This window comes from Bradyrhizobium sp. CCBAU 51745 (genome assembly GCF_028128715.1).
Lineage (GTDB): Bacteria > Pseudomonadota > Alphaproteobacteria > Rhizobiales > Xanthobacteraceae > Bradyrhizobium > Bradyrhizobium manausense.
Genome location: NZ_LBJP01000061.1, coordinates 1 through 44938 on the forward strand (window position 1 = coordinate 1; position 44938 = coordinate 44938).

Annotated in this window: 38 protein-coding genes and 1 pseudogene; 18 read left to right on the plus strand and 21 right to left on the minus strand. The window is 65.3% G+C overall.

From position 1 onward, the window contains the following. Window positions 1-163 precede the first annotated feature (163 nt). A complete protein-coding gene (locus tag XH98_RS14705; protein WP_271602557.1) occupies window positions 164-1015 on the minus strand; it encodes an alpha/beta fold hydrolase in 852 nt (283 codons plus the stop codon). A gap of 125 nt (window positions 1016-1140) precedes the next feature. On the opposite strand from XH98_RS14705, the gene XH98_RS14710 reads away from it, so the two are divergent. Beyond that, window positions 1141-1761, plus strand: a complete 621-nt coding sequence (locus XH98_RS14710) for a CGNR zinc finger domain-containing protein (RefSeq protein WP_271619029.1) — start codon at window positions 1141-1143, stop codon at window positions 1759-1761. 124 nt (window positions 1762-1885) lie between these two features. Beyond that, complete coding sequence (locus XH98_RS14715) at window positions 1886-2839, plus strand: LysM domain-containing protein (protein WP_271602559.1); 954 nt, start codon at window positions 1886-1888, stop codon at window positions 2837-2839. A 7-nt stretch (window positions 2840-2846) separates the two neighbouring features. Here the strand turns inward: XH98_RS14715 and XH98_RS14720 are convergent, their stop codons facing one another. Continuing rightward, window positions 2847-3920, minus strand: coding sequence for a tartrate dehydrogenase (locus XH98_RS14720; RefSeq protein WP_271602560.1), 1074 nt, complete (start codon window positions 3918-3920; stop codon window positions 2847-2849). Window positions 3921-4043: 123 nt separating this feature from the next. On the opposite strand from XH98_RS14720, the gene XH98_RS14725 reads away from it, so the two are divergent. Then, window positions 4044-4961 carry a LysR substrate-binding domain-containing protein gene (locus XH98_RS14725; RefSeq protein WP_271619030.1) on the plus strand — a complete coding sequence of 306 codons (918 nt, stop codon included), beginning with the start codon at window positions 4044-4046 and terminating at the stop codon, window positions 4959-4961. Between the two features lie 40 nt (window positions 4962-5001). Then, window positions 5002-5826 carry an aspartate dehydrogenase gene (locus tag XH98_RS14730; protein WP_271619031.1) on the plus strand — a complete coding sequence of 275 codons (825 nt, stop codon included), beginning with the start codon at window positions 5002-5004 and terminating at the stop codon, window positions 5824-5826. A gap of 225 nt (window positions 5827-6051) precedes the next feature. Here the strand turns inward: XH98_RS14730 and XH98_RS14735 are convergent, their stop codons facing one another. The 9 genes from XH98_RS14735 to XH98_RS14775 form a co-directional block, all read right to left on the minus strand. Next, a complete protein-coding gene (locus XH98_RS14735) occupies window positions 6052-7356 on the minus strand; it encodes a PQQ-dependent sugar dehydrogenase (RefSeq protein ID WP_271619032.1) in 1305 nt (434 codons plus the stop codon). A gap of 144 nt (window positions 7357-7500) precedes the next feature. Then, a complete protein-coding gene (locus tag XH98_RS14740) occupies window positions 7501-7710 on the minus strand; it encodes a hypothetical protein (RefSeq protein ID WP_271602564.1) in 210 nt (69 codons plus the stop codon). 265 nt (window positions 7711-7975) lie between these two features. Then, on the minus strand, window positions 7976-8602 hold the full coding sequence (locus XH98_RS14745; RefSeq protein WP_271602565.1) for a methyltransferase family protein: 627 nt from the start codon (window positions 8600-8602) through the stop codon (window positions 7976-7978). A 29-nt stretch (window positions 8603-8631) separates the two neighbouring features. Then, window positions 8632-9663, minus strand: a complete 1032-nt coding sequence (locus XH98_RS14750; protein ID WP_271602566.1) for an NAD-dependent epimerase/dehydratase family protein — start codon at window positions 9661-9663, stop codon at window positions 8632-8634. A 31-nt stretch (window positions 9664-9694) separates the two neighbouring features. After that, a complete protein-coding gene (locus XH98_RS14755) occupies window positions 9695-10213 on the minus strand; it encodes an Mpo1 family 2-hydroxy fatty acid dioxygenase (RefSeq protein WP_271602567.1) in 519 nt (172 codons plus the stop codon). Window positions 10214-10384: 171 nt separating this feature from the next. Further along, entirely contained in the window at window positions 10385-11053 is a 669-nt protein-coding gene (locus XH98_RS14760; RefSeq protein WP_057747307.1) for an OmpA family protein, read from the minus strand. Continuing rightward, window positions 11053-11469 carry a hypothetical protein gene (locus XH98_RS14765; protein ID WP_057747289.1) on the minus strand — a complete coding sequence of 139 codons (417 nt, stop codon included), beginning with the start codon at window positions 11467-11469 and terminating at the stop codon, window positions 11053-11055. Before XH98_RS14765 ends, XH98_RS14760 begins: the two co-directional genes overlap by 1 nt. Before the next feature lie 88 nt (window positions 11470-11557). Then, window positions 11558-11839 (minus strand): type II toxin-antitoxin system HicB family antitoxin, encoded by a 282-nt coding sequence (locus XH98_RS14770; RefSeq protein WP_271602568.1) that lies wholly within the window; start codon window positions 11837-11839, stop codon window positions 11558-11560. Between the two features lie 6 nt (window positions 11840-11845). Further along, window positions 11846-14425: an ATP-dependent helicase gene (locus XH98_RS14775; protein WP_271619033.1), complete on the minus strand. Its 2580-nt coding sequence runs from the start codon at window positions 14423-14425 to the stop codon at window positions 11846-11848. A gap of 239 nt (window positions 14426-14664) precedes the next feature. On the opposite strand from XH98_RS14775, the gene XH98_RS14780 reads away from it, so the two are divergent. Further along, on the plus strand, window positions 14665-14835 hold the full coding sequence (locus XH98_RS14780; protein ID WP_014493008.1) for a DUF1328 domain-containing protein: 171 nt from the start codon (window positions 14665-14667) through the stop codon (window positions 14833-14835). Window positions 14836-14881: 46 nt separating this feature from the next. Here the strand turns inward: XH98_RS14780 and XH98_RS14785 are convergent, their stop codons facing one another. Beyond that, the gene (locus XH98_RS14785) at window positions 14882-15385 is read right to left on the minus strand and encodes a thioesterase family protein (protein ID WP_271602570.1); all 504 of its coding nucleotides are present in this window, start codon (window positions 15383-15385) and stop codon (window positions 14882-14884) included. An 87-nt stretch (window positions 15386-15472) separates the two neighbouring features. Between XH98_RS14785 and XH98_RS14790 the strand changes: the two genes are divergently transcribed. The 3 genes from XH98_RS14790 to XH98_RS14800 all read left to right on the plus strand — a co-directional run bounded on the left by XH98_RS14790 (window position 15473) and on the right by XH98_RS14800 (window position 18779). Further along, entirely contained in the window at window positions 15473-16897 is a 1425-nt protein-coding gene (locus tag XH98_RS14790; RefSeq protein WP_057747284.1) for an FAD-binding oxidoreductase, read from the plus strand. 94 nt (window positions 16898-16991) lie between these two features. Then, window positions 16992-18317: a Spy/CpxP family protein refolding chaperone gene (locus XH98_RS14795; RefSeq protein ID WP_271619034.1), complete on the plus strand. Its 1326-nt coding sequence runs from the start codon at window positions 16992-16994 to the stop codon at window positions 18315-18317. A gap of 99 nt (window positions 18318-18416) precedes the next feature. Next, complete coding sequence (locus XH98_RS14800) at window positions 18417-18779, plus strand: hypothetical protein (protein WP_271602572.1); 363 nt, start codon at window positions 18417-18419, stop codon at window positions 18777-18779. Here XH98_RS14800 and XH98_RS14805 read toward each other — a convergent pair whose 3' ends face one another. The 3 genes from XH98_RS14805 to XH98_RS14815 all read right to left on the minus strand — a co-directional run bounded on the left by XH98_RS14805 (window position 18780) and on the right by XH98_RS14815 (window position 23144). Further along, on the minus strand, window positions 18780-20447 hold the full coding sequence (locus XH98_RS14805; RefSeq protein ID WP_271619035.1) for a SulP family inorganic anion transporter: 1668 nt from the start codon (window positions 20445-20447) through the stop codon (window positions 18780-18782). A gap of 139 nt (window positions 20448-20586) precedes the next feature. Continuing rightward, window positions 20587-22080: a caspase family protein gene (locus XH98_RS14810; RefSeq protein ID WP_271602574.1), complete on the minus strand. Its 1494-nt coding sequence runs from the start codon at window positions 22078-22080 to the stop codon at window positions 20587-20589. A gap of 143 nt (window positions 22081-22223) precedes the next feature. Then, a complete protein-coding gene (locus XH98_RS14815) occupies window positions 22224-23144 on the minus strand; it encodes a LysR family transcriptional regulator (protein ID WP_220006128.1) in 921 nt (306 codons plus the stop codon). Between the two features lie 95 nt (window positions 23145-23239). On the opposite strand from XH98_RS14815, the gene XH98_RS14820 reads away from it, so the two are divergent. The 4 genes from XH98_RS14820 to XH98_RS14835 all read left to right on the plus strand — a co-directional run bounded on the left by XH98_RS14820 (window position 23240) and on the right by XH98_RS14835 (window position 27900). After that, entirely contained in the window at window positions 23240-23683 is a 444-nt protein-coding gene (locus XH98_RS14820) for a DoxX family protein (RefSeq protein WP_057747272.1), read from the plus strand. A 334-nt stretch (window positions 23684-24017) separates the two neighbouring features. Next, window positions 24018-25049 (plus strand): TRAP transporter substrate-binding protein, encoded by a 1032-nt coding sequence (locus XH98_RS14825; RefSeq protein WP_271602575.1) that lies wholly within the window; start codon window positions 24018-24020, stop codon window positions 25047-25049. Window positions 25050-25056: 7 nt separating this feature from the next. Further along, window positions 25057-26910, plus strand: coding sequence for a TRAP transporter large permease (locus tag XH98_RS14830; protein ID WP_271619036.1), 1854 nt, complete (start codon window positions 25057-25059; stop codon window positions 26908-26910). A gap of 12 nt (window positions 26911-26922) precedes the next feature. Beyond that, the gene (locus tag XH98_RS14835) at window positions 26923-27900 is read left to right on the plus strand and encodes a hydroxyacid dehydrogenase (RefSeq protein WP_271619037.1); all 978 of its coding nucleotides are present in this window, start codon (window positions 26923-26925) and stop codon (window positions 27898-27900) included. Window positions 27901-27906: 6 nt separating this feature from the next. Here the strand turns inward: XH98_RS14835 and XH98_RS14840 are convergent, their stop codons facing one another. Next, a complete protein-coding gene (locus XH98_RS14840; protein WP_271619038.1) occupies window positions 27907-29073 on the minus strand; it encodes an ABC transporter substrate-binding protein in 1167 nt (388 codons plus the stop codon). Window positions 29074-29362: 289 nt separating this feature from the next. On the opposite strand from XH98_RS14840, the gene XH98_RS14845 reads away from it, so the two are divergent. From XH98_RS14845 to XH98_RS14855, 3 genes are all read left to right on the plus strand, one after another. Then, window positions 29363-31792, plus strand: coding sequence for a bifunctional diguanylate cyclase/phosphodiesterase (locus XH98_RS14845; RefSeq protein ID WP_271619039.1), 2430 nt, complete (start codon window positions 29363-29365; stop codon window positions 31790-31792). A gap of 244 nt (window positions 31793-32036) precedes the next feature. Next, complete coding sequence (locus XH98_RS14850) at window positions 32037-33338, plus strand: MFS transporter (RefSeq protein ID WP_271602580.1); 1302 nt, start codon at window positions 32037-32039, stop codon at window positions 33336-33338. A 157-nt stretch (window positions 33339-33495) separates the two neighbouring features. Then, window positions 33496-36075, plus strand: coding sequence for an EAL domain-containing protein (locus XH98_RS14855; RefSeq protein WP_271619040.1), 2580 nt, complete (start codon window positions 33496-33498; stop codon window positions 36073-36075). A 21-nt stretch (window positions 36076-36096) separates the two neighbouring features. On the opposite strand, the gene XH98_RS14860 is transcribed toward XH98_RS14855, so the two are convergent. Then, window positions 36097-36900: an isocitrate lyase/PEP mutase family protein gene (locus XH98_RS14860; RefSeq protein ID WP_271619041.1), complete on the minus strand. Its 804-nt coding sequence runs from the start codon at window positions 36898-36900 to the stop codon at window positions 36097-36099. Window positions 36901-36986: 86 nt separating this feature from the next. Continuing rightward, a complete protein-coding gene (locus XH98_RS14865; RefSeq protein WP_271602583.1) occupies window positions 36987-37847 on the minus strand; it encodes an alpha/beta fold hydrolase in 861 nt (286 codons plus the stop codon). Between the two features lie 141 nt (window positions 37848-37988). Between XH98_RS14865 and XH98_RS14870 the strand changes: the two genes are divergently transcribed. Beyond that, window positions 37989-38498, plus strand: coding sequence for a MarR family winged helix-turn-helix transcriptional regulator (locus tag XH98_RS14870; RefSeq protein ID WP_271619042.1), 510 nt, complete (start codon window positions 37989-37991; stop codon window positions 38496-38498). 14 nt (window positions 38499-38512) lie between these two features. Here the strand turns inward: XH98_RS14870 and XH98_RS14875 are convergent. The 3 genes and pseudogenes from XH98_RS14875 to XH98_RS14885 form a co-directional block, all read right to left on the minus strand. Further along, a pseudogene (locus XH98_RS14875) lies at window positions 38513-38704 on the minus strand (TetR/AcrR family transcriptional regulator); the annotation flags it as partial. Between the two features lie 111 nt (window positions 38705-38815). Next, window positions 38816-39265 (minus strand): ester cyclase, encoded by a 450-nt coding sequence (locus XH98_RS14880; RefSeq protein WP_057747224.1) that lies wholly within the window; start codon window positions 39263-39265, stop codon window positions 38816-38818. A gap of 138 nt (window positions 39266-39403) precedes the next feature. After that, a complete protein-coding gene (locus XH98_RS14885; protein ID WP_057747225.1) occupies window positions 39404-40015 on the minus strand; it encodes a TetR/AcrR family transcriptional regulator in 612 nt (203 codons plus the stop codon). Between the two features lie 133 nt (window positions 40016-40148). Here XH98_RS14885 and XH98_RS14890 point away from each other — a divergent pair, with 133 nt between their 5' ends. Continuing rightward, entirely contained in the window at window positions 40149-41381 is a 1233-nt protein-coding gene (locus XH98_RS14890; protein ID WP_271602588.1) for a cytochrome P450, read from the plus strand. 157 nt (window positions 41382-41538) lie between these two features. Next, window positions 41539-44938, plus strand: a 3400-nt coding sequence (locus XH98_RS14895; protein ID WP_271619044.1) for an AsmA family protein, incomplete at its 3' end; no start/stop codon positions are given.

Sequence of the window (44938 nt, forward strand, 5' to 3'; positions counted from 1 at the left end):
CGGCGCCGCGCCGCGGGCCGCGCGCTCGGCGGCGGCGACGGCGCCGGCGAGGAACTGAGGCCTGGCGCCAGCAAATTTTGATCTGATTGTGCCGCCGCCGACTTGATTGTCGGCGGCGGCATTGTCTTGTCCGCGCTGCCGTAACGCCGTGGTCGCGCGTTCGCTATGCGAGAAAGGCGCGGATGGCGTCCGCGATCTCACTTGCGTGCGTCTCCAGCGCGAAATGTCCGGTGTCGAGGAATTTCACCACCGCATTTGGATTGTCGCGCTTGTACGCCTCTGCGCCGGGCGGGATGAAGAACGGATCGTTCTTGCCCCAGATCGCAAGGATGGGCGGCTTGTGCTTGCGGAAATAGTCCTGGAACGCGGGATAGAGAGCGACATTGCTCTTGTAGTCGCCGATCAGATCGAGCTGCACCTCATCGGCGCCAGGGCGTGCCAGGTAGAAATTGTCGAGGTTCTGGCCGTCAGGCGATACGGCCGTCGGATCTGAGACGCCATGCGTATACTGCCAGCGTGTCGCCTCCGGTGTGAGAAAGCCGCGCAGCGCCTCGCGATTGGCGGGCGAGGGATCCTGCCAATAGGCCTTGATCGGCGTCCAGCCGTCGCTGAGGCCCTCCTCATAGGCATTGCCGTTTTGCGAGATGATCGCGGTGATCCTTTGGGGATGGCTGAGCGCGAGCCGGAAGCCGGTCGGCGCGCCGTAGTCGAAGACGTAGACGGCGAAGCGATCGAAGCCGATCACCTCGGTGAAGCGCTCGATCACGCGCGCAATGTTGTCGAAGCTGTAGCTGAAGGTTTCGCGCGAAGGCATGTCCGATTGGCCGAAGCCGGGAAGATCAGGTGCGACGATGTGAAACTTGTCCGTCAGCAGCGGGATCAGGTCGCGGAACATGTGACCTGCGCTCGGGAAGCCGTGGAGCAGCAGAAGCTTCGGCGCGCCGACGCGGCCGGCCTCGCGATAAAACACCTTGAAGCCGTCGACGTCGGCGGTGCGGTAGGTTGTGCGGGCCATGACCCTCTCCATTTCTGTAACCTATTAATAGGCTATAAGATGGTTATTTCGATATAAGTAACTTGTCAATTGCTAATTTGGTGGTTACGTTGGCCGTGCCCACCCGGGATCGTCAGGGATCACCCATGGACAAACCGCCTGCCGTGTTCATCGCCGACTCGCTCGGCCTGGATTTCCTCAATTCGATCGTGACGCCGGTCGATACGCCCGTCGACTGGATCGACGATGGCGACGGGCTGATCGATTGGCTGGCGCAGGCGAAGCTGGTGCCCACGGACGAACTGGAGGCGTTGAGGGCACGTGCGAAGCCTGGTGAGTTGGACGAGGTTGCCGATCAGGCGCGGGCCTTGCGCGAATGGTTCAGGGGCTTTGTCCGCAAGCATTCGGGCCGACCGCTCGCAGCGACGGCGCTCGAGGAACTCGGTCCGCTGAACAGCCTCCTGGAACAGGACGAGGTCTTCAGCCGGATCGAACCGCGGCACGACGATAGCCATCGTGGCCTTGCGTTGCGGACCACGCGGCATTGGCGATCACCGCAGTCGCTGCTGTTGCCGATCGGTGAGGCGATGGCGAAGTTCGTCTGCAACGAAGACTTTTCCGACGTGAAGGCGTGCGAGGGCCATAATTGCACGATGCTGTTTGCGGACCACACCCGTCGCCGAGCGCGGCGATGGTGCATCATGGCGGTCTGCGGCAACCGAGCCAAACAGGCGGCGCATCGCAGCAGGCTCAAGAGCCGGCAGTGATCAGCTGATCGCGCGCACGGAGCCGGTTGACCAGGCGGGTTTCGTGCCGCAAAAACCACCCAATCGGCGGTCAAGAACCGCCGCGGGGAGGCCCCTGCCTCCCGTGGTGGGACTGTAGGACTTGATGATTGATCCAAGGCGACTTGTGGTGTTGGCAGCTTGCGCGCTGCTCGCCTTCAATCCCGGTCTGGCCGCGGCCTCACCCGCAAAGCCAAAGCCGGCTGCAGTCCCCGTGGTCGCGCCGCCGCCTCCTGCTCCGCCGGTCGAGCCGCTGCCGCCGCCGAAGATTTATCTGTTCCGCGGCGCCATGGGGCCGTTCTTCTCGACCGGCATCGATCGGCTCAGCGAGAAGCTGACCAAGGCCGGCTTCTCGGCCGACGTCTACGAATTCACCTTGTGCCGTCTGATCGGCAATCGCGCGATCGACAGCTACAAGGAGAGCCCGGCGCCGATCGTGCTGATTGGCCATTCCATGGGTGGGCTGTGCTCGGTCATCATCTCCGAGATGGCAGCCAAGGAGAACATCCCGATCAGCCTCGTCATCGCCATCGACCCCGCGCACGCAACCGACGACGTGCCGCTCAACGTCGAGCGCTTCATCAACATCTTCCTGTCCGACAGCGTGCTCGGTGGTGGCGATGTGGTGGCGGTGCCTGGCTTTCGCGGCCATTATGCAAGCTACGATTTGAAGCTGAACGGCCGCGTCACGCACATCAACATCGAGAAATCGGACGACATCCATCGCCAGATCGTCGACATGGTGACGCAGTTGCCGCGTATCCAGGCGCAGACCCAGGCTGACGCCGTGCCGCTGCGCTATCAGGTCCCTGGGGACACGCTCGTTGAATTGTGGGACAGCGGCGTGCGCATACCGGTCCGCACCGGCGATACGATGGAGAGCATCGCGGCAACCCATCGCGTGCCGGTCTGGGCCATCGCGCAGAGCAACTCGCTTGTCGAGAACGCCACGCTCACGCCGGGCCAGTCCATCGTCGTGCCCAGACATTTGTCGCCGCCGGACGCCGCAGCGGCGATGGCGGCGCCGCCGCCGGCGGCACCTTCGGTGCGCAAGAAGTAGCTTTCCCTCAGACGTTCGATCCGTGGATCGCGTCGATCACGGCATCGGTCACTTCCCTAGTCGTCGCCTTACCGCCGACGTCAGGCGTCAGCACGCCGGCGGCGCAGACCTGCTCGACCGCCTTCATCAGCCGCGCGGCCGCGTCCTTCTCGCCGAGATGCTCCAGCATCTGCGCGCCGGTCCAGAACGTCGCGACCGGATTGGCGATGCCCTTGCCGGTGATGTCGAAGGCCGAGCCGTGGATCGGCTCGAACATCGAGGGGAAGCGGCGCTGCGGATCGATGTTGCCGGTCGGCGCCACGCCGAGGCTGCCTGCGAGTGCACCGGCGAGGTCCGAGAGGATGTCGGCGTGGAGGTTGGTCGCAACGATGGTGTCGAGGCTCTTCGGATGCAGCGTCATGCGCACGGTCATGGCATCGACCAGCATCTTGTCCCAGGTCACGTCAGGGAATTCGGTCGCGACTTCCGCGGCGATCTCGTCCCACATCACCATGCCGTGGCGCTGCGCGTTCGACTTGGTCACCACGGTCAGGAATTTGCGCGGACGCGACTGCGCGAGCTGGAACGCGTAGCGCATGATCCTGCTGACGCCGACACGGGTGAAGACCGCGACTTCGGTGCCGACCTCCTCGGGCAGGCCTCTATGCGCGCGGCCGCCCATGCCGGCATATTCACCTTCCGAATTCTCGCGCACGATCACCCAGTCGAGATCGCCGACGCCGACGTTGCGCAGCGGCGAGGCCACGCCCGGCAGAATCTTGGTCGGCCGCACATTGGCGTATTGGTCAAAGCCCTGGCAGATCGGCAGGCGCAGGCCCCACAGCGTGATGTGATCGGGCACGTCAGGTGCGCCGACCGCGCCGAAATAGATCGCGTCGAACTTCTTCAGCTCAGCGAGCCCATCGGCCGGCATCATCACACCGTGCTTCTTGTAATAGTCCGAGCCCCAGTCGAAGGTTTTGACATTGAAGGCGATGTCACCGCTGCGCTTCGCCAAGGCCTCAAGCACGCGGATTCCGGCCGAGATCACCTCGGGACCGATGCCGTCGGCGGGAATGGCTGCGATCGAATGGGTGCGCATGGGAAGGCTCCGTTTGGGATGTCGCGCGGTAAGCTTAGGCCGGGCCGCGAGGCGGATTCAATTGCCGCTGGTTTATACAAAAAAATGATATAATCATCGCTTGGTGAGACGAGGGAATGTTTGATGGAATTGCATCAGCTTCGATGCTTCGTGGCGGCGGCCGAGCAGCTGCATTTCGGCCGCGCCGCGCAGCATTTGCAGATGCTGCCATCTGCGCTCGGCCGCCAAATCCGTCTGCTGGAAGAGGATCTGGGAACGCGACTATTCGCGCGCACGACCCGGGCTGTCTCGCTCACCGAGGACGGCACCACCTTGCTGCGTGATGCCCGCGCCATCCTTGCCAAGGTGGAGGCGGTCGAGAGCAATCTGCGCAATCGCTCCCGCGCGGGCGCTGCGCGACGGCTGCGGATCGGCGCCGTCGACAGCGCTGCGGCGGGGCTGGTGCCGCCGCTGCTGCGTGACTTCCGCAGCAGGCATCCCGAAGTTTCGGTCCAGCTTCTGGAGGACAAGACCGTCAGGCTGTTGCCAAAGATCCTGACCGGCGCGCTCGATCTCGCTTTCGTCCGTCCGCCCGATCGGGCGGACAAACGGCTCGAGTTTCGCCCGTTGCTTCAGGAAACCGCGATCGTGGCGTTTCCGCAGCGCCATGCGCTCGCGGCACGGAAATCGATCACGCTGGCGGACATTGCGGGCGAGGCGATGCTGGTGCCGGATCGCCGTTCGCGGCCGGACAGCTACAACCTCACCGTCAAGCTGTTCGAGCAGGTGGGCCTGACGCCGCGCATCGTGCAGGTCGCCGACGAGAAGCAGACCATCATCAACCTCGTGGCAACCAAGCTCGGCGTTGCCATCGTGCCGCGCTGGACCACGCGGATGGCGGTTTCGGGTGTGCGCTTCGTGCCGCTCCGACCGAGGCAGAGCGGCCCGGTCGGCCGGTTGCCGCTGGCGGCGGCCTGGCTGCGCGGCTCAAATGATCCGGCCCGCGATGCCATGCTGGCGGTGCTGGAGGCGCGCCTGCGCTCCTATGCGCGGGAGGCGTGAGGGGCTATGACACGGGCTTGGACAAAAGAGGTATGACGCGATGACTGGGCAGAAAGCTTCGAACGAGTTGCGGGTGGCCATCGCCGGGCTGGGCTCGATCGGCAGCAAGATCGCGACCGCGCTCGATCATGGCATCGAGGGGTTGATGCTGTCAGCCGTGGCCGTGCGCGATCCCGCCAAGCATCAGGCGTATCTGGGCGGCCTGCGTCACCAGCCGCAAATCCTGCCGATCGATCAGCTCGGCGAGGTCGCCGACATCGTAGTCGAGTGCGCGCCGAGCAGCCAGTTGCGCGCGATCGTGGAGCCCGCGGTGAAGCGCGGCAGGTGCGCGGTCGTGGTCAGCGTCGGCGGTTTGCTCGACAATTTTGATCTCATCGATCTCGCCCGCGCCAAGGGCGGTCGCATTCTTGTCCCGACCGGCGCGCTGATCGGACTCGATGCCGTCAACGCCGCCGCGCTCGGCACCATCCATTCGGTGAAGATGGTCACGCGCAAGCCGATCGACGGGCTGAGAGGCGCGCCGTTCATCGTTCAGAACAACATCGACATCGACAATCTGCGCGAGCCGCTCAAGCTATTCGAGGGCAGCGCGCGCGACGCCGCAAAGGGCTTTCCTGCCAACGTCAATGTCGCCGTTGCATTATCCTTGGCGGGCATCGGGCCCGATCGCACCCAGATCCAGGTCTGGGCCGACCCCACCGTGACGCGCAATGTTCATCGCATCGAGGTCGAAGCGGATTCGGCGCGATTCTCGATGGGCATCGAGAACATCCCGTCCGAAAATCCCAAGACCGGAATGATCACCGCGCTGTCGGTGATCGCGCTGCTCCGCAAGCAGCGCGCCACGCTGAGCGTTGGGACGTAACAGGTTGAGGCTTAACTAGCTCAGACGTGGCGCGCTCTATCCCCGTCACCCCCGCGCAACGGCGAAGACGTTGTCGCTGGAGGTGCTCGCCTCTTCGGCGAGCCTCGAAGGGCGACGGCCCGGCTGCATCTTGGCCGTTCATCCTTCGAGGCTCCTGATGGGACGCTTCGCGCCCCATCACTCGCACCTCAGGATGACGGAATACATACGCGCCGCGGCGCCTACTTAAGCGCCCGTCACGCGCCAGATCACGTTGCCGACGTCGTCGGCCATCAGCAGCGATCTCTTGTCGGGGCCGATCACGACGCCGACCGGGCGGCCGTAGGATTCCTTCTCGTCCGGGGACAGGAATCCCGACAGGATGTCGCGGCCGGGGCCGGAGGGCTTGCCGTTCGCGAACGGGACGAACACCAGCTTGTAGCCGGACAGCGTGCTGCGATTCCACGAGCCATGCTGGCCGATCACCATGCCGTCTCCGAACCCCGGCAAGGTGCCTGCGGGCATCCAGCACAGGCCGAGCGACGCAGTATGGCCGCCGAGCGCGTAATCAGGTTGAATCGCCTTGGCGACCATCGCCGGATCCTGCGGCACGCGGTCGTCCACCGTCTTGCCCCAATAGCAATAGGGCCAGCCATAGAAGCCGCCTTCGCGCACTGACGTGAGATAGTCCGGCGGCGTCTCGTCGCCGAGCCCGTCACGCTCGTTGACGACGGTCCAGAGCACGCCGGTGTTCGGCTCCCACGCAAGCCCGACCGGATTGCGCAGGCCGCTCGCGAAGATGCGATGGGTACCGGCGACGAGATCGAGCTCGTATACCGCGGCCCGGCCTTCCTCCACTTCCATGCCCATCTCGGCGATGTTGCTGAGCGAGCCGACGCCGGCATAGAGCTTCTTGCCGTCGGGGCTTGCGAGCAGGCTGCGCGTCCAGTGGCCGCTCGGCTTGAACGTGGTGAGCCGCTTGCCCGGCGCAGTGATGCGATCGGCATTGGCGACGTAAGGAAAGGCCATCACACCGTCGGTGTTGCCGACATAGAAGGTGTCGCCGACCAGCGCCATGCCGAACGGCTGGTTGAGGTTCTCCATGAAGGCGCCGCGAACTTCCGCGACGCCGTCGCCATCCTTGTCGCGCAGCAGCGTAATGCGGTTGGCGGAGACGCCGAGCGCCGCGGCACGGCGCATCGTTGCCTGCATCGCATAGTGGAATACGCTGCGCGGGGGACCTGCGATCTGCGTCGCTTCAGCGATCAGCACGTCGCCATTGGGCAGCACCTCGATCCAGCGGGGATGGTCGAGATCGGTCGCGAACGCGTTGACCTTGAGCCCGGCTGCGGCCGTCGGCTTCTGGCCCTGACTCCAGCCGCGCGCGGTCGGCATCTTCAGGGTCGGGATCGCGCCTTGCGGCTTGGCTTCGGGAATGGCCGGCGTCTGGCCCCAGGCCGGCGCGGCCTCGGTGCCGGTCAGCTTCCGCCATTGCAGCGCGATGCCACCGAGGACTGCGACGAACTGCGCGAAGATGCTGGAAAAGGTCATGCGAAGCCCCTGTCGAAGTTTGGTCGCGCCCATTTTGCGCGCGCATCCAACTGGGTGGCGGTCAAAAGGTCAACCGGGGCGGAACTGGCCCGGTGTCTATTCCCGCGGAATGGCTGCTGATCGAATTTGCATAGGAGATGCTGATCAGTGCCGGACCTGCCGCTCCGCCCGTCGCGCGTGCCTGAAATCATCGAGGTGATGAACGTTCGGGGTGAGCGCGGCCTCCTTGGCGAGGAGATGATAGACGCGCGCGACCGTGCGCTGCTTCAGCTTCGACCGCCCTGGCGGCAGCGCGCGCGCCTTGCGGACTGCCGCAATCGCGTGCGCACGAAAATAATCATAGGCGTCCGACATGGCGCGATGCTCTGCGTCTGGTGCAGGTGTCGCGGGGCTAACGGGTGAAGGGAGAGGCGGTTCCTCTCACTGTCGTCCCGGCCAAGCGCGCAATTGCGCGCGGGGGGGCCGGGACCACATACCGCGGAATCTATCGGTTGCAGGTGATAGCAGTACCGAACGACGAGTCTTCGCCAAACCACGCTCTGTGGTTATGGGTCCCGGCCCCCGTGCGCAATTGCGCACTAGGCCGGGACGACACCGAGTGCATCGCGCGCTCGCAGCTTCACCGCGGCGACGTGAACGGGATGATCATCGGCACGCGGCGGCAATAGGCGCCGTAGGCGTCCTCGCCGAGCTCCTTCGACAGGAACACCTCTTCCATCCGGCCCTTCTGCCACATGCCGAGCGAGATCAGGATGGCGCCGAGGATCGTCGTCACCAGGCCGATCGCAACGCCGGTCACCAGCATGCCGAAGATCAGCCCGGTGTAGATCGGATGGCGCACGATGCCGTAGGGCCCGGTGTCGATGACGCGGTGATCTTCCTTGTGGGTGATGGTGTTGGACCAGAACTTTCCGAGATGCAGCCGTCCCCACCAGGCGAAGGCGATGCCGGCGATCGAGAGGACCGCGGCGATGGTGATGCCGGTGTTGCCGAGCACCCAGAGCGGCTTCCAGCCCATCACCTCAGCAATGAAGGGCGTGTACAGGATGCCGCCGACCAGGATCGGCAGGCGATAGCGCTGCGACTCCAGCGTCATGACCTGCTTCTTGGTCCGCCCCTGCCAGAACGAGGCGCCCACCCAGCTGGCGAGAAAGGCGAGCCAGATCAGGGCCAGGAGTTCGGTCGGCCAGGTCGTGGTCCAGCCACCCCAGGCGACCGACAGAAGCTTGTTGGAATCGAAGGACATAAGGAAGGTTCTTTGGGTTGGGGAGCAGATCAGCTCGCGCGCGAGGAGAGCGCGTGATGCTCGATGGCATCGGAGGCGGCCTGGCCGCCGCGGGCGAGCAGATGGGTGATGGTTTCGCGCAGCACCGGCTCGATCGGGCGCGGCGCATAGCCCAGCTCGTCACGGGCCTTGCCGATTGAAAGGTCGCTCGCGGCAAGCGCGATGCGCACGCCCTCGGCGGTGCCGTTGGGCGGACGATGCGTGATGTGATCAGATATCTTCTCGAGCAAGATCGCGGAGAGTTCGGCGATCTTGCCGGGAACGACGACCGGATATTGCCGCCGACCGCTCATCGCCGACATCATTCGCAGGATCTGCCCGAGCCTGACGCAATCGCCGCCGAGGATGTAGCGCTGGCCGATGCGGCCACGCTCCATCGTCAGCACCAGGCCCATGGCGACGTCGCGGACGTCGACGAGATTGACCAGGAAGTCGAGATGCGGCTGCACCTTCTTCTGCAGGAAGTACCACAGCATCGCCGTCGGCGGCGTCAGATTGTGATCGGCAGCGCCGATCGGCATGGTCGGGGTGCCGATCACGAGCGGGAAGCCGCTGGCCGCGGCCTTCGCCGCGTGATGCTCCGCGAGCGATTTCGAACGCGTATAGGCGCCGGGCATTGCGTCGGCCGGCTGCAAGGCTTCCTCGGCGGCCACGCCGTTGAGGTTGGCGTAGGGGAACAGGATCGATTCCGTCGAGCAATGCAGGAAGCGCGAGACGTTGCGCTTCATCGCAGCCGCGAGCACGACCTCGGTGCCGCGGAAATTGACGTCGTGGAAGTCCTGCTTGTTGGCGACCCACATGCCGGGCAGGCCGGCAAGGTGATAGACCTGATTTACCCCGGAAACCGCAGCATCGACCGTCGCAGCGTCGAGCACCGAGCCGGGCACATACTCAACGTCCGCATTCGCGGTCGCCGGCGGGCGGACATCGAGCACACGCACCCGCTGCCCACGGGCGCGGAGCGCTTCGACGAGATGCTGTCCGATGAAACCGCTGCCACCGGTAACCAGTACGAGAGCCATGAAGTAGGTTTTGCTGTTCCGCTTGAGAAAGCTATCGGGTTGAAAGCGAGTTGGCCGGAAGAGGCGCCAGAATCGCGGCAAGGTCGCGACGGAAGCCCAGTGCAATGAACAATTTTGCCATGACAAACATCGGTCCCAGCAACAGATGCGACGGAAACGTGAATAATGAGGCTTCGCGGCCCTCAAAAACCTTGTGGCCGATGGTCTGCGCGGCGAGTCCGAGCACGACCAGGGCGGCAAAGATCGCCCACATCGTCACGGTGCTGACCTGCGCCGCAATGGCCGATGCGATCGAGAACAGCACGATGGAGACGGCCAAAATGCCGGCCCCGAGCGCCACATCGAGCAGCAGCCAGTAGATCAGAACCGGCAAGGCCAGGAGCACCGCCAGGCTGACCTCGGACCCGAACAACGGGACCTTCACCAGCGTCAGCGGCATCACCGCGCCGGTGAACAGCAGGAGGATGCCCACCACATGCATCGCCGTGTTCCGGGGATCGCGATGGTACTCGACATAAACGGCAAGTTGGCGTTGAAAAAAGCCACCCATCTTGGTCTCATGCAGCACAGGGTCGGGAAGGGCGAAGACAGCCTATAGCACCTGCAAGGGCAGTGCACAAACCGGCACTATTGTCGCGCAAGGCCTTGTTGTCGCGCTGTGAGACAGGTCACAAAATAATCAGAACTTCAATGGGTTCCACTGGCCGCGAAATCTGCACGCTTAATGCTTCTTGGCGGGCTTTTTCGCCGCAGGCGCAGGGGCTGTTGCGGGATGCGCGGGCGCTTCTTCGGGCACTTTGGCAAAGGTCAGGATTTGCAACTGGCCGTTGACGGGTGAGGTCGGCTTGGCACGGTCGAGGAACTGCTCCTCGCCGAGACCGATCGGCTGCAGCCGCTTGGTCGAAATCTTGAACGTGTTCACCAGTACGTCGCGGATCGCATCGGCCCGGCGCTGGCTCAGGATCGCGTTGGCCTCGCGCGTCTTCGAATTGGATTCGACGTGGCCGACGATCAGGAACGTATAGGGCAGCAGCGAGGCGTGAACCAGCGCGTCGGCGATCCGGCCGACGGTCTGGTAGGATTCCGGCTGGATGATCGGCGTGTCGGCGTCGAACTGGATCTGCGCATTGAAGGCGGGCAGCTTGGCGAGGTCAGGCGCGATCGGCGGCCGGTTCACCGGACCCGGATCGTTCTTGATCCTGGCCTTGGCCCGCTCCATCACCTGCTGCTTCAGCGCGGGGAAGTCGACCTCAGGGGTCTCCTCGAAATGATTGAGCTTGCCGACGATATCGTCGCGGGTCGGCGCAGTCTGTGCAAAGGCTGCGCCGGCGAGCAGCGCGAGGCCCAACGCGATGCCGATGCCCGCGGCGATGTGCCCAGTTGCGCGCATCATCGATACCCCGCCTCGTCGACGGCCTTCAGGCAGTTGTTGCTGATGCCCTTGGGCGTCGAGACCAGGCAGGGGATCGACTTGCTGGTCTCCTTGGTCGAGCCGCCGCAGACCTTGACGATCTCGCGCTGGCAGGCGTTCGCCACGGTGACGCGGGCAGCGACGCGCTTCTGGATGGCGTCGAACGCGGTGAGGTAGTCGCTCAGGCACTGTTGGGAGAGCACGTCGCGGTTGCGGGAGAGACACTCCTTCAGGCGCGTGGAATCGGGATTGACGCCGCGGCAATTGGCGACGATTTCCGCGCCGCAGCTCCTGGCCAGCAGCCCGATCGAATCGCCAAAGCTCATGGTCTCCGCCGTCGCGAGCGACGGCATCCCCAATGCAAGCACGACTGATGTGACGAAGCCCCGGACCATGATTGCATCTGATACGGGGAAGTTCGCCATGGTCAAGGGCTGATCGCTCCCGAACTGTCAGGAGCCCGGCGAGTGCGGCGAACAGTCCTCACTCCGCAGCGAGGGGTGGCCACTCGATCAGCACCGCCGTGTGGTTCCGGAGGTCGTCGGCAAATTCCGGATCGGCCTTGAGCTCGTCCAAGGTCCGCGGCGGAGGAAGCTCGCGGCCGTCTTCATTCAGCTCCTGCGCATAAAGCGCAAGCGCCTCGGGCGCATTCTCGAGGGCCTCCTCGATATCGTCGCCGCCTGATATGCAGCCGGGCAGGTCCGGAAACCACATGCTGACGTCATCAGGGCCATTGTCCTCGATGATGGCAATGTAGTGAGGCATGTCGCCTCACGCCCGCTGCACAAAGCTGTCGACGACCTTCTTCTCGCCGGCCTTGTCGAAGGCGATGGTGAGCTTGTTGCCGTCGATCTTGGTGACGCGGCCGTAGCCGAATTTCTGGTGGAAGACGCGGTCGGAGAGTGAAAATTCCGAGGTCGTGCCGGTGGATTTCGCGACCAGCTCGCCTTCGATCGTCAGGGGACCGCGGCGGCGCGAGGAGAAGCTGCCGAAATCGGGGCCTGAAGACGACGACGTGGAGAAGGTCGCGGCTTCCTCCTCGAAGCTGCCGCTTCGACCGCCGCCACGATTGCGGTTTGCCTGGGCGCGCTGCCAGCCCGGCGTGGTGTAGCTTGATCCGAACGCCTCCATGTCGTCGAAGCGCGAGGCGCCGTAGCCACCGGTGCCGCCCCAGGCCGAGCCGCCCTTGGATTCCGTGATCTCGACATTGGCCGCCGGCAATTCGTCGAGGAAGCGCGACGGGATCGTGGTGGACCAGGTGCCATGGATGCGCCGGTTGGTCGCGAAATAGATCATGGCGCGGCGGCGGGCACGGGTCAGGCCGACATGGCCGAGCCGGCGCTCTTCCTCAAGTCCCGCGCGGCCCTGTTCGTCCAGCGTGCGCTGGCTCGGGAACAGGCCTTCTTCCCAACCGGGCAGGAACACGTTGTCGAATTCGAGGCCCTTGGCGGAGTGCAGCGTCATCAGCGACACCGCGTCGTCCTCGGCGCCGCCCTCGCGGTCCATCACCAGCGAGATGTGCTCGAGGAAGCCTTGCAGGTTCTCGAACTCCTCCATCGAGCGCACCAGTTCTTTCAGGTTCTCCAGCCGGCCCGCGGCATCGGCCGAACGATCCTTCTGCCACATCTCGGTGTAGCCGCTCTCGTCGAGCACGATCTGGGCGAGGTCCGTATGCGCGGTGACCTCGCGCTGGGCGCGCCAGCGATCGAACTGGGCGACGACGTCGCGCAAGGATCCGCGCGCCTTTGGCTTCAGCTCGTCGGTTTCAACCACGGCGCGCGCCGCTTCGAACAGCGGAATCCGCCGCTTGCGGGCGTGATCGTGCAGCAACTGGATGGTGGCATCGCCAAGACCGCGCTTGGGCACGTTGACGATGCGCTCGAAGGCGAGATCGTCGGCCGGCGAATTGATCACGCGCAGGTACGCCAGCGCATCGCGGATCTCGGCACGCTCGTAGAAGCGCGGGCCGCCGATGACGCGATAGGGCAGGCCGAGCGTGACGAAGCGGTCTTCGAATTCGCGCATCTGGTAGGACGCGCGCACGAGGATCGCGATCTCGTTGAGCTTCTCGCCCTGGCGCTGCAGCTGCTCGATCTCCTCGCCGATGCCGCGGGCTTCCTCTTCGGAATCCCACGAGCCCGTCACCGTGACCTTCTCGCCCTCGACGTCCTCGGTGCGCAGCGTCTTGCCGAGCCGGCCTTCATTGTGCGCGATCAGATGCGAAGCGGCGGCGAGGATGTGGCCGGTCGAACGGTAATTGCGCTCTAGGCGAATGACTTTTGCGCCCGGGAAATCGTGCTCGAAGCGCAGGATGTTGTCGACCTCGGCGCCGCGCCAGCCATAGATCGACTGGTCGTCGTCGCCGACGCAGCAGATGTTTTTGGTGGGGCCAGCGGGAGGAGCAGCGATCGCCACTTGCTCCGTCATTCCGGGGCGATGCGGAGCATCGGACCCGGAATCTGGTGCTGAGGTCTCGTCTCGAGATTCCGGGTTCGGCTCTTCGAGCCGCCCCGGAATGACGACTTTGGTCGACGAAGGCGCCTGCGACAGCAGCCGCAGCCACAGATACTGCGCGACGTTGGTGTCCTGATACTCGTCGACCAGGATGAATTTGAAGCGCTGCTGATACTGCCGCAGGATATCCGGGTGCTCGCGGAAGATGCGGATGTTTTCCAGCAGCAGATCGCCGAAATCGGCGGCGTTCAGGATCTTCAGCCGCTCCTGGTAGCTCGTATAGAGCTTGCCGCCCTTGCCGTTGGCGAACATCGCGGCCTCGCCCGAGGGCACCTGCGACGGCATCAGGCCACGGTTCTTCCAGCCGTCGATCAGGCCGGCCAGCATCCGCGCCGGCCAGCGCTTGTCGTCGATGTTCTCGGCCTGCAGCAGTTGCTTGAGCAGCCGCACCTGGTCGTCGACATCGAGCACGGTGAAGTTCGACTTGAGCTGCGCCAACTCGGCATGGAAGCGCAGGATGCGGCCGCCGATGGAGTGGAAGGTGCCGAGCCACGGCATGCCTTCGACGGCATGGCCGAGCATCTGGCCGAGCCGGTGCTTCATCTCGCGCGCGGCCTTGTTGGTGAAGGTCACCGACAGGATCTCGGCGGGGCGGGCGCGGCCCTGGCTCAGGATATGGGCGATGCGCGTGGTCAGCACGCGCGTCTTGCCGGTGCCGGCGCCGGCCAGCACCAGGACCGGGCCGTCCAGCGTCTCGACAGCTTCGCGCTGCTCCGGATTGAGTCCGGTGAGGTATTTCGGGCCCACCGAGGCGCGCGCACGCGCGGCGATGCCGCCGGCTGCGGGCTGGTGGTCGGGTACGCCTGTGATCTTGCTCGGCTCGGTCATGCGAATCATTTGGCCCCACGATGGCACCGCGGGGTGACGGGAGGGAGCCTTCTTAACAGGGATTAGCGCCTATATGGGGCGGCGGGGAGAGGTTTTCCACGTGCACGGCGGCCCGATTTGTTCCAGCGCGAGGTGCGAATTTCGCCGTTATGCCTGCCGGAACCATCGTTCCCGCGTCGAGATTGTCTGGATAGGTGGTGCGGGCAGCCGCGCCGATCGCTGACAGACATCAAGACGAGGGTTTGACCATGCTAGGCTGGGTTGTGACGTTTCTGGTTATCGCACTGATCGCCGGCATCCTGGGCTTCGGCGGCATCGCCGGCGCCTCGATCGAGATCGCCAAGATCATCTTCTTCATCGCGGTCGTCCTGTTCCTGGTCTCGGCCGTGGTCGGATTGGCCCGCGGCCGCAGGATCTAGCGGTTCACCTCTCCCCGCCGGGGAGAGGTGAGGCAAGCGCCGGACATCAACGTTTGACCGGCATCGCCACGTTCCGGCCGATGCCCTCGGGCCGCGGGACGGCGCTGTGGGCCCTGGCAATGCCTGCGATGCGCTGCTGGATGTCAGGCGGAAACGGCGCAACGCGCCGCGCCTTCATGTCCATGTGCAGCGACATGTTCTCGGAGGTGGCCGACAGCCAGCCCTCCGTCCCATGCCTCATCTCCTCGAACGTATGTAGCCGCTTGTCGTCGGCGGCCAGCAGCCACACCAGGATCTGCACGGGATCGCCGAGATGGATCTCGCGCAAATAGCGCACATGGCATTCGGCGGTGAAGGTCGAGCCGTGGCGCTCGTTCTTGTAGACCGGACCAATCCCGAGCTCGAGCCAGAACTCGTCGATCGCCCGGTCGAACATCACGTTGTAATAGGCCATGTTGAGATGGCCGTTATAGTCGATCCATTGCGGCTCGATCTGCATGATCGAGCTTCTGAACGGCTCGGCGGGCTTCGAAGCGGCACTCTCCGGCATGTCTCATTCCCTGGCTATGCGTCCGGTCGCTTGACTTGACCGGTCAGATGTCCTTTGCCACGGTTTGTTCTGTCGGGAGGACGATCCGTGGGTACGACCATCACCAATAATCCGCCGCGGCCGGAGCCGAAAGCCCTCGCGAGCGCGCTGGAGCAGCTTGCCGCACGCTTCGGCAACCGCCTCATCACCTCGCAGGCCGTCCGCGAGCAGCACGGCCACACCACCACATGGATCGTCAACCAGCCGCCCGACGGCGTGGTGATGGCGCAGGAGACCGCCGACATCCAGGACGTGGTGCGGATCTGCGCAAGGAACGGCGTGCCCGTCATTCCCTTCGGCACCGGCACCTCGCTCGAAGGTCAGGTCAACGCGCCCGCCGGCGGCATCTCGATCGATCTGCGCGACATGAACAAGGTGCTCGCGGTGCATGCCGAGGACCTTGATTGCGTGATCCAGCCCGGCGTCACCCGCAAGGCGCTCAACGAGCACTTACGCGACCAGGGCCTGTTCTTCCCGATCGATCCCGGCGCCGATGCCTCGCTCGGCGGCATGGCTTCGACGCGTGCCTCAGGCACCAATGCGGTCCGCTACGGCACCATGCGCGACAGCGTGCTGGCGCTGAAGGTGGTGCGCGGCGACGGCGAGATCATCACCACAGGGACGCGCGCCAAGAAATCGTCCGCCGGCTACGACCTGACGCATCTGTTCGTCGGTGCCGAAGGCACGCTCGGCATCATCTCGGAGCTGACCATTCGTCTGCGCGGCATCCCCGAGACGATCGCGGCCGGCGCGGTCTCGTTCGTGTCCGTGCACGGGGCGTGTCAGGCCGTGATCCTGGCGATCCAGACCGGCATTCCGGTGGCGCGCATCGAGCTGCTCAATGCCGCGCAGGTCAAGGCCTGCAACGCCTATTCGAAGCTGACGCTGCCGGAGACGCCGCTGCTCTTGATGGAATTCCACGGCAGCGAGATCGAGGTCGCCGAGCAGTCCAAGGCGTTCGGCGAGATCGCCAAGGACTGCGGCGGCGGCGATTTCTCCTGGACCACCAAGCCGGAGGATCGCACGAAACTTTGGCAGGCGCGCCACGATGCCTATTGGTCCGTCAAGGCACTCCGCCCCGGCGACAGCATCGGTGTGGTCGCAACCGATGTCTGCGTGCCGATCTCGCGGCTTGCCGATTGCGTCAGCGAGACCGAGGAAGATCTCAAGCGTCTCAATTTGCTGTCGCCGATCGTCGGCCATGTCGGCGACGGCAATTTCCACTGCTCGCTGGTCTGCGACACCAACGACGCCGACGAGATGGCGCGCGGCGAGGAGTTCATGCATCGCCTGGTCGAGCGCGCCCAGGCAATGGACGGAACCTGCACCGGCGAGCATGGCATCGGCCAGGGCAAGCAGAAATACCTCAAGGCCGAGCTCGGCCCCGAGGCGCTCGATGCGATGCGCGCGCTGAAAAAGGCACTCGATCCGCAAAACATATTCAACCCCGGCAAGATCGTGCCGGAGGCGTAGCCTGTCGCGCCGCGGAACTTTCCGCGGCCACGCCGGTTCCATCTCCCGAACAATTTCCGATGCCTCCATGGCGCGGCTTCTTTCGGAGGATGCGATGTTGCGACCGGTCATTGGACTCGCCGCTGCGGCGCTTGCCTGCGTGCTGGCGGGCACGGCTCTGGGTAAAGGCGGACACGGTGGCGGCCACGGTGGCGGCCACGGCGGTGGTGGTCACGGCGGCGGGCACGGCGGTGGCCATTTTCATGGCGGCGGACATGGTGGTGGTCATCATGGTGGTGGGCACGCGCATGGTGGCGGGCATCATGGCGGACCTCGCTTTGCGGCGGGCGCGCGACATGGCGGTCCGAACTTCGGTCGGATTCGCAATGCGGCCGTCGGCCCGGCGCATTTCCGCAGTGCACTCAATCTGCATTCCAGTGCTTTCCACAACGGTCGGCTGATCAGCAATCCCGCGGCGCGCGCCCAGATCGCAGCGGCGGCGGCGCTTGCCGGCTGGCATGGTGCAAGCAGCGGATGGTGGCAACATCCAGGAGGCGGTTACGGCTGGGTCGGACCGCTGTTCTGGCCGTTCGCCTACAACGATCTCTACGACTACACGATCTGGGGCGACGGTCTCGGTTTCTGGGGCTACGGCTATCCGGACATCTATGCCGGCCTGTTCGCGCCCTATGGCTATGACGGTTTGTCAGCCTATCTGCCGTCGCGGCCGCAGGGTCGCCGGCAAGCGCGTGGTGTGGCACTGGATCAGCTTTGCGGCAGCGATCGCCGCGAGATCGTCGGTCTGCCGATCGACCAGATTGCCGCCGCGGTACAGCCGACTGAAGCGCAAGGTGCAAGCCTCGACGAGCTCGGCAATGCCTCGATCGATGCGGCCGGGATCATCCGCGCCTCCTGCCCGACGCAGGTCGCGGCGACGGCACCCGGCCGGCTGGCGGCGATGCAGCAGCGCATCGAGGCGATGGAGAAGGCCATCGATCTCGTGCAGCCCGCGCTCGATAAATTCTACGGCTCGCTGACCGACGAACAGAAGCTGCGCTTCAACGCGCTCGCCGAAAACCAGCGGCGCGCGACGGATTCCGGCAGCGCCGGGACGTCGCTGATCCAGAATTGCGGTACGCCCGCGGCGCTCGATTGGCCCGGTGCCGACATCGAGGCGAGGCTTCGTCCGAGCGACACCCAGCGCGCCGCGCTGCAAGTGCTCCAGGACACGAGCGCCAGGGCCAGCGCATCGCTGAAGGCGGCGTGCCAGCCGGCCGACGTGATGACGCCGCCGGCGCGCATGGCAGCGGTCCGCAAGCGGCTCGATGTCATGCTCGACGGCGTCAAGTCGGTTCGCGCCGCGCTGGAGGATTTCTACGGCACGCTCAGTGACGAGCAGAAGGCGCAGTTCGAGGCCATCGGACCGCGTCGGACGTCCTGAACGCGCCCGAGAAACTGTGCCGCAAAAATCGTCTCGCCGATCCCGGTTGGGCTCTCTATGCTGAGTGAGCCTGAAGCGCGGTCAATCGGCGGTGAGGCGATGAAGTGGTTCGCGAGGCAGAAGCGGGCGGACATCTGGGACGAAGCGATCGAATCGCCGCTCGGCGACATCGAAGCTGCCGCGCGCATCCGCGCCATCTGCGACGCCGCGGCCCAGAGCGCTATCGCCGCTGCGCGAAACGACAAGAGCGAGAGTGCCCGTTATGAGCGCGCGGCGAAGGCGGCGATGGAGATCGCGATGAAGATCTCCGACGGCCTGATGCGCGACGACGCCGTGCATCGTATCGTCAATCTCTGCATGACGGCGAACGACCTCAAGACCGCGCAGATCCTGTTCCGCGCGATCCACACCAGCTGGATCCGCGAGACGGCGCAGCGGGATCATCCCACCTTGGTGCAGTGATTATTTCGCCAGCTTGTGCACGGCCTCATCCACGCTGTGGAAGACGTGTTCCTTCGGCAGGGCACCGTACAATTCGAAGCGCTCGAACGCCTCCTGCGCGCGCAGCGATTCCAGCCGTGCAACGGCGACCGTGACCCCTTGCGCGCTGCACACCTTGAAGACGTCGAGCAGGATCTGCGCGGCGGTGAAGTCGATCTCGACCATGCCGCTCGCCTCCAGCACCAGCAATTGCGGTGCCGACGTGCCCAAAACCTTGGTCACGTCGCTGCGGAAGCCCGGCGCGTTGAGAAAGGACAGCGGCGCCTGGAGCCCGATCACGGCGACACCCGCGACACGCTCGCCGGCGATGTGCGGATGCGCCGGCCACCAGATCGTGGTGCCCGGCACGCGTTCGAACTCCACGAGTCTGGCGCGCGTCGTGCTCCAGATGCCGTGCAGCAGCGACAGCATGATGCCGAGAAAGGCGCCCTGCTGGATCGGCAGCACGATGATCAGCGCGGCGGTGGCCACGATCAGCAGGAACTCGCTGAACGACTGGCGATAGATCGTCACGATCTGTTGCACGCGGATGATCCGCAGCGCCACAAACAGCAGGATGCCGCCAAGCGCAGCGTCCGGAACGTGTCGCAACAATCCGGTGCCGAATGCGAGCAGCGCCAGCACGATCGCCGCCGCGGCAAGGCCTGCGAGCTGCGATTGTCCGCCGGTTTCGGCGACGATGCCGGTGCGCGGCGGGCTGGCATTGACCGGAAACGCGCCGAACAGGCCTGACAGCACGCTGCCGGCGCCTGCGCCAAGAAAGTCGCGATCAACATCGGCGGGCTTATCGGGATCGGACGGAAACGACCGCGTCGTCGCCGCCGTCTGCACCATCACAACAACTGTGATGACGAAGGCGAGCGGCACGAGACGCACCCACAGTTCCGGCGCGAGGTCGGGCAAGGTCGGCCGTGGCAGCGTGCCCGGCACTGTGCCGACCACGTTGACGCCCTTGCTCTCGAGACCGAGCGCGACGGTGGCCAGCGTCGCGCCGACGAGGCCGATCAGCGCGCCGGGAATTTTTGCGCTGACGTTCTCGGAGATGAAGACCACGGCGAGCACGCCGAGGCCGATGCAGAACGTGATGGGATTGGTGCGCCCGATCTCGCTCGCGAGCACACCGATGCGGTCGAGCGTCGGACCACCAGGCGAGTCCAGTCCGAGCACGCCAGGCAATTGCGACACGATGATGTGGACGGAGATGCCGGCGAGGAAGCCGACCATGACAGGCATCGACAAGAGATTGGCGATGCCGCCGAGCCGGAACGCACCGCCGGCGAGCATCATCGCGCCGACCATCAAGGCCAGCGCGATGGCAAGGCCCTGATATTCGGGCGAACCTGTCGTGGCGAGCGCCGCGAGCCCGCCGGCGAAGATCGGCGTGATCGTGGAATCGGCACCGCAGGACAGGAAGCGATTGCCGCCGAGCAGCGCAAATCCGAGCGAGCCCGCCATGAAGGCGAAGAAGCCGATCTGCGGCGCAAAGCCGCCGAGCCGCGCGGTCGCCATCTGCTCGGGGATGGCGATCGCCGCGAGCGTCAGTCCCGCCATGAGATCGCCGGGCAGGGCATAGGACGCGAGCGATCGAAACAGCGGCCATGAGCTTCTGGCGTGAGCGTCTTGCGTCATCGATGTGGTGTCCCCGGAAAGTGCGTGTCGGCCGATCAGACTACAGCATTTCCGGAAGGGAGGCAGGTGGCGGTCTCTCCGTCGTCATTGCTCGCAATGACGGAGGGCGAGTTTGCCCTCCGCTTCGCGATCGATAGCCTCAGTATCTGTTGCTGCGACCGTAGTCGCCGTGTCCCATCTCGCCGCCACCGCGGCCACCCATGCCCATTCCCATGCCGATCCCGACACCGATGCCGATGCCTTGCATGATGGCGGCGGGTGGCGGGCCTTGTTGAGGTGGCGCGCGCTCGACGACTTCATCAGTCGGCGGCTTGCGCTTCGGCGGTGTGTCGGCGACCTTGCGCTTTGAGGGCGGCGGCGTGTCGTCGACGCGCTTCTTGATGATGGGCGCAACCGTCGGGTTGATCGGCGTCGATGCCGGCGGGGTCGGTGCCGAGCATGGGCAGGTCGGCGCCATCGCGACGGCGACCGGGACCGCAGCGGCGGCAACCGGTAAGGCATAGTTGCGGTTCTGCACGCGCAGCAGCAGCCGCCGCGCGGTTGCGGCGAGATCGCTGTTGTCCCAGTTCGCCAGATAAGTCTCATAGGACGCACGCGTGTTGATCGCCACCGCGCGGTCCCACGCCAGCATCTGACGTCGCCGCTCCATGACGGTGCGCAAGCGCGGCGTGCGGACATCCTGCGCGTACAGTTCGATATAGGCCTGATAGGCTTCCACCGTGTCGTCGGCGATCACGAGATCATAGGCGACCTTGGCATCCTTACCCTGCAAATCCTTGCGCCAGTCAGCGACGCTGCGCGAGACGCTGGCGAGCGCCATCGAATTTGCGCCCGGCGCAGGCGGCTGGCCGCTGCTCTCGCCGAAGAACTTGAAGTCGGTCGTCAGCGACGAGCTTTCCCAGGGAATCTGGCGCCCGTCGGTCGACTGCGCCACCGCGATGCGGATGCGCTTGAACACTTCCTCGATCGGAATGTTCGGCTGCTTGGCGACGGTCAGGGCGGCCGTGGTGTAGGGACTGTCGGTGCCATCGCCATCCTCGGCCTCGGCGCCGGGCGAGGTCGAGTACGAAATGAACGAGCCGGGTGCGCCGGCCTTGGTGTCGACGATCGCGAGCCCGTGGCCGGCACCCGAGAGCGCCGGGAACGGGTTGTTGCGGCAGGCATCGAGCATGAAGATGCGCGCCCGCGTCGGCAGCGCGCCGAGCGTGTTGAGCAGGTCGTTCAGCCGCACGCCCTGCAGCGGAATGTCCGCCTCGCGCTTGGGGTCGAGATCGACAGGCACGAGATAGTTCTCGCCGTCGATCTGCAGGCCGTGCCCGGCATAGAACACCAGCGCGACGGTGTCGGCGCCGCTGGCGCTGACCTTGCCGGCGAAATCCGAGATCGCCTGGCGCATCTCGTTCTGCGCGAGATTCGGTGCGGCCGTGACGGTGAAGCCGGCATTGCCGAGCAGCTCGGCCATGCCCTTGGCATCATTGGCGGCGTTGGGCAGCTCCGGCACCGTGCGATAGGCGGACTGGCCGATCACCAGCGCAAGCCGCGCTTCGGCCGCAGCGTCCGTCGGCGTCATCAACTGGGTAAGCGCAAGGAGACCGGAGGCAAGGATCAAATTGCAAAGGACTGGACGGCGCATGGGGTCACCTCCACTGGCAATGGGTGCGAGAATGTCACCTTTTCTAATCGTCCGCCATTGCTGCGTCTGTGCGCTAGCTCACGTTACAACGAGCCGCGATTGGGCAGGGGGCTGCCGGAGCCGACGTGTTGCGCCGTGCAGTGTCAGAACAGGCCGTGGTCCCACGGCGGCTCCGGCGCAAAGCGCGCGGCGAGGAAATCGATGAAGGCGCGCACCTTTGCCGGCGGACGACGGTCGGGCAGGTAGACCGCATGCACGGCAGATGACTGCACCTCCGGCTGGTCGAGCGGAAGCGCGACCAGCGTGCCGGCGCGCAAATCGTCGGCGACGATGAAGGTCGGCTGCCGCGCAAGGCCAAGGCCGGCCAGGGTCGCCGCGCGTAGCGCATCGCCATTGTTGGCGCGCAGATTGCCGGAGACCTGGACGCGGATCTCGCCCTCCGCGCCGAACAGCCATTCCGCGGCGCTTGCCTGTTGCGACAGCGTGTAGCCGAGGCAATTATGCCCGGCGAGATCGGCGACGCTGCGCGGCGTGCCGTGCTTGGCAAGATAGGAAGGGGCCGCGCAGACCACCAGGCGGTTCGGCGCGAGCTTGCGCGCCACCATGCTGGAGTCGCGCAATGTGCCGATTCGGATGGCGAGGTCCCAGCCTTCCTCGGCAAGATCGACCAGGCGATCGTTGAGGCCGAGCTCGATCGTGACCTCGGGGTGACGCTCCGAGAAGTCGGCAATCAGCGGTGCGATCTGGCGTGTGCCGAACACGACGGGCACATTGACCCGCAGCGAGCCGCGCGGCTCGACGCGCTCGCGCGCGACCGCGGCGTCGGCCGTCTCCATGTCGGCGAGGATTCGTTCGGAGGATTCCAGATAGAGCCGGCCGGCCTCGGTGATCGACAGCCGCCGTGTGGTGCGGTGAAACAGCTTGATGCCGAGCCGCGCCTCCAGCGAGGCGACATGCTTGGTCACCATGGTCTGCGACAGGCCCATCGCCCGGGCCGCGCCTGACAGGCTGCCGTTCGCCGCGACCTTGGCGAAGACTTCCAGGCTGGTCAGGCGGTCGAGCACCCATTTCACTCCAATGGTGTGAAGTATATTTCCAAAATAGCAGATTATCATTGTTCTGAGAATAGATCATAGATCGCCCAACAATGGAGACCGCCATGATCGATTCTCGTACCGCCCCCTACGCCGCGCTGGTGCTGCGTGTGACCCTGGGCGCGCTGTTCCTGGCCCATGCCAGCCTGAAACTGTTCGTTTTCACCCCCGCCGGCACCGCAAAGTTCTTCGGCAGCCTCGGCTTCCCTCCGGAACTCGCCTACCTCGTCATGACAGTGGAAGTGCTGAGCGGCATCGCCCTGATCCTCGGCGTCTGGACCCGTTATGCGGCGCTGGCAGGCATTCCCGTCCTGCTTGGTGCGATCTTCACCGTGCACGGTGCGGCCGGTTTCTTCTTCACCAACCCGAAGGGCGGCTGGGAATTTCCCGCCTTCTGGGCGATTGCGCTGGCTGCGCAGGCGCTGCTTGGCGACGGCGCCTTCGCGCTGCGGCCCTCGCGTGATGTCGAGGCGGCGAACGGACAGCTGAGCGTCGCGCCGTCGCGCTGATCTTATCGATCGCGGAAAATGACAGAGCTGCGGGATCCCGGTCCCGCAGCTTTTTGCAGCGTGCTCATCGATCTGCGTTCGGCATTGATCCATACCTGAATTGGATCGATCTGCGGCAATCTTGCATGGAAGCCGCTTGGCCGCGTTGCGGCATGATCGAAAACATCGGCAAATATAGGCATTCCCCGGCAATTCGCGCCTGAGCGCCTGCCGCTCGCGCGCGCATCGCGCTCCGTGGCACGCCTTGCCTGCTCCGTCGCTTTGGCCCTACTCTCCGCGCAACAGGCCGTGGCAACGACCGCGGCCGGCAACAAAAAATATTGGGGAGAAAACCGTGACCCTCGTGCCCGTCAGCCGTCGCACGTTCATCAAGTCGTCGACGGCGCTGACCGCCGGCCTTGTGCTCTCTCCTGCCATCATCGGCCGTGCAGAAGCTGCGACGCTGAAGCTGAAATGCTCGTCCTCGCTGCCGAACGATCCCAAATTCGCCAACGGCCGCGTCTACTACGACAACCTCGTGAAGCAGATTAAGGCCAACGGTCTTGGCGAGCAGGTCGAGGTCGCCTTCTTCCCCGACAACCAGCTCGGTCAGGAGATCGACGTCATCAATTCGGTGAAGCTCGGCGTCATCGACCTCATGATCTCGGGCTCGTCGATCTCGGCCAATCTGGTGCCGCTGGTCGGGACCTACGATCTCGGCTTCCTGTTCTCGAGCTTCCCGCAGCAGACCAAGGCGTTCGATGCCGGCGCCGCCAAGCCGATCGAGGACGCGCTGCTCAAGGGCAGCAACATCCGCATCATCGCCTGGGCCTATAATTTCGGCTCGCGCAGCGTCCTCGCCAAGAAGCCGGTGAAGACGCCTGAGGATCTCGCCGGCCTCAAGATCCGCACGCTGCCCAATCCCGTCATCACCGAATGCCTGCGGCTGATGGGCGCCGCCGCGACGCCGCTGGCGTTCGGCGAGATCTACACGGCGCTGCAGGCCGGCGTGCTCGACGGTCTCGAGCACGATCCGCCGACCATCCTCGCCAGCAAGTTCTTCGAAACTGCGAAATTCTATGCGCTGACGCAGCACAATTTCTCGCCGCTCGCGGTTTATTTCAGCGACGTGACATTCAACCGCATGGATCCGAAGCTGCGCGAGGGCTTCCTGGACGCCGCCAAGAAGGCCGCGGTCGACACGCGGGCCCATGGGCTTGCGGTCGAGAAAGAGGCGCTGACGGCCCTGACCGAGAAGGGTGTGACGGTGGCCGAATGCGATCGCGAGGCCTTCAAGAAGCGTGTCGCGCCGCAGATCGAAAACTTCATCAAGGCGCGGCCGGAGTCCAAGCCCGTCATCGACATCATTCGTTCGACGCAAGCCTGAGATGGTGATGGCAGACGCCGTATCGCTCCCGGGCGGCCGCCACGGGAGCATCGCCCTCCTGCTTCGCCTCAGCGACGCGATCGCGGCCGTCTTGTTGGCCGCCGATCTCGCGGTCGTCTGCGGCTCGGTGCTGCTGCGCTTCTTTTTCAACGCGCCGGTCGAATGGTCCGATGATGTCGCGCGCGGATTGATGGTCGGCTCCGCCTTCTTCGGCGCGGCGAGTGCACTGGCGCGCGGCGAGAATGTCGGCGTGTCCTTCTTCCGCGATCTGTTGCCGGGGCGGCTGCGCACGCTGGTCGATGCGGCAAGCAGCCTGCTCGTCGTGCTGATCTCCGGCTATGTCGCCTACAACGCGATCAAGCTGGGCTCGCTGACCTCAGGCCAGACCACCGGCTCGGGCCTGCCACTCGAGCTCACCTTCTATCCGATGGGGATCGGCGCGCTGTTCATGACGGTGTTCGCGATCGACCATCTCTGCGCGCGGCCGCTCCCCGACATTGTCAGGGGGCTTGTTGCAGTCGCCGTCGTCACCGGCCTTTATCTTGCCTGGGATTATCTGTCGCCGTCCTCGGTGCCGTCGGCGGGCACCTTGATGCTGATCGGCTTCTTCGCCACGCTGTTCGGCGGCCTGCCGATCGGCTTTGCGCTGGCGCTGGCCGCTCTGATCTTCATCTGGGTCGAGGGCGCGTTGCCCGGCGTCATCTTCGCCCAGCAGATGGCGCGCGGCATCGATAATTTCGTGCTGCTGGCGATCCCGTTCTTCATCCTGGTCGGCTACCTCATGGAAGCCAACGGCATGTCGGTGCGCCTGATCGAGCTGTTGCAGCGCGCGGTCGGCCGCATGCGCGGCGGCCTGAACGTCGTGATGGTCGCCTCGATGGTGCTGTTCTCCGGCATCTCGGGCTCGAAGATGGCCGACGTCGCCGCCGTCGGCTCCGTGCTGATCCCGGCGGCGCGCCGCTCCAAGCAGAATCCGGGCAGCGCGGTCGCCTTGCTGGCGGCATCCGCGGTGATGGCGGAGACCATCCCACCCTGCATCAACCTGATCATCCTGGGCTTTGTCGCAAACCTCTCGATCGGCGGCCTGTTCATGGCAGGCCTGCTGCCCGCGGCGCTGATGGCGGCGGTGCTGATCGCCTTCTCCATCGTCTTCGGCAAGACGCCTGAGGCCGCCGAGGAGGTCGAGCCGCAGATGGCGGTTTCAGGCCTGTGGAGCGGCGCGATCGCCTCGTTCGGCCTGATCTTCATGATCTTCTTCGGTTTCAAGAGCGGCTTTGCCACCGCGACCGAGATCTCTGCCTTTGCCGTGGCCTATGCACTCGTCGTCGGCAGCGTCGTGTTCCGCGAGCTCAGCTTCAGATCGGCCGCGCACAGTTTCGTGCAGGCGGCGACGCGCGCCGGTCTGGTGCTGTTCATCGTCGCCGCCGCGCAGTCGCTGGCCTTCACGCTGACCTTGCAGCAGGTGCCGCATGCGGTCGGCGATTTCATGCTGGGCCTGTCCAAGACGTCAGGTGTTTGGCTGTTCATTCTGCTCGCGATCGCCGTGCTGATCGTGATGGGCTCGGTGCTGGAAGGGGCGGCCGCGCTGATCATCTTCGGCCCGCTGCTGTTGCCGGTGGCGGTGCAGCTCGGCATCGATCCCCTGCATTTCGGCGTGGTGCTGGTGATTGCGATGGGCGTCGGCCTGTTCGCGCCGCCGCTCGGGCTCGGGCTCTACGGCGCCTGCCTGATCGGCAACGTGCCGATCGAGCAGACGGTGAAGCCGATCCTGGGTTATCTCGGCCTGTTGTTCCTCTGCCTGCTCGTCATCGCCTTCGTGCCGTGGCTGAGCACCGCCTTGCCGCGCGCGTTCGGCTACTAAGGGAGTGCTGCCGTGAAAGTCCTGCTGGCCCATACGCCGGAGATGCGCCGCAATTACTATGGCGATCGCAGCTTGAACGGCTTGCGCGCCATCGCCGAGGTGATCCTGCACGAGGGCGACCAGGCGCTCGATTCTGCTGGACTCGTCAGTGCGGCCAAGGACGCCGACATCATCGTCGCCGATCGCATGACCGAAGGTCGCGGCGAGATTTTTGCGCAATTGCCGCGCCTGCGTGCCTTTGTCCGCTGTGCCGTCGATATCAGGAACGTCGATGTCGAGGCGGCCTCGCAAGCCGGTGTGCTGGTGACACGGGCGGGTCCCGGCTTCGTGCAGGCGGTCGCCGAGCTCGCGGTCGGCTTCATGGTCGATTTGTCGCGCGGCGTGTCGCGAGCGACGGCCGACTACCACGCCGGCCGCAAGCCGGAGGCGCGGATGGGCCGCCAGCTGGCCGGCAGCACCATCGGCATCATCGGTTATGGCAGCATCGGGCGCTACCTCGCCGAGGTCGCAAAAGTGCTGCGTATGCAAGTGCTGGTGGCCGATCCCTTCGCCGATGTCAGCGACAGCGCCGTCAAACATGTCGCGCTCGACGAGCTGCTCGCGGCATCGGACTTCGTCGTCTGCCTCGCCATCGCCAACGAGCAGACCGAGAAGCTGATCGGCGAGGCGGCGCTGGCGCGCATGCAGAAGCACGCATTCTTCATCAACCTCTCGCGCGGCAATCTGGTCGACGAGGCCGCGCTCGCCAAGGCGCTGCTGGAGAACCGCATTGCCGGCGCGGCAATGGATGTCGGCCGTGCACCCGACCAGATGCCGACGCCGGAGCTGGCAAGGCTGCCGAACGTCATCGCCACGCCGCATGTCGGCGGCCTGACGCCGCAGGCGATCGAATATCAGTCGCTGGAGACGGTGCGGCAGGTCGAGGCCATCATCAAGGGCGAGGCGCCGCAGGGTGCCGTCAACGCCGAGCGCTGGACGCGCAGGCGGTGAACTGCCCTACAGCCTATCCACCGCCTTGAACGTCCCGTCCTTCTGGATCACCGTCAAAAACACCTTCGGTGGCGTGTCGATGGCGCGTGAGCCGACGGTGATGACGGTGCCGCTGATGTCGAAGCGGCCGACGTCGTTGATGATCCGCATCAGCTCCGCCCGCGTCGGGTTCGGTCCGAGATGTCTTAGGACCGCGGCGACAAAGCGGCCGGCGAGATAGCCTTCGAGCGAAACGAAGTCCGGGGTCAGCGCCGGGTCGAGTACCTTCTGTGCGGCCTGGTAGTCGGCCACGAGCTTGAGCGAGCGATCCCACGGAAATGGCACGACCTGCGAGACGATGACGCCTTCGCCCTCGGGGCCGAGCTCCTTGGCAAGCGCGGTGGCGCCGACGAAGGAGATGTTGACGAATGTCGGCGAGAGGCCGCTGCGGTGCGCCAGCTTGATGAATTCGGCGCAGGGACCGTAGGTCCCGACCATGACGATCGCCTCGGGCTCGGCGCGCTTGATCACCCGCCAGGCCGCGCCGACCGCGCGGGTGTTGCGCTCGAAGGTGCCTTCGGCGGCGAGTTCGAGGCCGCGCCTGGCCAGCGCGTTCTTCACGCCGGCAAGGCCGTCACGGCCGAAGGAATCGTCCTGGTAGAAGATGCCGATGCGGGTGAACTTGCGGTCCTCGGTGAGGTGCTTGATCCAGGCCTCGGCCTCCGCGCCATAGCTCGCGCGGATGTTGACGACGTTCGGAAGCTTGAGGTCGCGCAGAAATTCGGCGCCGGTGAACGGTGCTATGAAGGGAATGTTCCGGGCGCTGGTGATCGGAATCGTCGCCATCGCCGTCGGCGTGCCAACTCCGCCGATTAGCGCGAACACCTTGTCGTCCTCGATCAGCCGCAGCGTCTGAGCCACCGAACGGTCGGGATCGTAGCCGTCGTCGCGGCTGATCAGCTGCAGCTTGCGGCCATGGATGCCGCCATTTGCGTTGATCTCGGTGAATGCTGCGACGATGCCTTGCCGCATGCGCTGACCGAGCAAAGCTGAGGGGCCTGCGAACGCAGCCGTCTGGCCGAACAGGATCGTGTCGGCGCCGACGCCCGCCTCCTCGCCGCTTGCAGCACACGTGGCTGCGGCGAGCAGTGCGAAGCTCAGCACGATGCGTGTCGCTGATCGAAACAGGTTCATCAGGAAGTGTTGCCGGATGCTGGAGAAAGCGCGCCAAGCATAGTCGCGCGGCCTGAATAGCTCGCTAACCGGCTCTGGACCGGCAGCTCCGTAATACTCCGGGTAAAACCGGCAAGTTGCGCCGATGCAGGCGGTCCAGGCGCGCACTTCGTTAACTAAGCCGTGCAATGCGGCAAGGCCTGGTTCCGAAATTGTGCAGTTCTTAACCGCGGTCCTTGTCCGATTGCCACCGCGGCGGTTCAACCAGAAGTTCGGTCCACCGCGAAGAGGGGAACGGCGGCTTTTACGTATGGGCGATCGCGATCGGAACGATCAGGGCCGGAAACGGGGGAGCGGGTGGTGGCGCACTGCGCCGCTGCTCGGGCTCTATCGTCCTGCTCTCGTCGCAGCCGGGGTCGGTCTGCTGTTCTCGCTGGCGGGCGCTGCGGCCGTGACGCGGTGGGAAGACCGCGTCAACAGGATCGAGTTCGAAAGCACGGCCGAGACCGATTCCATCGTCATGCAGAACGGCATGAACGAATATATCAGCCGGCTCGTCGCGCTGCGCACCCTGTTCGAATCGGCCAACGAGGAAATCACCCGCAGCGAGTTCCAGACGTTCAGCGCCCGGCTGTTCGAGCATCATCCCGGCATGCTGCGCATCTCCTGGCTGCCGCGCGTCAACCGCAAGGAACGCGCCGAATACGAGGCTGCCGCGGTCGCGGACGGCCTGTCCGGCTATCGCATCAAGTCGCTCCAGGGCGAGAGATTTGCGACCGCGCCGCAAAGCGATGAATATTTTCCGGTGTTCTATTCGACCTACCCGAAGACGTCGCCCGTCTATGGCATGGACTATGCCAGCGTTCCGGAACGCGCCGCCGCGCTCGAGCGCGCGCGTGACAACGACCGAATCGCCAGCGTTCGTGCGCGCCTCTACGATCCGCGCGGGGGTGGCCGGCTGTCCTATGCTCTCGTCGCCGTTCCCGTCTACGCCAAGGGGACCTCTCGCGACACGGTCGCGGACCGGCGCCGCAATCTCACAGGCTACGTGGTCGGCGTGTTCGACCTGCCGCTGCTGATAGAGGCCATTCGTGGCACGACCGGCGCAAGCCCTGCGGTCAGCGTGAACGTGTATCCGCCTTTCACGGCGGGGATCGTCGGCCTCGAGGAGATGATGCCGGATTATTCGTCGGCGCCTTCCGCGCCGCAGTCGATGCGCGACGTCGCGCGGGGCCTGCACTGGTCGGGCCATCTCAAGATCGGGGATACCGACTGGCAGGTGCGCGTGATGCCGACGGTCGGCGGTTCCCTCGAGATGACCTACGACCGCGCCGGCGCGGTCCTCATCGTCGGCATGCTGCTGACACTGTCACTGTCGATCTATCTGATGCTAGCAAGCCGCAACTCGCGGCGGCTCTCGCTGGCCAACCGTCGCGTGCTCGAGCTTGCGCAGACCGACGTCCTGACCGGATTGCCGAACCGCGCCTTCTTCCTTGCCCGGCTCGACGAGCTTAATGATCAGCTGAAGAACGGCGGCTGGACCTTCTCGATCCTGATGCTCGACCTCGACCGCTTCAAGAACGTCAACGATTCCCTCGGTCATGGCGCCGGCGATGCGCTGCTGCGCCTGGTGGCGCAGCGGCTGAAATCCGCCGTGCGCGCCACCGACGTGCTGGCGCGGCTCGGCGGCGACGAGTTCGCTATCATCCAGGAGGGCTGCGAGGATCAGCGCGCATCGTCGACCGAGCTGGCCGCGCGGATCGCCAAGCTCGTCGCCGAGCCGTTCCCATTGCCGGGGCATCGCGTCGAGATCGGCACCAGCATCGGCATTGCCGTCGCGCCGGATCACGGCAGCGACCAGGAGCAATTGCTGAAGAAGGCCGACCTTGCGCTCTATCGCTCGAAGTCGGCCGGCCGCAACTGTTTCACCATCTACGACGAGGCGATGTCGGCCGAGCTCGAGGCGCGCAACACGCTGGAAGGGGATCTGCGCGACGCCATCGCGCTCTGCCAGCTCGAGGTGCACTACCAGCCGTTCATGGATGCCGGCACCGGCGCGCGGCGCGGCTTCGAAGCACTGGTGCGCTGGCGGCATCCGACCCGCGGGCTGATCCCGCCGGATCAGTTCATCGCGCTTGCCGAGGAGACCGGGCTGATCGTGCCGCTCGGCGAATTCGTGCTGCGCCGCGCCTGCGCGGATGCGGCGGCGTGGCCGTCGGGCCTGATGGTCGCGGTCAATCTCTCGCCGATCCAGTTCAAGGAAGCCGATCTGTTCGATGTCATCGACGCGGCCCTGCGGGATTCCGGCCTGTCGCCGCAGCGGCTCGAGATCGAGATCACCGAATCCGTCCTGTTGGAGCGCGGCACCGAGAACCTTGCTTTCATGGAGCGGCTGAAGAGCATCGGCGTCGAACTCGCGCTCGACGATTTCGGCACCGGCTATTCCTCGCTGAGCTATCTCACCGCATTTCCGTTCGACAAGATCAAGATCGACAAATCGTTCATCCGCAATCTGACGCACCAGCCGCGCTCCTCCGCGATCATCTCCTCGATCGTGACACTGGCGCGCGGGCTCGACATGTCGGTCACCGCCGAAGGCGTCGAGACATCAGAGGAGTTCGAGCGGCTGAAGGCACTCGGCGTCAATTTTGCGCAAGGCTATCTGTTCAGCCGCCCGCTGCCGATCGACCAGATCGAGCTTGACGGGCCGGCCGAAGGCTCGCAGCGCGACGCCGCCTGAACGCCCGTCTCGCAGCATTTGAACATCACAAGAGGTCGTCATGCCCGGGCTTGTCCCGCCTGCGCGGCCGAAGCCGCTTCGGCGCGGCGAAGGCCCGGGCATCCACGTTCTTTGTACCGCCTTGCACGGCGTGGATAGCCGGAACAAGCCCGGCAATGACGATGTAGAGGCATTCGCTAAAATCACTTGACCCGGGCAATCCCGGATGATCGGTAGACGACCGTCCAGGGATGAAACAAGAAAAATGCGGCTTCCGTTCTTCTACGGCTGGGTCGTGGTTGCGGTGACGTTCGTCACCATGGCCATCGGCGTCAACGCGCGCACCTCCTTCTCGCTGTTCTTTCCGCCCATCATTGCCGAGTTCGGTTGGGAGCGCGGCGTGACTGCGGGCGCGTTCTCCTTCGGCTTCATCGCGTCCGCCGTGGCCAGCCCGCTGATCGGAAGGCTGATGGACCGTGCCGGCCCGCGCGCCGTGATGGAGCTCGGCGTGGCGCTGATGGCCGGCGGGCTGCTGCTTGCGCCGCTCACCAGCCAGCCCTGGCATCTCTACGTGACGATCGGCGTCATGGTCGGCGCCGGCTCCGTGTGCCTCGGCTATTCCGGCCAGTCGCTGTTCCTGCCGAACTGGTTCATCCGCAAGCGCGGCTTTGCCATCGGTATCGCCTTTGCCGGCGTCGGCATCGGTTCGATGACGCTGCTGCCATGGGTGCAGCACATGATCGAGCAGACCGGTTGGCGCACCGCCTGCACCGCGATGGGATTGATGATCCTGGTCGTGCTGGCGCCGATCAATCTGCTGCTGCACAAGCACCCCGAAGACATCGGCCTGCGGCCCGATGGCGACGGCGAGCCGGTCACGGGCGCCGCCAAGCCGGTCTCCAACATCGTCGATCCCGACTGGGCCGCGATCGACTGGACGCTGAAGCGGGCGGTTGCGACTGCGCGCTTCTGGTGGCTCGCGCTTGGTTATTTCTGCGGCCTGTACATCTGGTACGCAGTGCAGGTGCACCAGACCAAATTCCTGCTCGACATCGGATTCAGCCCGAGCGTTGCGGTCTGGGCGCTCGGCGCCGTCAGCCTGCTCGGCATCCCCGGCCAGATCTTCCTCGGCCATATCTCCGACCGGATCGGGCGGGAATGGGTCTGGGCCATCAGCTGTGTGGGGTTTGCGATCTGCTTCGCGGCGCTGATGGCGCTGAAATACCAGCCTTCGTTCTGGCTGGTCTGGCTGATGGTGTTCACACAAGGCGCGCTCGGCTACGGGCTCACCTCGATCATGGGCGCAGTGGTGTTCGAGATTTTTGGGGGCCGCCACCAGGGCAGCATCTTCGGCATGATCATGCTCGCGGCATTGGCGGGCGGCGCGGCCGGGCCATGGGTGACCGGCCTGCTCTATGACCGCACCGGCGACTACACGCTCGCATTTGGCATTGCGATCATCGTCAGCCTTCTCTCGGCGCTGTCGGTCTGGCGGGCCTCGCCGGGCAAGGTTAGGGCCGTGGCCGGCCGGCTGCACATGCTCCGGGCGGGAACTCGCGCCGAATAGGTTCCGCTCGCTCTGCATTAGCACGGCATTTTTCTCGGACTGTTAAGCATGTCGCGGCTTGGCCGAACCCGGGCCGGTTGCAAAAAGGTCTTGGACACCATCGGCGCGGTAGCCTTGGGCTGGTTGCCGTATCTTGCCGATGCTGCCGGGTCGAATGATGTCTGCCTCCGACTGCCCCCTGACCAAAATGCCGGACGTGCTGCGCGCCGCGCTCGAATGCACCGACGACGGCATCGTCATCGTCGACGATGCGCGTCGCATCACCTATTTCAACGCCGGCGCTGAGCGGATCTGGAAGCTTGCGCCTGCCGACGTGCTCGGCGGCGACGCCGCCATTCTCACGCTCAAATGTCTTCAAGCCGATCCGGTCGTGGACTTTCGCGACGAGATCAGCCTCATCAGGCGCGACGGCAGCCGGATCAAGGCCACGATTGCGCTGTCGTCGACGACCATCGACGGTACTGTCAATTACATCATATTCGCGCGCGACGTCACCACTGAGGCCGAGCGTCGCGTCAGGATCGGGCTGCTCAACGCAGTCTCGGACCAGACCAATCGCGCCGTGATCATCGCCGACGTCGAGCACAACATCCGCTACGTCAATTCGGCCTTCACGGCGTTGTTCGGCTATACCAGCGAGGAAGCCGAGGGACGACCTGCGGCAGAGCTCATCGCCGGTTGCCATACCAACCGCAGGGCGATTGCGAAGCTCGTCAAGCGGCTCATGGCCGGCGGCCGCCGCGGCGAGGTCGAGACACTCGTTTACGACAAGAGCGGCGAGGAAATCTGGGTCTGTGCGCGGCTCGACGCCTTCCGTGACAGCAAAGGCCGGCTCAGGCACATCTTCGCGCTGGTCGAGGACATCACCGAGAGCAGGCAGTTGCGCTCGCTGCAGCAGCTCATCATGAGCGCGCTCGCCGACGAGGTCCCGATCACCGAGATCGCCGACCGGCTCTGCCGCCGCGTCGAGGAGATCGCACCCGACGTCGTCTGCTCGCTGCTGCATGTCGATGCCGCAGGCCTGATTCACCCGCTCGGGGGCCCGAGCCTGCCCGAGGACTATTCCAGCGCGCTGGACGGCATCGCCATCGGACCTGACGTCGGCTCCTGCGGCACCGCCGCCTTCTATGGCGAGCCGGTGCTGGCTGAAGATCTCGACACCGATCCGCGCTGGCAGCCTTACAAGGCCATGCCGCTCGCGACCGGCTTGCGGGCCTGCTGGTCCACCCCGGTCAAGGCCAAGGACGGCCGGGTCATTGCCACCTTCGCATTCTACTATCGCGAGCCTCGCGCGCCGAGCAATTGGCACCGGCGCATCGTCGATGCCTGCGTCGACCTCGCCGCCTTCGCCATCGAACGCAAGGAAGCGCGCGCCGAGATCGCGCGGCTTGCCTATCACGATATTCTCACCGGCCTGCCCAACCGCGCGCAATTGCGGCACCTGATCACGACCGCGATCGATGCCTGTCCGACCGGCAGCCATGTCGCGCTGGCCTTCCTCGACGTCGATCACTTCAAGGACGTCAACGACACGCTCGGCCATGCCGCCGGCGACGAGCTTCTGATCCAGCTCGCGCAGCGCCTGCGCGAGCAGATCGGGCCGGAGGATATGCTGGGCCGGCTTGGCGGCGACGAGTTCGTCATCCTGCTGCCGCATCGCAATGCCGAGAGCGCCGAGCGGGTCGCGACCCGCATCACCGAGGCGCTGGCTGCGCCCCTGCGGCTCGGATCGAAGCTGATGCCGATGTCGGCCAGCATCGGCATCAGCCTCTATCCCGACCATGCGACCGATATCGACACGCTGATGCAGCAGGCCGATGCCGCCATGTACATGGCCAAGCAGGCGGGCCGCTCCACCCATTGCATGTTCAACGCCGAAATGAACGGCCTGACCGAACAGCGGCTGGCGATGATCGCAGCACTCCGCCGCGCCATTGCCGAGGGTGCGCTCAGCCTGTTCTACCAGCCGCAGATCCGCAGCTGCGACGGCGCCGTCCACGGGGTCGAAGCGCTGGCACGCTGGCACGATGCCGTGCTCGGCGACGTCTCGCCGGCCAAGTTCATTCCGCTCGCCGAAGAATGCGGCCTGATCGAGCAGATCGGCCTGTGGTCGGTGCGCGAGGCCTGTCGGCAGATGGCGGCCTGGCGTCGCGCCGGGCTCAACCTCCCCAGCGTCTCGGTGAATTTGTCGCCGATCAATTTCCGCAACGTCACCTTGGCCGCGCGGCTCCAAGATGTCCTCGCCGAACACGATCTGCCGCCCGATGCCCTCATGCTGGAGATCACCGAAGGCACCTTCATGCAGGACGGCGCCGCTGCGCTGGAGACGATGCACGCGATCCGCGCCCTCGGCATCGGCCTGTCGGTGGACGATTTCGGCACCGGCTATTCGAGCCTCAGCCGGCTCGCCCATCTGCCGATCCGCGAGCTGAAGATCGACCGCAGCTTCATGCGCGACATCGAGAAGGATGCCGGCGCACTCGCGATCGCCACCGCCGTGGTCCGGGTCGGCCAGGGCCTTAGGCTGACCGTCGTCGCCGAAGGCGTCGAGACCGAAGGCCAGCGCAAGATGCTGGCCGAGCTCGGCTGCGACGTCGTGCAAGGCTTCCTCTACGCCCCCGCGCTGGCGCCCGTCGCCTTCGAGCGCTGGCTGATCGAGCACTGCGCCGAGCAGGCGAGGGCGATGCTGGGGCGGCTCGAGGTCAAGCCGGCGGTTGCGGTGAAGCGCTCGGCTTGAGGCACGACGCCGGAGAACGGCTCAGGCATTCGGCTGCAGGAACGTCCCGTATTGCCTGCTCGCGGCGACCCCTGCGGCTGCCTGTCCGATGAGGCGCATCGCCGCCATCATCGGCCATGGCCCAAGGCTCACCCGCCGAACGCCGACGCGAGCGAAATCGCGAATTTCCGGAATCCCCTGCGTCACCATGATATTGACCGGCAGGGGCGCCAGCTGAACCAGTCTCGCGATCAATGCGAGATCGGTGAGACCGGGTACGAAGAGTCCATCGGCGCCGGCGTCGGCATAGACCTTCGCGCGCCGCGCCACTTCATTGAGGCATTCCTCCGGCGAGCCGAATTTCAGCAGGAAGGGATCGGTTCTCGCATTGATGAACAGATGAACTCCGAGCCTCCGCGCGGTGTCCCGCACCGCCCTGATCTTCGCGGCGTGCTGCAAGGCGCCGGCGAGTTGCCGCTTTCCTCCGTATAGTCCGTCTTCGATATTGATGCCGACAGCGCCGGCTTGCAGAATCCGGGCCGCCGATGCGGCTGCGGCGTCCGGCGTGTCGCCATACCCTGCCTCCAGGTCGATCGATACAGGAACTGACACCGCGGCGGTGATCCGCGATACCAGACCTACCACGAGGTCGAGCGGGACATTTTCTCCGTCCGCGTAACCGAGAGCAGAGGCGACCGCTCCGCTGCTGGTCGCGATAGCCGGCGACGCCTTCGCGATCGCTTTGGCGGTGGCGGCGTCCCAGGCGTTGAACAGAACAAGCGGATCTGCCGTCTTGTGAAGGGCAAGAAACGTCTCGGCATGTTGCTGCTGTGTCTTGGCGTCCATCGCGTACTCTCCTCGTCATAGAATCTGAAAGACATTGGCCAGCGCCGCCGCTGCGGGCGGCGCTCTTCGGCGTCCGTAACTTGCGCTCAGTCGGGCGCGTGCGCCTTGAACCAGTCCATGATCAAGGCGGTGACGTCGGCTTCACGCTCGAGGTGCGGAAAGTGCCCGACATCAGGCAGGACAATGCGCTGGTGTGGCCCTTTGAAGAGCGGCTCTTCCTTCACCGAATATTTCGCCGTCGGATCGTTGCTGCCATAAATGGTCAGTGTCGGCGTGTGCATGTCGTTGATCGGCAGCCGGCCCAGGCGTCCTGCATCAGTCAGGCCTCCATAATATTTAAGTGCCGCCGCCATGGTGCCGGGAGAGCCGAGCGTCTGCTTGATCGAACGCAGATGTTCGGGATCATCGAATGTCGGTGACCATAGCTTCCAGAGATAGTCGACGAAGGGAAGTCCCTCGATATTGACCGAAGACTCGGCGTAGGCCATCTGGAAGAAATAGACATGGAAGATGGATCGGATGGTGTCCGGATCCCGCCTGATGCTTGAAAACGTGATCGGGTGCGCCGTGTTCATCACCACTGCAGCCTTGATCGCCGACGGCGCCGTGGCGAGCGCCTGGAAGGTCGACGTGCCGCCCCAATCCATGCCGACGACGCACGCTTGCCCGTCCTCGCTCAGCGCGGCGATCAGCGCTTCGAGATCCTTGCCCAGTGCGATGGGATCGAAAATGCCGTCCGCCGGAATCTCGGTCGGCGCATAGCCGCGCAGGAACGGCGACACCGCGCGGTACCCGGCGTCCGCAAAGACTTGCAGCTGCTTGCGATATGACCAGGCGTTGTCGGGAAAACCGTGCAGGAACATCACCAGCGGGCCGCTCCCTTGTTCGAGATAGGCAAAGTGCACGCCGTTGGCCTGCACATATTTGAGGGTGGGTTCATCGCGCATGGCATCTGCCGTCGATCGTGCAGCGCTTGTTGGATTCATCGTCTCTCTCTCTCCATGCCTTCGTTGTAGGATGAATTATGTGCGTAGCGCACATATTTGGTCAAGTTGTTTTTTGTGCGTAGCGCACATATTGTGGTGAGCATGGAAACGGGAATCGCGAATTTGCTGGGAGCGCTCTCGCTCGCAGTCATGGATCGTATCGAGCAGGGCGCGCGCGAGGTCATCGGCCGCGGCGGCGAGACGCCTGCGGCCCTGGTCGTCATCGGCTATGGCCAGGGCATGACCAACGACAAGCTGCGGCGGATCCTCGGCCTGTCGCATTCCGGGACGGTCCGGCTGGTGGATCGTCTGGTTTCGGATCGGCTTGTCGAGCGCCGGGCAGGGAAAGACGGCCGGGAGGTCGCCTTGCACCTCACCGCCGCTGGCGTGGCGACGCGGAATGAACTCATGAGTTCGCGGATTTCAGCCGTCGCATCGCTTCTGGACGTGTTGTCACCGGCAGAAACCAAGCGGCTCGAAACGCTGATCCATGAGCTTCTTGCCCGGCAGGACACGTCCGAGATGGATCGTTTCACGATCTGCCGAATGTGCGACGACAGTGTCTGTACGAACTGTCCGTTGCCGACGAACAAGGGCAAGCGCGTTCGCTAGCACCCGTTCCCGCCTCACTCCGATGCCAGTCCCGTCCGGCGCCGCAAATCCGTGATCGCACGCAAGAAGCCGTCGGCCGGCGTCGTGTCCGGATCGATCAGCCGGTTCAGGCGCAAACCATCTTCCAACGCCAGCACGACCAAGGTCATCCACGGCAAGCTCAGCCTTTCGCCATTCGCGTTGTCCAGCAATGTCGCCTCAATGATCGGCAACCGATTGCGGTGAAGGGGTCGGCTTAGCGCGCGTTTTCCAGAATGACACCGGCGACCGCAAGATCGCCGGTGTGTTCGTTGAGGTCTCTGCGCCTGGCACAGGGCTCAGGCAGCGCGGATGAGACCGAGCTGCTGCAGGGCAGTGACCCCGTCGTCGAGACCGATTTCCTCGAGGATCTTTCCGTCCTTGAGTTTCAATACGGTCGTGCCGGTGAACTTCATCTTGCGGCCGGTGTTGGCCGGCAGCGATCCTGCCAGGAAGTCGGCGAATGCCGGCCCGGTATGCGTACCTCCGCCCTCCCACCGGCCGACGACATAGTCGCCTTCGGCGATGAGATCGGCAGCGCCCCAGAAATTGAGATCGGGGAACGCTTTCCGAAAGTCCGTCATGAATGCCTTGATGTCGTCGCGCCCGCGGCGCGGCTCGTGCAGCGAATATTGCAGCAGCATATCTGGTGCGGCGAGTTCATCGACAATTCCGAGGTCGCAGGTCTTGCCCCAGAATTTCGTGAACCACTGGCCGACGATGGCTTTGTTGTCTTGTTCAACCGTCACGATCGCTTCTCCTGTGTGCTTTGGTGCCCACCATGAGAAGCTATGACGATCACACCGCGGCTCTCCCACCCGATTCCCGACGACGGCGCTACGTTGCTGCTTCCCGGCATCGCAATGTCGAGCGCGTCGCGGTGCGCCCTAATCCGTCGCCAATCCCGTTCGCCGCCTCAAATCCGTGATCGCGCGCAGAAAACTGTCGGCCGGCGTGGTCTCGGGATCGATCAGCCGGTGCAGGCGAAAGCCGTCTTCCAGCGCCAGCACCACCGAGGCCATCCAGGGCGGGTTCAGCGTCTCGCCTTTGGCGCTGTCTCTCAACGTCGCCTCGACGATGTCGGCGATCAGCTTGCGCCGCGCCCGCAGCCGCTTGGCGAGCTCGGGCCGGCGCTTCTCGGCGCGCGCGACGAACAGGATCATCTCGATATGCAGCAGCGGCGAGCGGGCGAGGGGGTCCTGCCGGGCCCGGTCCATCGTCTTCAGCGCCGCGATGAAGTCGTCGAGGTTCCTGTGCTGCGCCAGGATCTCCATGTTGCGCCGGATCGATCGCTCGACATGGTCCTCGAGCATGGCGAAGATCAGCTCGTCCTTGCTCTTGAAATTTGAATAGAACGCGCCGCGGGTGAAGCCAGCCTCCGCCGCGATAGCCTCGATGCTGGCGCCGCCGATGCCGTCCTGCTCGAACACGCGCGCGGCTGCCTCGAACAGCGCCTCGCGCGTGTCGTCCCTGGTCGGCCTGGTTCTCAGTCTTGACATCGCTCAAGGTTAGGGCAGAATGCAACTCGATACAACAATGTATCGAGTTGATAAATCATCAGGGATGGTTACGCCGGCTTTCGGGGCTGCAAACCGGCGTATCGTGTCATGCGGCAACCGACGTGAGGTCACCATGAACGAGCAAGTGCAGAGCGTCGCCAGCGATCCCCTGTTCAATCCGCTCGCGCCGGACTTCATCCGCAATCCCTATCCGCATTACGACCGGCTGCGCACGATCGATCCGATCCACGTCACGCCGTTCGGCCAGTTCGTGGCCAGTCGTCATGCCGAGGTCAGCCTCGTGATGCGCGACAAGCGTTTCGGCAAGGATTTCGTCGAGCGCACGACGCGCCGTTACGGCCCCGACATCATGAAGGAGCCGGTGTTCCGCAGCATGGGGCACTGGATGCTGCAGGCCGATCCGCCCGATCACACCCGCCTGCGCGGCCTCGTGGTGAAGGCGTTCACCGCCCGCCGCGTCGAGGACATGCGCCCGCGCATCCAGCAGATCGTCGACCAGACCATCGATGCCGTGATCGGCCGCGGCCAGATGGACCTGATCGAGGATTTCGCCTTCCGCCTGCCTGTCACCATCATCTGCGAGATGCTCGGCATTCCCGAGGACCATCGCGAGGTGTTTTACAAAAGCTCGCGCGAGGGCGGTCGGCTGCTCGACCCGGTGCCGATGACGCCGGAGGAGATCGCCAAGGCCAACGCCGCCACCACGATGGCGCAGATGTATTTCCAGCAGCTGTTCGAGCTGCGCCGCAAGTCTCCCGGCGACGATCTCATCACCCAGCTGGTGCAGGCCGAGGAGGACGGCAACAAGCTCACCAATGAGGAGTTGACGGCGAACATCATCCTGCTGTTCGGCGCCGGCCACGAGACCACAGTCAATCTGATCGGCAACAGCCTGCTCGCGCTGCATCGCAATCCGGACCAGCTGGCGCTGTTGAAGGCGCGGCCGGACCTGATGACGGGCGCGATCGAGGAATTCCTGCGCTACGATTCCTCGGTGCAGATGACCGGGCGCGTCGCGCTGGAGGAGATCGACGATCTCGGCGGCAAGACCATTCCCAAGGGCGAGACCGTGCTCTGCCTGCTCGGCTCGGCCAATCACGATCCGGCGGTTTATCCTGACCACCCCGAGAGGCTCGACATCGCCAGGCCGAACGTCCGGCCGCTGTCGTTCGGCGGCGGCATCCATTTCTGCCTGGGGGCCCAATTGGCGCGCATCGAGGCCGAGATCGCCATCGCCACGCTGCTGCGGCGGCTGCCGGATTTGCGCATCGACGACGTCGAGAACCCGGAATGGCGGCCGACCTTCGTCTTGCGGGGCTTGAGGCGCCTCCCCGCGAGCTGGTGAGGCCTGTTGGTAAGGCCTGCCGCATTAACCGCCGCGCGCAACAGTCGCTGTGACTTCGCCACACTTCCCCCTATATAAGGGGCTGTTCCGGCGCGCCTGAAGCTTGGTTTGTCAGCTTGGGTTTGACCCGGGTGCCGGCTTGGCCGAGGGGAGACCCGTGCAGACGACGCTGCTCGGATTGGCGATTGCCTTCATCTTAGCGCTGCTGGCCGCGCTGATCGGGCCTTACTTCATCGACTGGAACCAGTTCCGGCCCCAGTTCGAGGCAGAGGCGACCCGAATCATTGGCGTGCCGGTGCGCGTGGCGGGCGAGCTCGATGCGCGGCTCCTGCCGGCGCCGACATTGCGGCTGCGTTCGGTCACCTTCGGCGGCAACAACGATCTCGGGCGCTTGCGCGCCGACAAGCTCGACGTCGAGTTCAGCCTGAGCTCGTTGATGCGCGGCGAATGGCGTGCCACCGAGCTCTCGGTCGGCGGCATGGCGGCCGATCTCGGCCTCGACGCCAGGGGCAAGGTCGATCTGCCCTCCACCGCGAGCGGCACCTTCAATCTCGCCTCGCTCGCCATCGAGCGGCTCAACCTCACCGGCCGCATCGCCCTTCACGATGCCGCCAGCCGCTCGACGCTCGAGCTGATTGACATCGGCTTCTCCGGCGACGTCCGCTCGCTCGCGGGATCGGTGCGGGGCGACGGTCATTTCACCACCAACGGCGTGCGCTATCCGTTCCGCGTCTCCTCCGGCCCCAGCCCCGACGGCAGCGCCACCCGCGTGCACCTCAATATCGATCCCGGCGAGCGCGCCATCCTGGCCGACCTCGAAGGCGTGCTTGCCTTCGACAACCGCTCGCCGAAATTCGATGGCGCGCTGACGCTGGCCGTGCCGCCACCGAAGAAAGCAGGCGAGGCGGGGCCGACGCCCTGGAAGCTCACCGCAAAGCTCAAGGCCGATCCGGCCGGTGCCAGGTTCGACCAGATCGACGCGAGCTTCGGCCTCGAGGACAGCGCGCTGAAGGTCGGCGGCGTCGGCGACCTCAGGTTCGGCGCTTCGCCGCTGCTGCGCGCGGTGCTGTCGGCGCGGCAGGTCGATGCCGACAAGCTCGCCGGCCGCGACGATGCCGAGCCGCTGCGTATCCTGCCGGCCCTGCGCGCGGGTCTCGCGGCGATTCCGCAGGCGCCGATCCCGGCGCAGATCGAGTTCAGTTCCGACCAGATCATGCTGGGCGGCCGTCCGCTCCAGAACATCACGACCGAGCTTCAGACCGATGGCCGGTCCTGGACCTTTCAGCGGCTCGAGCTGCGCGCACCCGGCACGACGCAGCTTTCGCTCAACGGCGCTGCGCCCGGCGCCGACAGTTTCAGCGGCCGCCTCAGTGTCGAGTCCTCCGATCCGGATACGCTGGTGGCCTGGCTGCAGGGCCGCAACGAAATCATCAGGCGCAGCACGCGGCCGCTCCGTCTCGATGGCAATGTGACGATCGCGGCCAATCATCTGGCCATCGACGCCCTGAAGGCCGACATTGAAGGTGGCACCGTCCAGGGGCGGATCGCCTTCGTGCAAACGGGCGCGAACAAAGGCTCGCGGATCGAGGCGGAGCTGAAGGCGGACCGCCTCGATCTCGATGCCGCCACGAGCTTTGTCCGCGCGGTCGCAGGTCCCCAAGGCGAATGGCCGGAGGAGGCGAAACTTTCGCTCGACATCGGCCGCGCGATTTCGGCGGGACAGGAGCTGCGGCCGTTCGCGGCCAGGCTCGGCTACGGCCCGACCGCGCTGTCGCTGGAGCAATTGCGCTTCGGCCAGGCCAGCGGAGTGACCACGGAGGCATCAGGCAGCTTTGACCGCACCAGGGCCACCGGCAAGCTCGCGCTGAAATCGTCGGCCAATTCTCTGCGCGATCTCACGGCGTTGCTGGAGCCGATCGCGCCTGCGGTCCGCGCGCGCTTCGATGCCATCCCGGCGTTGCCGGGCGCGACGCGCCTGAAGCTCGACCTCAGTCTCGACAACAATGCCGAACATCCCGACCGCAGCGATGCCCGCATCGTGCTCGATCTCGACGCGCCGCAGCTCAAGGCCGCCGCGACGTTCGCCGCGCAGCCGCAGGTCGCGGCGGTTGGCGGCCTCGACATCGAAAAACTACGGGGCAGCGACTTCACGCTGGAGTCGAAAATCTCGACGCCGCAGGCCGCCGCGCTGGCGGCGCTGCTTGGCCTCGATCGCATCGTTGCCGCAGGCGCGGGCGCCGCGCAGATCGAGGGCAGGCTGAGCGGCGCCTGGCGACGGCCGATGCAGCTGAATGCAAAGCTCGGTGGCGGCGGCCTGGACGCGGATGCGCAAGGCAGCGTCGACTTGTCGGCGGCTGAGCCCAAAGCAAACGTGAACCTGCACGTCCGCAACGTCAATCTGGCGCCGCTGTTCGGGGCCGCTCCGGCCGATAAATCGGCTCAGACTGCGAGCCTGTCCTCCCGCCTCACGCTGGCAGGCAATCGCCTGATCTTCGACGATCTCGACGGCACCGCATCGGGTTCACGCCTGCGCGGCCATCTCGTCGTGACGCTTGATCAGGAGAAGAGCGTCGACGGCGAAGTCGGGCTGGACACGCTCGACCTGATGCCGGCGCTCGCGCTTGCCGTCGGCGCGGCCGGGCGCGACAGCGGCGAGCCGCTCAGCGCGGGCCTCATCACCGGCTGGCGCGGCCGCGTCGCGTTCCAGGCGCTGCGCGGCAACCTGCCCGGGGGAATCGAGATTCGTCCCTTCAGCGGCGCGCTCAGGGGCGACGGCCAGTCGCTCGCGCTCGACGCACTCAAAGGCAGCCTCGGTGGCGGCGATATGACCGCAAGCCTCGATGCCCGCAACGGCCCCAACGGTCTGGCGCTGAATGCGCATCTCGATCTCGGCAATGTCGATGCGGCCTCGCTGCGCTACCGCGATCTGGCGCTCCCGAAGGGGCGCATCTCGGCGCAGATGACGCTGACGAGCCAGGGCCGCAGCGTCTCGGCGCTGACAGGCGCACTCGCCGGCAACGGCACGGTGACGCTTGATGCGGCCGAGATCAACGGCCTCAATCCGCGCGCCTTCGAGATCGCCATTCGCGCCAGCGACAATGGGCAGATCTCCGACGACACCAGATTGCGCCAGCTGGTCGAGCCCGCATTGTCCACGGGGCCGATCGCGGTCGCCTCGGCGCAGATCCCGTTCACGATCCGCGACGGCCGCCTGCGCGTCGGCGCAACGCCGCTGGAAGCGAAGAATGCGCATGTCATCGTCTCCGGCGGTTACGACATTCCCGCCGACCAGGTCGATATCCGCGCCAGCCTGACGCCGATCATGACCGGTCTCTCCGGCGCACCGCCGGAGATCCAGCTGTTTGTGGCCGGACCTCCCGACAAGCTCAGCCGCACCGTCGATCTCACGCCGTTGTCGTCGTGGCTCGCGGTGCGCACGATCGATCGCGAGACGCGGCGGCTCGACGCCATCGAGCGTGGCGAGCCGCCGCCGGCAACCGCCGCGCTGCCGACGCTGGTCTCGCCGGAGCCTGAGCCGTTGCCGACCGAGGTGCCGA

What these genes read in the sequence shown, in the direction of transcription:
- XH98_RS14705 (WP_271602557.1), bottom strand. Translation starts at nt 1,015, where the DNA reads ATGGCCCGCACAACCTACCGCACCGCCGACGTCGACGGCTTCAAGGTG.
- XH98_RS14710 (WP_271619029.1), top strand. Translation starts at nt 1,141, where the DNA reads ATGGACAAACCGCCTGCCGTGTTCATCGCCGACTCGCTCGGCCTGGAT.
- XH98_RS14715 (WP_271602559.1), top strand. Translation starts at nt 1,886, where the DNA reads ATGATTGATCCAAGGCGACTTGTGGTGTTGGCAGCTTGCGCGCTGCTC.
- XH98_RS14720 (WP_271602560.1), bottom strand. Translation starts at nt 3,920, where the DNA reads ATGCGCACCCATTCGATCGCAGCCATTCCCGCCGACGGCATCGGTCCC.
- XH98_RS14725 (WP_271619030.1), top strand. Translation starts at nt 4,044, where the DNA reads ATGGAATTGCATCAGCTTCGATGCTTCGTGGCGGCGGCCGAGCAGCTG.
- XH98_RS14730 (WP_271619031.1), top strand. Translation starts at nt 5,002, where the DNA reads ATGACTGGGCAGAAAGCTTCGAACGAGTTGCGGGTGGCCATCGCCGGG.
- XH98_RS14735 (WP_271619032.1), bottom strand. Translation starts at nt 7,356, where the DNA reads ATGACCTTTTCCAGCATCTTCGCGCAGTTCGTCGCAGTCCTCGGTGGC.
- XH98_RS14740 (WP_271602564.1), bottom strand. Translation starts at nt 7,710, where the DNA reads ATGTCGGACGCCTATGATTATTTTCGTGCGCACGCGATTGCGGCAGTC.
- XH98_RS14745 (WP_271602565.1), bottom strand. Translation starts at nt 8,602, where the DNA reads ATGTCCTTCGATTCCAACAAGCTTCTGTCGGTCGCCTGGGGTGGCTGG.
- XH98_RS14750 (WP_271602566.1), bottom strand. Translation starts at nt 9,663, where the DNA reads ATGGCTCTCGTACTGGTTACCGGTGGCAGCGGTTTCATCGGACAGCAT.
- XH98_RS14755 (WP_271602567.1), bottom strand. Translation starts at nt 10,213, where the DNA reads ATGGGTGGCTTTTTTCAACGCCAACTTGCCGTTTATGTCGAGTACCAT.
- XH98_RS14760 (WP_057747307.1), bottom strand. Translation starts at nt 11,053, where the DNA reads ATGCGCGCAACTGGGCACATCGCCGCGGGCATCGGCATCGCGTTGGGC.
- XH98_RS14765 (WP_057747289.1), bottom strand. Translation starts at nt 11,469, where the DNA reads ATGGTCCGGGGCTTCGTCACATCAGTCGTGCTTGCATTGGGGATGCCG.
- XH98_RS14770 (WP_271602568.1), bottom strand. Translation starts at nt 11,839, where the DNA reads ATGCCTCACTACATTGCCATCATCGAGGACAATGGCCCTGATGACGTC.
- XH98_RS14775 (WP_271619033.1), bottom strand. Translation starts at nt 14,425, where the DNA reads ATGATTCGCATGACCGAGCCGAGCAAGATCACAGGCGTACCCGACCAC.
- XH98_RS14780 (WP_014493008.1), top strand. Translation starts at nt 14,665, where the DNA reads ATGCTAGGCTGGGTTGTGACGTTTCTGGTTATCGCACTGATCGCCGGC.
- XH98_RS14785 (WP_271602570.1), bottom strand. Translation starts at nt 15,385, where the DNA reads ATGCCGGAGAGTGCCGCTTCGAAGCCCGCCGAGCCGTTCAGAAGCTCG.
- XH98_RS14795 (WP_271619034.1), top strand. Translation starts at nt 16,992, where the DNA reads ATGTTGCGACCGGTCATTGGACTCGCCGCTGCGGCGCTTGCCTGCGTG.
- XH98_RS14800 (WP_271602572.1), top strand. Translation starts at nt 18,417, where the DNA reads ATGAAGTGGTTCGCGAGGCAGAAGCGGGCGGACATCTGGGACGAAGCG.
- XH98_RS14805 (WP_271619035.1), bottom strand. Translation starts at nt 20,447, where the DNA reads ATGACGCAAGACGCTCACGCCAGAAGCTCATGGCCGCTGTTTCGATCG.
- XH98_RS14810 (WP_271602574.1), bottom strand. Translation starts at nt 22,080, where the DNA reads ATGCGCCGTCCAGTCCTTTGCAATTTGATCCTTGCCTCCGGTCTCCTT.
- XH98_RS14820 (WP_057747272.1), top strand. Translation starts at nt 23,240, where the DNA reads ATGATCGATTCTCGTACCGCCCCCTACGCCGCGCTGGTGCTGCGTGTG.
- XH98_RS14830 (WP_271619036.1), top strand. Translation starts at nt 25,057, where the DNA reads ATGGCAGACGCCGTATCGCTCCCGGGCGGCCGCCACGGGAGCATCGCC.
- XH98_RS14840 (WP_271619038.1), bottom strand. Translation starts at nt 29,073, where the DNA reads ATGAACCTGTTTCGATCAGCGACACGCATCGTGCTGAGCTTCGCACTG.
- XH98_RS14845 (WP_271619039.1), top strand. Translation starts at nt 29,363, where the DNA reads ATGGGCGATCGCGATCGGAACGATCAGGGCCGGAAACGGGGGAGCGGG.
- XH98_RS14850 (WP_271602580.1), top strand. Translation starts at nt 32,037, where the DNA reads ATGCGGCTTCCGTTCTTCTACGGCTGGGTCGTGGTTGCGGTGACGTTC.
- XH98_RS14855 (WP_271619040.1), top strand. Translation starts at nt 33,496, where the DNA reads ATGTCTGCCTCCGACTGCCCCCTGACCAAAATGCCGGACGTGCTGCGC.
- XH98_RS14860 (WP_271619041.1), bottom strand. Translation starts at nt 36,900, where the DNA reads ATGGACGCCAAGACACAGCAGCAACATGCCGAGACGTTTCTTGCCCTT.
- XH98_RS14865 (WP_271602583.1), bottom strand. Translation starts at nt 37,847, where the DNA reads ATGCGCGATGAACCCACCCTCAAATATGTGCAGGCCAACGGCGTGCAC.
- XH98_RS14870 (WP_271619042.1), top strand. Translation starts at nt 37,989, where the DNA reads ATGGAAACGGGAATCGCGAATTTGCTGGGAGCGCTCTCGCTCGCAGTC.
- XH98_RS14885 (WP_057747225.1), bottom strand. Translation starts at nt 40,015, where the DNA reads ATGTCAAGACTGAGAACCAGGCCGACCAGGGACGACACGCGCGAGGCG.
- XH98_RS14890 (WP_271602588.1), top strand. Translation starts at nt 40,149, where the DNA reads ATGAACGAGCAAGTGCAGAGCGTCGCCAGCGATCCCCTGTTCAATCCG.